Raw genomic sequence first — 57,671 nt, 5'->3', positions numbered from 1 at the left:
GTTCTGCGACGCTCGAACAGGCTTTGCACCACGCCAGTGCATTCTCCGTGCCGGCATAGTGCGGGCGAGCACGAACATCGGCAGCCACGCTGGATTCTCGCGAAGATCCGACAGATATGTCGGAATGCGTACGGCCATGCGACGTAGCATACTGCCGTTTCGCGCGATCGCCTCGAGACTAGTAGCGCCGGCTTTGTCGGTATTCGTAACGGTCATCAGGATCCTCAGGTATGAATGCACTTTCGACGAAGCATTGGTTCTCACTGCTTCGTCCCGTATTACCCAAGCCCGATTCCCGCAGCGGAAGAACGCTAACCGCGCGTCAAATTTTGTGCAACGCACAATTACCGCGCCGCGCAAATGCAGTTAGGTCACTGCGCGCTTTGCAATAAGCCTTGCGAAGCTGTCACCTTATTACATCAGGAACTGTCCGGCATTAGGCAGCAAAGACCACCAATCGCACGTTAAGTGCCTGGTTTTCGGGCCAAATTCATGATGCCTAATTTGTGCAAGACTCGCTTGCGCAGTAGAAGGGTGTTAGGTTCGTCGATCAGGGTCCCGGTCTCTGTCAGGAGCAGATTGATGACGTTTTCGCGCAGGCTTGCATGCTGGTCGGAGAGGGTCAGGTAGTACGGCACGCCGCCGAAAATGGCGTAGGTCTCTGTGAGCTGCTCGGCGCTGTACTCCGGAAAGAACCCCGGAAGGTCGCGCAGGGGCAACTGCCGCACCTCCAGGCGCAGCGTCACGCGCCCGTAAAGCGGGTTCGTTTCCGCCAGCAGGTCCTCCATCTGAGCGACGGCAGAACCGCACAGGATGATCTTGAGGTTTCCCGCCCGTGCCGCCCCGGAGTCCCAGAACCGTTGGAGCACCGATAGTAAAGCGCTGTCCTGATCGACGAGGTACAGGACTTCGTCGATCGTGACCACAGTGCCCGGTTTGGCCTTGGCTGCTTCGGCTACGAAGTGGAAAATACTCTCCCAGTTGTCGAGCGACGCCAGGACGGGTGACGGGCCAAGAACCCGGGCCACCTCAAGCTTGAACTGTTCCATGTTCAGGACTGAGGAGACCCGGGTCGCCTGGAAATAGATTTCGTTGCGGCCGACGGCAGCTTGGCGCAGGAGCCTTGACTTGCCGATCCGGCGGCGGCCATAGGCGACGACGAGCGATGCCGAACGCTTGTCCAGTTCGCGTTCAGCAGCCATAGCTCCTTTCCCCTCCCGATAAAGTGGTCCATGGCCGTACGTTCGCCTTTATAATCACGATTATTATAATCTGGATTATAGAAGATATCCGGCGACACCGACACACTGGTCTGCGATAGACCATCCGGCCTGCCGGACGTGCGTTGCGATTCCGTTGGTAGTCATCAGGGAGGGAGAGCCTTCAAGCAAACTTGGCCACGCAACGCCGCGGGGCTAGGAGGCGATCTCCCAGAGGAACTGCCTGTTTGTGGTCTTGCCGACGTGCCTCACGCGCCCGGCTTTCGTGAGCTGGGTCAAGACGGCAGCTTACGCGACACCTGGTCGACGATCTCCGCTTCATTGCCCAGTCCAACTGCCTGCGAGAACTTCGCAGCGCATTCGGCCGTCGAAACCGGGCTTGCCGCGTCGCGGAGGATTCCGAGCACGGCCTGGCGCTGGTTCACGCCTCCCATCGACGCTTTCACCTCATCTGAGATCCCGGCGGTCCGGCCGGAACGGACGCGACCTAGCTGCCGTCGGCTCGTAACCGGGTTCGTAAATGGCAATGACCCTGTCGATGGAACTGACCTGCTCGCGCACCTCGGCCTGCAGTTTCGCCAATTCCTCAAGCCTGCTGGTCAATTCGGCTCGTTTCAGCTTCAACTCATACGCGACGCTCGTACCCCGATTTGTCTCGTTTCGACTTGAGACAAGGGTAAATGAGCTCGCTCAGGAGATTTGGTGGTTTTGCCACCTAATGCCGGAACTGTCTCTAGCCGCCACCCCGCTATTCGGTATCAACCGCCACCAGAAGTTTAATCCTTGATCTGATACCTCTGAAAGGAGGATTTCGGGGGCGAGATGGGCGTTTCAGACGAGTTGAAGAGCAAGCGTAGCGAGCTGGCAGGGCGTCCCCGCGGCTGGCGGCGGCCTTGCCGATCTGCAGGCGCAGATCGCGGCCGTCGACAAGGTGATCTCGATCTACGAGCCTGAATGGAGGCCGGAAGACCAGCCGCAGAAGCCCCGCGGCCGACCGCCGACGGCCATGAGCGCCAACGACCTCGACAAGCTTATCGGTGGGACGAACAAGCGACAGATGACGCCGGAGATCCTGCGCACCGCCAGGCGGCCGCTGTCGACAGCCGAATGCGCCCAGGAATTTGCGGTGGAAGATCGCGAAGGATTCCTCTTCGTCAATCTGGACGAGGTGCTGGATCGGCATGTCCCGGCATTCCGGGGACATGAGAAAGTGCTGGCCGTCCTGGTATTTCACACCTCCGCGCCTCAGCGTCGTAATCGACGTAGACGAAACCCCAAGGCTCCGGACGCTCGAGAACCCTCGGAGTCAGGCGGGGCGTGGGAGAATTAGAGGCGCGGGCGTTCATGTTCAGGCTCCAGGGCCGGCGATACCGCATGGCAGTGCGGCGGCCTCGGGAGGCCGTCGAAACTCAGCGCCGTATGCGTATCCGCCTGAACATGAAGCGGGCCTTTAGCGGATCTCGTTTCAGGAGTCGATCGGAATTGGACAACTGAGGAACGATTTGCAGGGCATTCGATTAAGCCTCGCCCCACTCTCGCGGCATACAACTGCGATGCAGCAACGAAGATCGGCAACAATAATCGGCAACCTATTGCCTATTGCTGACGTAAGTGCCTTATATAAAAGGCAATTGGTATCTTTCAAGATCGGCAAAAAATGTTTGAAACGCCTGCTCGTATCGAGCCCTGCTTTTTCCAGGACACCATCCCGTCCGTCTTAGCGGACCTCACGGTAGAACTGCAGAGGGAGGCAGACAATTTGGGGCGCGGCCTCCATCCAGAATCGGCTGCGGAACTCGCCGACCTGGTTCGGATGATGAATTGCTACTACTCGAATCTGATCGAGGGTCACAACACCCGTCCCAAGGACATCGAAAAGGCACTCGCGGGTGCGGAGGTCGAGCCGGAACGGCGAGCATTAGCGCTCGAGGCCAAGGCGCACGTCATCGTCCAACGCAAAATCGATGAGATGTATTCCAAAGGAATTTTGCCGAGCCCGACATCGGTTGAGTTCATCGCTTGGGTGCATCGTATGTTCTATCACGAGATGCCCGAAGAGTTCAGGTTCATGGAACGGCCAGATGGTTCGAAGGTCGAGATCGTTCCCGGCGAGTTCAGAAAGACTGCGAGCGACGACGTGGTTGTCGGAAGACACCAGCCACCCTCTTCAGATCGAGTCGAGGCCTTCATGGCACACTTCTCAAAGCGTTTTGCAGTGGCGGAAAAATGGGCGAGCACCCGTATCATTGCCATCGCTTCTGCTCACCATCGCTTCAACTATATCCACCCATTCCCTGACGGCAACGGCCGTGTGTCCCGGTTGATGTCGCATGCGATGGCGCTGAAAGCAGGCATCGGGGGACATGGCTTGTGGTCGATTTCCAGAGGCCTGGCCCGCGGTCTTAAGGATCGAGGCGAATACAAACGGATGATGGACCACGCAGACAGCCCCCGTCGCGGAGACCTCGATGGTCGGGGCAATCTCTCGCAAGCAGCTCTCAAGGACTTTTGCGAGTGGTTCCTTACCGTGGCACTCGACCAAATACGCTTCTCCACAGCGATTTTCGACCTTGGTCGCCTGGAAGATCGGTACCGCCTACTCGTCAAGGACATCAGCGAAGACAAACGCGCGCCCGATCTCTTAGCTGCAGTCCTCAAACACGGATCACTTGAGCGCGGTGATGTTCATCTCGTTCTCAAGACATCGGAAAGAACGGCACGGAACACGATGTCAGCAATGGTTAGACAAGGCTTCCTAAAGTCCGAAACGCCCAAAGCCCCTGTCCGAATTGCTTTCCCGCTGGACTATCGCGAGAGACTCTTCCCGAATCTGTTCACCGATGCCGAATTGACTATACCCGATCCGCGACCCCTATCGCTCCGCTGACAGCGGCGGACGCGGCAACCTTGACTTGGTGGCGGTTGCTACCGAATAGCGCGATACCCATTAGGTGGCCGCTATGTTGGATGGGCGCAACGCACCCGATCGCGAAGATGGCCATCCGGATGAGCCCAGTCTTCTTGGACACGCCCTCGCCCGAACAGGGCAATGGCGATTCTCTTGATGGGATGCCGCCGCAAGCGAGCCATCCAAAACCTGGAGCACGCAGACACCCTCCGCGCAGTTCCGGCGGAAAGCAAACGGGTGCCAGCCGGCCGCTATCCTTAATGCCATTGAGGAACTGAAGCGCTATTCGGCACCAACCACTACTCCCGGTTAACCTGTGCCTGATCCCCGGATCCGCCGTCGCGCGTCCCGTCAAGTGCTGACGCGCGCAGTCCGCAAGGGCCTGAGCGAAGCGTCCCTTGAGGACGACTGCATTAAGGATGGAGCGTCGTCTGCCACCCCGGGCGACTTCCAGCTGGCCGATCGCTAGTGAGCCCAGTTCCCGCAGCCGGCGTTATCTATCAAACTCAAAAAGAGACTAGCGTTTTCCACTAGACTCCTATCTATCGGTAGACTTTGTTCTGGAGACCCCGATGGATCCGTTCGCTAATCCGTTTGCACCCGGCGAAGGAAGCCGTCCCCCCGAACTTGCCGGTCGCGACGCGATCCTTGAAGCCGCCAAGATCTCCTGCGGACGCGCGATCAATGGGCGGTCAGGCCGTTCGCTCATACTTTGGGCCTTCACGGCACCGGCAACACGGTTCTCCTGAGCGAGATCGGCCGGATCGCCGAGGCCGAAGGCCTTCTTGTTACGAAGGTCGAGGCTCCCGAAGAACCAATCTCGCGAACCTTCGGCGCCGCCTGTGGCGGATGCACACAAGGGTCGTTTGCGGAGCGCCGCGCAGGACCATGCCGACGCTGTCGCCGACAAGAACGATGTCGCAATGTCGATCGACCAGTTTTGCAATCGGCGTCGTAAGGCCGTCAGGCAGACGACGGGGACGCACCCTTACGCCCGAATATCGGGCGGTGTAATCGCCTTCGAACCACCCGCAGTGCTTAAGATCCCTCCTTCCCCGGCGTCACCCCTCGCAGGTGTCGCGTTTGGCACGTCTTTGTGCAATTGCGAAGAGCTAAAAAAAGCCGTGCAGCTGCGCGATGTTGACGTGCAGACAGCTGCGCTTAAATTAAATCGATTCAGGCGCCGTAACCAACCAACCACTTTCGCGAACATGGACGATCAAGAAACAGGAGCCAGCAAAGACCGAGCCGCCGTCACGGGCGATGAAGTCAAAGTGGACCTGATCGCCTTTGTCGTCGCCGTAAACGACGGTGAACCCTGTGTCCTCACCATCGGGCAGGCGGATACGCTACCTTCCGGACCATTTGCGCTTGAGCACAGATCGCTGCAATCCGGGTTGAGGGGTTGGGTTGAGCAGCAGACCGGCCATCCGCTGGGCTATATTGAGCAGCTCTACACCTTCGCTGATCGGGACCGCGTCGGCGCCGAGCGTCGGCAGCGCGCTATCTCCATCAGCTATCTCGCACTCACGCGCAAGGAACAGGCAGCGAGCTCGCCAAATTGCGGCTGGCGAAGCTGGTATGAATATTTTCCATGGGAGGACCACCGCTCCGGGGCGCCGCCGGTGGAGTTGAACGTCCTGCGACCGCGGCTGATTGAATGGGCAGACGGTGCCGGCGACGCGGCGACGAGACGCGAACGTCGACAGCGGACAGCGACAGCCTTCGGCTTGGACGGCCGCCATTGGAATGAGGAACTCACGCTTCAACGCTATGAGTTAATCTACGAAGCAGGTCTGGTCCAAGAGGCGGGAAGCGGGCGCGACACGACGCGGGCCTCGCTGGTGCCCAGCAAGTCCATGGTCGCCGATCATCGGCGCATCGTGGCGACGGGTATTGCGAGACTGCGCTCCAAGATCAAATACCGGCCGGTCGTCTTTGAGCTGATGCCGCAGTCATTCACTTTGCTACAGCTTCAACGAACCGTCGAAGCGCTCGCCGGCAGGCTAATCAACAAGCCGAACTTTCGTCGCCTCATAGAGCAGCAGGAGCTGGTCGAGGAGACCGGCGAGACTTCTGTCGATACGGGCGGGCGACCGGCAAGGCTCTATCGCTTCCGCCACGCTGTCCTGGACGAGACGCCCATAGTCGGCACAAAATTGCCCGTCGCGCGGGGTTGACACGCTTATAGTCGGCGTAGATATATACCAGTTATAGTCAAATGGATTATAACTGGAGGCGCCGATGAGCGGGGCGTTACCTTCGGCCGCGTCTCTTTATCGGCGCGTCTGGCGAGTCATCCCGCCGGGGGAATGGGCGGCTTTCAGCGATGACATCGAGGCCATTTTGACGCTCAAACGCGAGCGCAATGCCGTCATCCTGGCTCACAACTATCAAACACCGGAGATCTTCCACTGCGTGGCCGATATCGTCGGCGACAGCCTGGCCCTGGCTCGCAAGGCTATGACGGTCGAGGCGAAAGTCATCGTGCTGGCCGGCGTGCATTTCATGGCCGAAACGGCCAAGCTCCTTAATCCGGACAAGATCGTGCTCATTCCGGATCTCGGCGCCGGTTGCTCGCTGGCTGATTCGATCACGGCACAAGACGTGCGCTTGATGCGCCAGCGTTATCCCGGCGTGCCGATCGTCACCTATGTCAACACGTCGGCCGAAGTGAAAGCCGAATCGGATATCTGCTGTACATCGGGCAACGCCAAGGCGGTCGTCGAATCCCTTGGCGTCCCCCGGGTGATTATGTTGCCGGACGAATATCTGGCCCACAATATCGCCGCACAGACTGACGTCGAGATCATCGCCTGGAAAGGCCATTGCGAGGTGCATGAGCGCTTTACGTCGGCCGATATCCGCGAGTTGCGCGAAAACCATCCCGGCGTGACGGTGCTGGCCCATCCCGAATGCCCGCCCGACGTGGTGGCCGAAGCCGATTTTTCGGGCTCGACCGCAGCCATGTCCGACTATGTCGAAACGCAAAGGCCGCCACGTGTCGTGCTGATGACAGAATGCTCGATGAGTGACAACGTCGCGTTAGCGCACCCAGATGTCGAGTTCATCCGGCCCTGCAATTTGTGCCCGCACATGAAGCGGATCACGCTCGCCAATATCCGCAGCGCGCTCGAGGAGAACCGACACATCGTCACGATCGATCCCCGTATCGCTGAACGGGCCCGCTGGGCCGTCGAGCGCATGCTCTTCGTATGACTGCCTACGTCCATGACATTGGCGGGGCGCCGGTCATCATCGGCGCTGGCCTGGCCGGACTGATGACGGCACTGCATTTGGCGCCACAACCAGTCGTCCTCCTTTCCAGGACGCCACTTGGTACGGATGCCTCGAGCACACTCGCGCAGGGTGGGCTTGCGGCAAGCTTGGGCGAGGACGACAGCCCTGACCTGCACCTCGCCGATACGCTTGCCGCCAGCGATGGGCTTTGCAACGAAGAAATAGCCAGGCGAGTGGTCGAGGCCGTCCCTCACGCCGTCGAGAACCTCATTCGTCTTGGTGCTCCCTTCGACCGCGCTTTGGATGGAAAACTGCAGCTCGGGCTGGAGGCAGCCCATTCAAGACGACGGATCGTCCACGCCGCGGATGCCACGGGTCATGAGTTGTTCCATGCACTGCTCGCCGTGGTGCGGCGAACCCGTTCGATTACAATCATGGAAGGCATAACAGCCCTCCGCCTCGTGGTCACGGAGGGCAATATCGTGGGCTTGCTGGCTGTCCTGCACGGCAACGTTTTCGCATTGCCCACCCGCCGTGTGGTGCTGGCGACCGGCGGTATAGGTGGCCTGTTTTGCGACACGACCAACCCGCTTTCTTCGTTTGGCCACGGGCTGGCGCTGGCCGCCTGTGCCGGCGCAGAGCTCGCCGACCTCGAATTTGTGCAGTTCCATCCGACGGCGCTCGACACGGAGCGCAGGCCAATGCCTCTTATAAGCGAAGCGGTACGGGGCGAAGGCGCGGTCCTGACCGATGAAAATGGTCTGCGCTTCCTTGCCGACACGCCTGGCGCCGAGCTCGCATCGCGAGATGTGGTCGCGCGGGCGATCGCCAATCAACTCGCCGCAGGAAGTCGTGTCTATCTCGATGCCCGGCAATGCCTCGGGCAGAAATTTGCCACACGTTTCCCGGCGGTCGAGGGGATTTGCAAGCAGGCCGGCATCGATCCGGCCGTGGAGCCGATCCCCGTGCGCCCGGCCGCCCACTATCACATGGGCGGTGTGGCCGTGGACGCTGAGGGGCGCAGTTCCGTTGGCGGTCTGTGGGCATGCGGCGAGGTCGCTTGCACCGGACTGCATGGAGCAAACCGGCTCGCCAGCAACTCGCTGGCCGAAGCAGTCGCAACAGCGGCCTGGGTAGCGGCAAGTGTCGCCGGCACTTGCGCAGGCTGGCAGTGGTCTAGACTCCCAGCAATGGTTCCGATGCGACCCGACCCTTCACCCATTCGCCAACTCGTCTCCAATGCGCTGGGCATTGTCCGCGACGGCAAGGTTCTGCGTGAGGCGATCGGCACGCTGCTGCCGATCGCCGTCGGCGAGATGGCCGCCGCCGATCCGGCCTTGGTGGCGCTGTTGATCGCGATTGCAGCCCTCCGGCGCGAGGAGAGCCGCGGCTCTCATTACCGGTCCGATTTCCCCAGGCGCGATGCTGCCGCCCTCCCCTCCCGGCTGACGCTCTGCACGGCTTTTGAGAATGCCGTCGCGCTCAATTGGCAAGCATCCGAACGGAGCCGTTGATATGAGTCCACTTGCGCCGCTTCCCCAGATTGTCATGGAGCCGATCGTCCGCGCTGCCTTGCTGGAGGATCTGGGCAGAGCCGGCGACATCACCAGCGATGCCATCATCCCCGCCGATAGTAAGGCAACGCTGGCGTTGAATGCCCGGCAGGCCGGCGTTCTCGCCGGGCTCGATCTGGTGATGTTCGCGTTCCTCCTCGTCGATCCCGGGATCAGCATGCAGTTGCGCTGTCCCGAGGGCGGCAAGGTTTCCGCCGGGGAGACCATCGCGGTCGTAAGCGGGCCGGCGCGAAGCCTGCTGACGGCAGAGCGGACCGCTCTCAATTTCCTATGCAAGCTGAGTGGCATCGCAACGGCGACGGCCTCGCTTGTAAACGCGGTACGCGGCCATAACACGAAGATCGTATGCACGCGAAAAACAACGCCAGGCTTGCGTGCCCTGGAAAAATATGCCGTGCGTGCCGGCGGCGGCGCCAATCACCGCTTCGCGCTCGACGATGCCGTGCTCATCAAGGACAATCATATTGCCATTGCCGGCGACATCCGCACCGCAATCGAGCGAGCGCGTCGTGCGGTAGGCCATATGATCAAGATCGAGGTGGAGGTCGACACGCTGGATCAGTTGGAGATGGCGCTGCAGGCGAGCGTTGACGCGGTGCTCCTGGACAACATGGCGCTCGAGGACCTTACCCAGGCCGTGGCGATGGTCGGAGGGCGAGCGATCACCGAGGCGTCGGGTCGGGTGACACCGAAAACGGCTCCCGCAATCGCGGCGACCGGCGTCGATCTCATCTCGGTCGGCTGGCTTACCCACAGCGCTCCCATTCTCGACATTGGCCTGGATATGCCCGCGGACCGGAATTGCCGCAGGCATCTGAACTGAGGGAGAGGGCATGAACCGGGACCGCAGGAACTCCTTTGGCCGCAGGCTAACTCGCGCCACCACCTCCTTAGTTCCACCGACCGCCGACCCAAGCCAGCTCCTTGGCGCACTGCATAGTTCTAGCGGCGAGGAGAAAGCGACGGGCCAGGGGCAAACAAAGGACCGCGTGGAAGCACTTGGCTTTATCATCTGCCGGCTCGACGAACTGCGACAGATGGCTGCCTCTCACGGACTGGAAGCACTCGGTTGCCTGTTGGATGTCGCCTTCACCGAATCCTGCGACGCGATCAGAAGGGAGCATTCTTGCGCTCAAGCCGAAGAAAGCACGCGATAGACTCCGAGAACGCGAGGCACCGGGGCACAGGATCGACGTCGTTTTGGAGGAAGGGATGCGCAAAATCGTCGCCGGCAAGCTCCACGGCATCCACGTCACCGAGGCCAATCTCGACTATCACGGCTCGATCACGCTCGATCCCGACCATTGCGAGGAGGCAGGCATGCTGCCGATGGAATTCGTCGAGATCTGGAACAAGAATTCGGGCGCGCGGATCTCGACCTACGTCATCCTCGGCGAGCGCGGGTCGCGCTGTTGCATCCTTAACGGTGCCGCGGCCCGCACCTGCCAGCCAGGCGACCAGGTCATCATCTGCAACTCGGTCTATGTGCACGAGAGCGAGCTGACCGCGCTCAAACCGCGTGTGCTGACCTTCGACAAGGATAATCGGATCGTCGACCGCCTGACTTATTCGGTCGAGCGCGATGCAGGCGGAGGCTACAGCATTTCCATACTCAACGAAACCAACAATGTCCTGCCGGTGCCGGTGCTGGTGGGCAGATCGTGACGGGCTCCGAAGTCCGTTTTCTTGGCTGATAGCCAAACGTTTTTGCTGATGGAGGTGGAATGAACGCGGAACTTGGCCCGGACCTGACATCGGACCCTCTCGGTTGGGCGCTTCCGCCCTGGACGCGAGAGGAAGCCCAAGCTATCCACGATCTACCGTTCAACGACCTGCTCTTCCGGGCTCAGACCGTTCATCGCGCCAATTTCGATCCCAACCGGGTGCAGCTGTCACGCCTGCTCTCGATCAAGACCGGCGGCTGCCCCGAGGATTGCGGCTATTGCAGCCAGTCCGCGCATCACCAGTCGGGCCTCAAGGCCTCGAAGCTGATGGAGGTCGAGCGCGTCGTCGCCGAGGCCAGGAAGGCGCGTGACGCGGGCGCCACGCGCTATTGCATGGGCGCCGCATGGCGCAGCCCCAAGGAGCGCGACATGGAGGCGGTAGTCGCCATGGTCGAGGGCGTGAAGGCTCTCGGCATGGAGACTTGCATGACGCTCGGCATGCTCGATCTCGAACAGGCCGCTCGATTGAAGCAGGCGGGGCTCGACTACTACAACCACAACATCGACACATCGGAGCGCTACTACGGCGAGGTCATCAGCACGCGCAGCTTTGCCGGTCGGCTGGATACGCTCGAGAACGTTCGCCAATCCGGCATCAAGGTCTGCTGCGGCGGGATTGTTGGAATGGGCGAAGAGCCGGTGGACCGCATCGACATGCTGGTGACTTTAGCCAACCTGCCGGAGCCGCCCGACAGCGTGCCGATCAACATGCTCATCCCGATCGCTGGCACCCCACTTGCCGACGCCAGCCCTATCGAGCCGATCGAGTTCGTGCGCATGATTGCGCTCGCCCGCATCATGATGCCGAAATCGTATGTCCGCCTTTCGGCCGGCCGCACCGCCATGACCGACGAGATGCAGGCGCTGTGCTTTTTTGCCGGCGCCAATTCGATCTTCGTCGGCGACACGCTGCTGACGGCGGGCAATCCCGGCCAGGACAAGGATACGCTGCTCTTCCGGCGTCTGGGGATCGAGCGGATGGAACTGGAGTCGTAGTGAACGAGGCACTGCTTGCCCGCTACGAGGCGACCTTGCAGGGACTGGCGCGCAAGGACCGGCTGCGGCGGCTTGCGCCGCGCGCCGGGCTCGACTTCTCGTCGAACGACTATCTCGGGCTTGCCGCCTGCAAGAGGCTTGGCGATGCGGTTGCTGCCGCGATTGCACGCGGCACGCCGGTCGGCGCCACGGGGTCCCGGCTGCTGCGCGGCAACGCGCCGGAGCACGAGGAACTGGAAGCTCACGCTGCGGCGTTTTTTGGGGCCGAGCGCGCGCTTTTCTTCGGCGGCGGTTACATCGCCAATTTCGCTATTCTGACGGCGCTGCCGCAGAAGGGCGACCTACTCGTCCTCGACGAGCTCGCCCATGCCAGCATGCACGAGGGTGCGCGCGCCGGACGCGCGGAGTTCGTTCTGGCCGCCCACAACGACGTCGACGCCGTCGAGGACGCGATCGCGCACTGGCGCGCCGAAGGCGGCGTGGGACGCGTCTGGATCGCGGTCGAAAGCCTCTACAGCATGGGCGGGGACTGCGCGCCGTTGGAGAGCCTTGTGGCGCTCGCCGACCGGCACGAGGCGTTCATCATTGTCGACGAGGCGCACGCCACCGGGGTGTGGGGACCGGACGGCCGCGGCCTTGCCGTCGCTTTCGAGGGCCGCGACAACATCCTCGCGCTCCACACATGCGGCAAGGCGCTCGGCGCCTCAGGAGCGCTCGTCACCGGGCCGCGAACGCTGTGCGACTATCTCGTCAACCGCTGCCGTCCGTTCATTTACGCAACCGCGCCGTCGCCGCTGATGGCGGTTGCCGCGCGCGAGGCGCTCGCCATGCTCGCCGACGAGCCAATGCGCCGTATTCAACTGCATGAGCGCATTGCATTGGCGGGCCGCCAATTGGCAGAGCGCTGCGGCATAAAGCCCAGCGGAACGCAGATCCAGCCAGTTGTCATCGGCGACAACCGGCGCACCATGGCGGTGGCGGCGGCACTGCAAGCGCGCGGCTTCGATATACGCGGTATTCGTCCGCCGACCGTGCCGGTGGGGGCATCGCGCCTGCGCATATCGCTGACGCTCAACGTCGATAAAGCCGCCATATCCGCCATGATCGAAGCGCTTGTCGAGACGTTGGCCCAGAATGACCAAAGGTGACATGACCCGAAGCGACATGACCAAAGGCATAGTCATCACCGGAACGGATACCGGCATTGGCAAGACGGTGTTTTCGGCGGGCCTCGCCGGCCTGCTCGACGGCTTCTACTGGAAACCGGTGCAATCGGGCCTCGACGAAGAGACCGACAGCGAGGCTGTTACCCGGCTTTCCGGCCTGCCGGCCGGGCGCGTCCTGCCGGAAGTCTATCGTCTGAAGACGCCACTGTCGCCGCATCGTTCGGCCGAAATCGATGGCATCGCAATCGAGGCGGCAAAGCTCTCGCTGCCGGAGTTGCCAGGCCCGCTCATCATCGAAGGCGCTGGCGGAGTGATGGTGCCGCTCAATCGGCAAACAAGATTCATCGACATATTCCGGGAATGGCAACTGCCGGTCATTCTTTGCGCGCGCACCGGGCTCGGCACAATCAATCACACATTGCTGTCGATCGAGGCGCTCAGGGCCCGTGCCATCCCGCTCATCGGCGTGGCCTTCATCGGCGAGGAAATGGCGGACAGCCAAAGGACGATCGCGGAATTTGGCAATGTGCGGCAGCTTGGCAGGCTGCCGTACCTGGATCCGTTGACATCTAAAACCTTGAGGGAAGCGATGGTTTCGGGCTTCGATCTCTCGCCGATTGCACGGGGTCAATGATGTCGCAATCCCGCGTCTGGCACCCTTTCACCCAGCACGCGCTCGAGCCGGCCATCCCCGAAATTGTCCGGACTGAAGGCGCTTATCTCCACAAGGCCGATGGCACCCGCATCCTCGACGCCATTTCCTCCTGGTGGGTGGTCACCCACGGCCACCGCCATCCGCGTATCGTCAAGGCGATCGAGACGACTGCGGCAAGCCTCGACCAGATCATCTTCGCCGGCTTCACGCACGAGCCGGCCGAACGCCTCGCCAGAGCCTTGGTGAATCTCGCGCCGCCGGGACTCGACTGGGTGTTTTATTCCGACAGCGGCTCGACCGCGATCGAGGTCGCGCTGAAGATGGCGCTCGGCTATTTCCGCAATATCGGCGCGCCGCGCTCGCGCATCGTCGTCATGGAGCACAGCTACCATGGCGACACGATCGGCACGATGAGCGTCGGCGCCCGCGGTGTGTTCAACGCCGCCTACGAACCCTTGCTGTTCGAGGTCGACACCATCCCCTTCCCGGCCGCAGGACGCGAGCAGGAAACGCTCGATCGGTTCGAGGTCGTCTCTCGCGACCGGCGCGCAGCTGCGCTGATTGTCGAGCCGCTGGTGCTCGGCGCCGGCGGCATGCTGATGTATCCGGCCTGGGTTTTGGCTGAATTTAAGAGGATCGCCGAGGCTTCGGATACGCTCTTGATCGCTGACGAAGTGATGACCGGCTGGGGACGCACCGGAACCATGTTCGCCTGCGAGCAGGCGAATATCTCGCCCGACATCCTTTGCACCTCGAAGGGCCTGACAGGCGGCACCATTCCGCTCGCCGTAACGCTGGCGACCGACGCCATCTTCCAAGCCCATTATTCGGTCGACCGGAAGAAGACCTTCTTTCATTCGAGCTCCTATACGGCCAATCCGATTGCCTGCGCGGCCGCACTGGCCAACGTCGAGATTTGGCACGACGAGCCTGTTATCGAACGGATCGCGGCCCTGGGCGCGTTGCAGGCCGCTGGCCTTCGGCGCTTTCGCGACAATCCGGTCTTCAGGGACTGCCGGATTACCGGCACGATCGCGGCGCTCGATTTGGGTACCGCATCCCTCGGTTATCTGGCCGAGATCGGCCCAAAGCTGCGGGCATTCTTCCTCGATCAGGGATTGCTGGTGCGCCCGCTCGGCAATGTTCTTTATCTTCTACCACCCTATTGCGTCACCGGCGCCGAGCTCGATCGGCTTTATGACGCCATCGAGGGGGCCGGTGAACGCTTCGGATCCAAACCATGAGCAGGTCGTCGCGCATCCTCGGGCTTGGCCACCAAGTGCCTGGGCGCAAGGTCGAGAACGCCGAGATCGAGAACAGTCTCGGCCTCGAGCCAGGCTGGATCGAACGGCGCACCGGAATTCGCTCGCGCTTCTGGGCGACTGATGAAGATACGCTTTCGGGACTTGCCGCGCGGGCCGGCGACATGGCGCTGGCAAATGCGGATATCGATCGGAGCGACATCGGTCTTCTCTTGCTCGCCACGTCCACTCCGGATCACCTTCTGCCACCGAGCGCGCCACTGGTCGCGCATCGGCTCGGCCTCGGCCGCGCTGGCGCCATCGACCTGACCGGCGCCTGCGCAGGTTTCATCTATGCGCTGATGTTCGCCGACGGGTTCACCCGCCTGCACGGCAGACCCGCCCTTGTCATAGCCGCCAACATTTTGAGCCGCCGCATCAACCCCGCCGAGCGCGCCAGCGCCGTGCTGTTTGCTGATGCCGCCGGCGCGGTCGTGATCGGTCCCAGCGAGGATGCCGAACGCGGCATTCTCGGCGCTTCGGTGGATTCGGACGGTTCGCGCTACGGATTGATCCAGATCCCCGCCGGAGGAAGCAACACGCCTTTTCGCAACGACCTCGATCTCGCACAGACCCGGATGACGATCGTCGACGGCCGCGAAGTGTTCGCCAAGGCCGTGGAGATGATGACGACATGTTCAAGGGAAGCGCTCGCCATAGCTCGAATGCGGCCGCAAGACATCGACCGGTTCGTCCCGCATCAAGCCAACGCCCGCATTTTCGATGCCGTCGGCCGAAACCTCGGCATTGCGGACCAGGCAATCGTCAAGAGGATCGCCGAATACGGTAACTCTTCGGCCGCAACGATCCCGCTCTCGTTGTCGCTCGCCAATCGGACGCAGCCACTCCGGCCGGGCGAGAAACTCCTTCTGGCGGCGGCGGGTGCCGGTCTCAGCGGCGGGGCTCTTGTGGTTGGAATTTAGCCGCGCGGCGGCCCCGACAAGACATGAAGATTGTTCATGCTAGACGCAAAAAAGGACAACAGACCAATGCGAAAAATAGTCGCCGGCAAGCTTCACGGCATCCACGTCACCGAAGCAAATCTCAACTACCATGGGTCGATAACGCTCGACCCTGACCACTGCGAGGCAGCCGGGATCCTGCCCATGGAATTCGTGGAGATATGGAACAAGAATTCCGGCGCGCGGATTTCGACCTATGTCATCCTCGGCGAGCGCGGATCACGATGCTGCATCCTCAATGGTGCTGCCGCCCGCACCTGCCAGCCTGGCGACCCGATCATCGTCTGCAACTCCATCTACCTGAACGAAGCGCATATCACAGCGCTGAAGCCGCGGATCGTCACCTTCGACCAGGACAACCACATACGCGAGCGCCTGAGCTACTCGGTCGACCTCGACGCATGTGGCCGTTACAGTTTCTCGATCCATGACGAGGCCAATGAGGCTTTAGCGATTCCTGCGCTTGTTTCCCGGGCGTGACTTGTCCCTGGCGCACGCGTGAGCTGATGCGCCGTCCCCGTCCCCGTCCACGACGTAGTGTCTTGACCCGCCGTGAGGCGGCTGTGACGAACCTCGAGGCCATCCTAGTCGGCGAGCGCTGAGGGTGTGGCGCCTCGGGGTAGCGGTAGAGCCGCATGACATGCTGCAAAAAAAGATCGCGACCAGATGATATGGAGCAAATCATGATCTTCCGTCAGCTGTTCGATTCCGTTTCGAGCACCTATTCCTATTTGCTTGCCAGTCGCCAAGGCGGCGAGGCACTGATCATCGATCCGGTTCTGGACAAGGTCGACCGCTATCTCCGGCTCGTGCGTGAGCTCGACCTGAGGCTGGTCAAGGCGGTGGACACGCATCTCCATGCCGACCACATCACCGGCCTTGGCGCGCTGCGCGACAAGACGCAATGCATCACGGTGATGGGCGAGCAGACCAAGGCCGACGTGGTGTCGATGCGGCTTGCCGACGGCGACAGGCTGACCATCGAGGGGCTGGCGCTCGACGTCGTCTACACGCCCGGCCACACCGACGATTCCTACAGCTTCGCCCTGCCCGACCGGGTGTTCACTGGCGACACACTGCTGATCCGCGGCACCGGCTGCACCGACTTCCCGAATGGCGATGCGCGACACCAGTATGAATCGATCTTCGGCCGCCTGCTCAAGCTGCCGGACTCCACGCTGGTCTATCCGGCGCACGACTACAGGGGCGACACTGTCTCGACCATAGGCGAGGAGAAGGCCTTCAATCCGCGCCTGCAGGTGAGGTCGGTCGAGGAGTATGTCGAGATCATGAACAATCTGAAGCTCGCCAATCCGAAAATGATGGATGTCGCCGTGCCCGCCAATATGAAGGTCGGGCTGCACCAGGACGAGATCGCGCGGCGCGGCTGGGCGGCCAATGCCAACGAAGCGTTGGCGCTGGCCGGTAAGCCGGATGTCGCGCTGATTGACCTGCGCGAGCGCTCCGAGCGCGAACGCCAGGGCATTATTCCGGGGGCGCTGCATGTGCCTTACCCGAGGCTGCAAGAAAGCATCGCTCCCGGCGGCGTGTTGCACGAGCTCGTCCGTTCGACCGGCAAGCGGCTTGTGCTTTACTGCGCCTTCGGCGAGCGTTCGGCCATGGCGGTGCAGGCCGCCCAGGATGAGGGCCTCACATCAGCCTGCCACATCGAGGGCGGAATCGATGCCTGGAAGAGGGCGAATGGACCATTGGTAAGGTAGCTCCGCCCTCTCCCACGACAAGAAAGAAAGCGGGGCTCGTCAGAAATCCATGCCGCCGCCGCCCGGCATCGCCGGGGCGGGAATTTCCTTCTTCGGCTTCTCGGCCACCATCGCCTCAGTGGTGACGAGCAGGCCGGCTACGGAAGCGGCGTCCTGCAGCGCCGTGCGCACGACCTTGGCGGGGTCGATCACGCCTTGGCCGAAGAGATCGCCAAATTCGTTGGTCTGGGCGTTCCAGCCATAGCCGAACTCAGGTTTCTCGCGAACCCTGCCAACGATAATGGAGCCTTCCGCCCCGCTGTTTTCGGCGATCTGGCGAGCGGGAGCCTCGATGGCGCGCCGCACGATCTCGACACCGGTCCTCTGGTCGGGGTTGTCGAGAACGACATGGTCGAGCGCCCTTGCTGCCCTGAGTAGTGCAACGCCGCCACCCGGCAAGACACCTTCCTCGACCGCCGCGCGAGTGGCGTGCAGCGCGTCGTCAACGCGGTCCTTACGCTCCTTGACCTCGACTTCGGTCGAGCCGCCGACACGGATCACCGCGACGCCGCCGGCGAGCTTGGCCAGGCGCTCCTGCAGCTTCTCGCGGTCATAGTCGGAAGTGGTCTCCTCGATCTGGGCCCTAATTTGAGCAACGCGGCCGTTGATTTCGTCCTTATGGCCGGCACCGTCGACAATGGTGGTGTTTTCCTTTTCTATTTCCACCTTGCGAGCGCGGCCGAGCATTTCCAGCGTCACATTCTCGAGCTTGACGCCGAGATCCTCGCTGATCGCCGTGCCGCCGGTCAGGATGGCGATATCCTCCAGCATCGCCTTGCGGCGGTCGCCGAAGCCCGGGGCCTTGACGGCAGCCACCTTCAGTCCGCCGCGCAGCTTGTTGACCACCAGCGTCGCGAGCGCCTCGCCCTCGACGTCTTCGGCGATGATCAGCAGGGGCTTCGCCGACTGAACCACCGCCTCCAGCACCGGGAGCAGGGCTTGCAGATTGCCGAGCTTCTTCTCGTGGATCAGCACGTAGGGCTCTTCGAGCTCGACGCGCATCCTGTCCTGATTGGTGATGAAGTAGGGCGAGAGGTAGCCGCGGTCGAACTGCATGCCTTCGACAATTTCGAGCTCAGTCTCGGCAGTCTTGGCTTCCTCGACGGTGATAACGCCTTCGTTGCCGACCTTCTCCATTGCCTCCGCGAGGAAGCGGCCGATCTCGGCATCGCCATTGGCCGAAATGGTGCCGACCTGGGCGATCTCGTCGTTCTTTGTCACCTTGCGGGCGTTAGCCTTCAGATTGGCGACGATCGTTTCCACCGCCTTGTCGATGCCGCGCTTCAAATCCATCGGGTTCATGCCGGCCGCGACTGCCTTGGCGCCCTCGGTCACGATCGACTGCGCCAGCACCGTGGCGGTCGTGGTGCCGTCGCCGGCGATGTCGCTGGTCTTGGAGGCGACCTCGCGCACCATCTGCGCCCCCATGTTTTCGAATTTGTCCTCGAGCTCGATCTCCTTGGCGACGGTGACGCCGTCCTTGGTGATGCGCGGGGCGCCGAAAGACTTGTCGATCACGACGTTGCGGCCCTTCGGGCCGAGCGTCACCTTCACCGCGTCGGCGAGGATGTTGACACCGCGCAGCATGCGCTCGCGGGCATCAGAATGAAATTTCACTTCCTTGGCAGCCATTCGTTCACTCCTGTGAATAGGCAGTTCTTGTTGAGTGTTTGTGTCGCGCGGTTTCGGTCACGCGGCTTGCCTGGCCGAGGCCGAAACCTCGATCACACCCAAGATGTCGCTTTCCTTCATGATGAGCAGGTCCTCGCCGTCGAGCTTGATTTCGGTGCCGGACCACTTGCCGAACAGGATGCGGTCGTCGACCTTCACGTCGAGGGGGGTGAGCTTGCCGCTCTCGTCGCGAGCGCCCGGGCCGACGGCAATGACTTCGCCCTCCTGCGGCTTTTCCTTGGCCGTGTCGGGGATGATGATGCCGCCGGCCGTCTTTTCGTCGGCCTCGATGCGACGGACGAGTACGCGGTCGTGCAATGGACGGAATTTCATATCGTTCTCCTTTAGGATAAACAGATTGCGAGAGCCTCCCCGGATCCGGTCCTCAGGGCCAGAAAGGGGTTCGCGCGACTCTTGCGGCATCGCGCGCGCATGCCGAAGTGGTTTTTGCTCCTTTCACGTTTCAAGGGTGGACTGACTTAGGAGAATTTCCGAACGCCATGGCCCCTGTGATTTCCTAATGAGAACGCTTGTGATTTCCCATGGGATGCTTGAGCTTTGTCGCGTAAGCGCGAGACCAGGGTTCGGGCCGGCACCATGCTAAGCACTGCGCAAAAGGGTGTTTGGCGCGTTGCGTCTGATAGTTGTCAGATGCACGTCATTTCAGGCAGGCTGGAGAACTTGCGGCAAGTAATTGACGAAGACGCATCCGCTTTCCCATTTAACGGAGGGGAGTGCCTTCTGGCGGCTGCACGGATACGTCTTGGCATCCCTGCGAGCATCAATACTTAGCGCATCGTTGGTTTCTTTCATGTCCAATGCGAACGCCAACGTCGAAGCCATAAGCAAAGCTGCTGTCGCTATGGTGCTTGTCATTTGTCTTGCTCCATTCCTAAACGCGAATGTTCATTTTCGTGCCTTTCGAATAAATCGAATCGAGCACGCATTATATTCTTTATAATGTCTTCATATTTTGTATAACGTCTTCACATGTTAACAGGCAGAGAGCAAACGTCATGCCAGATGCAGCGGCGGCTTAAATTTCAATCAGTTACCAAATCTCCGCGCCTTGTGGGTAAAGTGGCGTCGCTATTTTGTCGAATTCCTTGCAGGAATTTGAAGGAAACCAGTCGATAGTTCTTTCACAAATTAGCTGTCGGGACGCCTGGGCGAGATGCCTCGTTGCACGTTCGCGAGCCGGAAGTCACGGTTGGCGACGCGAGTGGCAACAGCCATGCGCAAGCATGGCATCCGACGTGGACTGATGTGGATCAAGACAAAGCCAACGGGTGATCCCGCCGCGCTCGAATAATCGGAACCAGAAACCTGACCCGGCCGACACCCCACCAGTCAGACCCGACAACGAGCCGGCGCCGCTGGTCGCGCCCAGCGACGCTTCACAGCGGGGACGCTCGGATTCACGAGAGGGGCTTCCGCGCCGTGGCCCGACCTCGGGAAGTCTGCCTGCGTGGCATTCGCGGATCGGTCGAACAGACGGACTTTGAAGGTCACGAGCTCCTCAGAAATTGAAGAGCTTTCATACCGCAACCCTCTCACCGACAATTTGCGACAGGATGCTTTGGCATTGTGCGAGGCGCGACAAATGTCGGACATGCGGCAATCGATTGGCATGCGTCTAAAGAGTTTTTCTTTGGCACGCATGTTGCTTGGAGTGTCGCTAAACGCATCTCGCGCAGAGTGTTGCAACGTTCGCACCATGCTGTCTGCCGGGATCAGGCCGTACCGTAGGACCTCCCGATGCAGAAGAAGCAAGCGGCCGCACTGCAAGCAATAGCCGGGCCAAGGGCTGTACAGGCGCTTTGCCACGATGATCCTCTTGCCTGGAGACCAACTCTGCAGTCGGTCCAACCCGCCAATTTCTGGATGTCCGCGACGGAACCCGAAAATCAACACAAAGGAGATTTTGGTGATGCGGCGAGTGGTTTTGACATGTGTCGTGCTTTGCGGTCTGTCGGCGGGTGCGGCCGCTGCCGACGGCCCGGTGTTCGCCGACCCGGCGGTGCGAGCCGACGCAGTGGCCCCGGTCTTTTCCTTCGAGGGCGGGCTACGCTACTGGTACAGTAGCGGCGAAGCATCGAAGGAACTTTACAACGCCGACGTCGCGGGGATGGTCTCGCGGCTCACATACAACGATCTCGGTGCCCTATCGGGCGAAGTCTTCCTCAACGCGACCCACAATCCGACTGGCATCTTCGTCAAGGGCTTCCTCAGTGCGGGCGGGATCCCCAAGGGTTCTCTTACCGACGAGGATTTCGTTAACCCCTCTTTGTCCATGAAATCCTATTCGAGCACGTTGTCCGATCAGCACAGCGGTCGCATCACGTATTTCACCGCCGACCTCGGGTATAATTTCTGGGACACGCCGCGCTACCGCTTGGGTGCTTATGTCGGATACAATTTCTGGAACGAAAGCTACCACGCCATCCATTGCGCGCAGCAGGCGGCCAATCCGGGGATTTGCGTGCCAGCCATTACGAACAATATGGGCGTCATCAGCCAGGATAATGATTGGCATTCGCTGCGACTCGGCCTTGCCGGACAGACGCAACTCACCGAACGACTCAGCCTTTCGGGTGACGTCGCGGTGCTGTTCACGCAGCTTGACGGCAAGGATCAGCACCATCTGCGCCCAGAGATCAATCCGCAACCCGAAGATGGGAACGGGAATGGCGTCCAAATCGAGGCGATGTTGAACTACAAAGTCACGGATTTGTTCAACATCGGCGTCGGCGGCCGCTACTGGCGCGCGGCAGCTGCTGGCGCCGCTCATTTCGAGGAGACGCCGGGCGGTGGTAGCCCGCAGATCCTGCATTGGGAGATTGAACGCTACGGCGTGTTCGGGCAGGCGAGCATCAAGTTCAACTGAGAAAGCAGCGCCAGCGCCAAGTTGCCGTTGGACAATCGCAGGCCTGAGACAAGCTGCATGATCGGACTCGGCCACTACCACAACATGGCTGAGTCTCGCGAGCGGGTACGGCAGCCGTGAGGCTCGTGTGCAACGCACACGCCCTTTAAACCCCAATCACCGCAGCCGGACGAAGGATTATATCACCTAAGCAGCACGCCATGCTCTGCGAAGTCAAAGGTGGTCGACACGTTGGCGGCGCCCGGTTTCGGGCGTTCGCGGTCGTGCTGGTTGCCCTCGCACTTACGCCTCGTTAGGGGGAGCTCGGTCGAGAAAAGCATCGAATGCGACACCAACCGCGCGAATCGCGAAACGATGCTGCCGCCGTATGCGAACAAGACCGTTTTCGAAGTCCACTATCGCGTCCTTGGCCAAAATCGCCAAGCGTTCAGTTGAATCGAGAAAACGGAAATGACGCTTACGGCCTGGGCCATGCTGCAAGGATCACATGCCCAGTCTCGCTCATGACCATTATGTCAGCGTCGTGCGGCACCCGCCTGACGTACCGAGCGGTGCCGCCGCATGATGTCTCAATATCGCGGCTCACAACAAACAAAAGATGTCGCCTTTGAACGAAACCTGTCGCGTATCGAACACACGAACCATGTCCAAAACCTGGCGTTTCGGGCGCGGCTTGATCTCAAGGCAAAATGAGAAGGGAGCGCGAACCAAGGTCCGCCGGCAAACTTCAGTGTCAAGCCACAGCTGCGTCGCCAGGTTGGCACGTCACTTGCGCATGCAACTGTGGAAGTCGTTGTGAGGATCTGCCCACAACTGGCGGACATCACTTTGGCGGTTGGCTCAAAAAGGGGGAATTCACAGTGCTGTATTGCAGCAATTCACATATTTATAAATGCCCCTATTGTTTGATAATATGATTTAGCTTCATCGCCTTTGTTCTTGAACCGTTGTCATGACGGGTTCTTCGCGCTGCGAAAGGCGCAGCGCATTGCGCCACATTTTAGATCGCGGGGATAAGCGAAGGGTCCGCTCTTCGACGTCCTTCCTCTTTTATATGTTTGAACGGAGATCAAATGAACTTCACGAGTCTTCTTCTCGGCTCAGTTGCGACCCTGATTGCCGTTTCCGATGCCCGCGCCGTCGACGCCGAGCCAGACGCGGGCGAATACGTCAAGATCTGCGACGTCTATGGTGCAGGCTTCTTCTATATCCCAGGCACCGAAACCTGCCTGCGCATCGGCGGCTATGTCCGCTATGACATCGCCTTGGGTGACGTCGGCTCGTTGGATGGGGCAAAGGCAACCGACCACGAGGGCGGCAGCACCAATGCAACCTGGAAGAAGAATGCCCGCTTCACAGTGAAGACCTGGACGAACCGGGAAACCGAGTTGGGCACGTTGAAGACCTACACCGAAACCCGCATGAACTTTGGTAACCGCAACGATTATTCGGATCCGGGCAGTCCTCAAAACTATGCCTCCAATAGAGACCTCAGCCTGACTTTCGCCTGGATCCAGCTTGGCAACCTTCGAATTGGCAAGGACTGGTCGGCCTTCGACATGTTTATTGGCTATCCCGGCAACGTGCTCAATCCGATGCTCGTTCCCTACGGTGATTTCGAAACCAACGTCATCCAGTACTACTTTGACGCCGGTGATGGCTTTTCGGCCGTGGTCTCGCTTGAAGAAGGCGAAGGCGTGGCCGGCACCGTCGATAGCTACGTTCCGCACGTGGTCGGCGGCCTGAAATACACACAACAGTGGGGCGCGATCACCGGTGTTGCTGCTTATGATAGCAACTACGGATCGGTGGCCGGCAAAGTCCGCGTCGAGGTCAATGTCACTAACGAGCTGTCGCTATTCGGAATGTTAGGCTACGGCTCCAATGGCAAGCTCAACGATGATTCCACTAACGCAATCGCCGCGCACGGCCGCGGCTTCTACAAAACTTGGGGCGGCAACTGGGCTTTCTGGGCTGGCGCCACTTACCAGTTCAACGAGACAACTGTGTTCAACCTTCAGGTCTCGGGTGATCAGCTTAAGAACTATGGTGTCGCCATGAACGTCGCCTATATGCTCATTCCAGATTTCACGATAACAGCCGAGGTCGACTATGACCACTGCGGCGACTTCGGCGTCGGCATGGTGAACCCTTCCAACGTGAACTGGACCAACGCCGACAAAAACGACAGCGTCGGCGGCATTCTGCGTTTCCAACGCTCTTTTTAGCGGACGAAGAGTTGCATCCAAGCAATTGGGGCGATTATCTGGTTGACAACCAAGAGTGCCGTAGGAATATATTCAGGACAGGCTGGTACGCTCCTTCTTTTCTGCCAACATGTGGGCCTCTCGCAAAAGCGAGGTCCACTCGGACCCTAGGAGCGCCACCAGATCCCTCGCCTCTTCGAGGGTAATACTGTCTCTTCCATCAAAAGCTGGATTATGTAGCTTCTAGGGCCTGCCGGGTATGTCGCTCACAGGAAATCTCCTGCTGAGTCAATCCCTTGCCCCCTTGTTCCGCGAAAGGACTCTCTGTCGTCACATTTCGGGCGTATGGTCTTCAAGTCGTCCGCATCGATAGGGCAAGCGGATGCTTGGAAGCCAAGTCAGGTGCTCCCCCCGAAGACGGACAAAGGGAGCAATCAATGCCCAAGAGTCATCGCTATTCCGTGTCAGCTTTCGACTGCGACGTCATTCGACAGGCATTTCGAACCTGGGAGGACAACATTCCAGAGCACGAATGGAGCCAACGCGCAAAAGGGTTGATCCGCACAATGACCGGAATAGAGCGGGAATGCTGGAATGGATCATACGGAAAAGCCCCAGCACCGAGATGCGCCATCAATCCGGTAAATCGGAGTTTGAACTGAGCGTCAATATGCTACTTAGGGTTTTCCCTTTGATGGCAATCCGCTCTTTGGCTTGCGCCGCGCAAGTTGCCTTATCTGCTCGTCAGTTAGCTCGGGCGCGTGGGCGACTTTCTCAACCGCTGCGTCATACTCATCATCCCCCACGCTCTTTAGGGCGCGTGGCTTCACGGAATTTCTCGATGTGCGATTTGTCCTTCGCCATAGCCTCGATTCTAGGCGGATTTGATGGAGTCCTATATATAAGAAGCCCACTGGCGAGGTGACTCACCAGTGGGGCAACCCGAGCCTTAGATGCAATGCGGAGCTTCGGCCCTCATTCGTTTATTATGCGGGCTCGCCACATGGGATTCGCCTTTCTCCTGTGCCCCGCAACGGCGGGTTAAAGGGGATCTCATCGTCTAGATCACGGGGTTTCGGCTGCATAAGCCGAATAGCCTCGTCTAGACTCAAAGAAGCGGCGGGCCGGAGGGAGCTTCTGCGCAATTCCTCCGTAACAACTTGGTTTCTCTTGCGAATCCGGCTGGCCGTACACCAAGGATTCGGCGTTGGTGCACCTCTCGGTGACCGTCGGTGTGCGGGGTAAGGATTCACCTGTCAACAATTTGCCTCCCGATCTCCGGACACTTATCCAGCGCTGCTGCATGTCCCTCGGAGCCGCCCTCGCATGACCGTCGAGGCTGGCGCGGCCCGGCAGGGGGCCAGGGACTGGCGCGGCCCGCAGGCCCCTGGGGGGCCGAGGACACGGGCTCCTGGACCTGTTGGGGCCGCGCCTGCCAGGTCACGCGATGGGAGGGCGGTCCCGGCCGTCCCCTGGTGAGCCTGAGCTCCCTTCGGCATCGAATCCTTGGCCAAGGATTCGCCGCCTGCTCTCCAATGATTCGCAGCCGGGTTGCAAGGATTCATCAGACAAGCATTGTTAAGTATTATAAGGATTCAATTCGTCGTGAATCTTTAAATACGATGAGTTTCATGGGTAATTCTATCCAAGTAATGAGATTTGGTTTCCATAGCCCTCTATTGACATTTCAAAACGAGTCCGCCTTTCTTTCGTTCGTCTACAAACGTAGGGAGACTGATAATGACGAGAGTCCAGTGGTCGGGCGGCAAGAGCGACCTCCGCCCATACGTGAACCGCGCCTGCTGCGCGGCAGAGCTGGGCGACATCTGCCTTTGGGTCGAGGGTCTGCGGGAAGATCCGGAAAAACGGTACGTGTGGACTGCAGACGTACCCGTTTCCACGTCCGGGCGCACGCGGACGCTTGCGGCAGGGGTTGCACCTACAGAGGCCCAGGCCCGCCGGGCTGCGGAGAGGGCTGCGCGGAGGTTGGCGCGGCCGAAACTGCGGCTGGTCCATACCGCTTGACGAGGGAGTGGTATCAAGAAGGGGAGCGGCTGCAGCTCCCCTTCTTGCGTTCAAGGCTTTCCCAGCCCGTCCAGACGCTCGTCGTGTGGAGGCTGCTGACCCCGCCGCCGCCAGGTGGGGGAGGAGGTAGAGGCTGATCGGTTTCACCGAGGGCAGCGCGGGCTTCCAGGCACGCGATCGCGGCATGCAACACAGCGATCTCGGCATCCGTGTCCGTCCGGTCAGCGACGCACGCCGCCAGCGGAGACCAGTCGCCGTTTTCTGCCTGCTCGTCCAGCCAGCCCTGGGCAGGCTCCGGGAGGTCGAGGCGGTGCCGAAGCACATCCAGCGCCTCGGCACTGGCGCGACCGTACGGCCGCCGGAGGTCACGCAGGAGGCGGCGGTAGGACGGGCTCGCGCGATACCTGCCGCCGTGCCGGCCGGGGCGGCGGGGCGACATCAGGTTGCTGCCCTCCCCGCGCTCGCGCGCCTCCTGGTCCGGCGACCAGTCGTCCCGCCTCCGTGGGGGTCGGGCACGCCTCACGGGACTTGGAGCCGGGCGCGGGACAGGCCACCACGGCGCGCGGCCGCGATAATCAAGACGAGCGCGACTAGCTGCGCCGCCGCGGCAGATGCGAGATCGCTCCGGCGGCGGAGCCGCTGCATCATGCGCAGGCGGTCGCGGCAGTCGCGGCGGCGCCGCCTGCGCCCGAGGGGCCACGACCTAATCGACGCGCGCCGCTTTGCGCACGTGGACCTCGATGAAATCCGGAGGCTCGCCGAAGACATCGGCCGCAGAGTGGCGGCGCTGCTCGCTCGCCTGACGCGGACCGCGCCGCCTTCGCTTCGGCCGGACCCGCGCGATGATCTGCGGGCGCGCCGCTTGCAGGAGGCAGCCCGCAGGCCGCGAGGGTCCCCGTCAATCACCTGGCCGAAGCCGAAGGAGCCCATGTCCGGCTACCGACCCCGTCTCTAACAGGAGGAAACCATGCATGAGACCGACCGCAGGAGAAAAGAGAAACGGCAGCAGCAGACCCTCGCGGCCATCGAGGCACTGGCTCGACGCTTAAGCGACACGCCCGAGGGGCACTAGCCGTCCTCGAGCTGGGGCAAGCCGTCCGCTCGCCGGATGTTGCGCGGCAGGCCCGATGGCTGCAACGAGGGCATTGAAAGCCACGTACGAGGAGGCCCGCGCAGGCCGCGAAGCGGCCGAGGCCCTGAGCCCGCTCCTAATTGTCCTGGACCCGGCCCAGCCGGGAGAGGGCAGCCCGTTGCAGGAAGTGACGGACCTTCTGGCCACGATCCTGCGGGGTCTGCTGAGTCATGGGGCGAGGTCTCCTGCTGCATGCGCGCCGCCACCGCACGGCGGCGCTGTCCCGCGAGGCGATCGAGCGCACCGAGCGTGTGGCCGTCGCACTGGAGGATCCACACGCCGGGCTTGTCGCCAACATCGACAGACAAGCCGTGGTCGGCCAGAGCGGCCCGGAGGGCCTCCAGGCTGTCGGACCGACTCCACGCCTCTCGGACGGCCTCGCGCACGTCTGGGAGGGACACGCCATAGCGCTCCGCCCGCGCTCGCTGGCGGCTGCTCATTGCCGACTGTGGCAGCTCCGGCGGGGCCCTCGCCTCGAACGCGTGCGGCAACGTCGGCGCGGCCAACGCGGTCAAGATGGGCCGCAACGGCGGCCGTGCTGCGGCCGGGGGTTAGACTGTGGCCGAAATCGGCTTCCAGGCTGCGCGCGGCGGCCTCCAGCCGGACGTAGGATCGGCTGTCGTCCAAGGCTTTGCCGCCCGGTCCCACGTGCGAGAGGACGATATGATAGTGCACGTCCACGTCGCGACCCGGCGGCCCTTCCCGGCATGCTCCCAGACGACGCGCGCGTGGTCCTCGGCACCGAGCGCCGACAGGACGCGCGCGACGGCCTCGTCGCGCTGCTCGTGGGTGAGCGGCTGGCTCGGCGAGAGGCTGAGGTGGTGGAAGGCGACGGTAGCGCGGCTGCCATCGCGCAGCGCGCTCATGTAGTCGAGCGCAGCGGCCTCGTCTGTCACCACCGGCGCGGCGATCTCGATCACACGGGAGCGCTGATTGTCCTGCCGGGACAGGTGGGCAAGCAGATAGCGCGTGTCGCGCCGCGTGCGACCGTCGCGAACGGTGGTCACGATCACGGACGCGGCTCCTGCCGGAGGGCGATCACGGCGGCGGTCAGGCGGGCAAGCTCGCCCTGCACACGGGTCCGCCGCATCCGGAAGGTCTCGGTGTTTGTCGATCGATCGGACTCGGCGGAAAAGTCTTGTCCTCGTCTCCGCCGGCACGCACCCTCGTTGGGTAGCCAGGAGTGGGCGGTGCTACGCCCGGCCGCTGGCCAAGGGAGGGCAAGCCCCCTGTGGAACCCACCCCGCCGCCTCCGGCGGCGCAGCAGGAGCCGCCATGCCCGCCGGGACGATGCGAAGCGTCGAGCGCGGTGCGCTCGTCGGCTGTCAAGCGGAGGGTCGTCAGATGGCATCGGGCTTGCCTTATCTCCACAAAAGAAAGGGCGGGCGGCCCGGGAGCCACCCGCCCTTTCTTCTTATGTTGTCTCGACTTAGCTGGAGCCTCAACAGGTTGTCCCGATCAAGGCCGAGGCGGCTGATGGGTGGTTTTGATTGTAAGCTGCCATGTGGCCTGTGCCAATTGTAGCGGTGAAGCCACCGAGGCAGTTCGGCGGTGCGTTCATAAGAAGTGTTGTAAGCTCGGGCGTAAGCCCATTCGCGCAGGCTCGTCTGAATGAAGCGCTCAGCCTTTCCATTGGTCTCGGGCGTGTAGGGCCTAGTGAAGATCTGACGCAGACCCAGACGCTTGCAGGCTGCCTGGAAAGCTTTCGACCGGTAGCAGGAGCGGTTGTCGGTCATCACGCGCTGCACTTTGATGCCGAGGCTGGCGTAATAAGCAATGGCAGCTTCGAGGAAGGCGACAGCGCTCTCCTTGCGCTGGTCGGGCATGACCTGGACGAAAGCGACGCGCGAGGCATCGTCGATGCAGACGTGGACGAACTCCCAGCCGATGCCGAGATGGCGATTGACCGCGCCAGGATATCGCCCGGTGATGCGGTGTCCCACAGAGCCGATCCGGCCGAGCTTCTTGATATCGAGATGGATGAGTTCACCGGGATGCTCGCGCTCATAGCGGCGCACCGGCTCGGCCGGTTCCAGGTCTTTCAGCCGTGACAGGCCGGCACGTGCCAGCACCCGGCTCACCGTGGCCTCGGACACGCCGGTCGCCATGGCGATGTGCTTGCCAGTCAGGCGCTGTCGGCGCAGCGCCGCGATCGCATCCGCCACGGTGGCTTCGGTTCGCCTCGGGCTTGTCTTCGGCCGGGAGGAATGGTCGGCCATGCCGGCGCTTCCTTCTGCCCGGAAGCGCTCCACCCAGCGCGCCACCACCTTCGCCGTCACCCCGTATGTCAGCGCCGCATGGGCTTTGGAAAGACGGCCATCAACAACGTCGCGTGCCATCTCCTCTCGACGCAGCGGCGTCAGACGGGCATTCTTGTGGATGTTCATTCGGTCCTCCGGGAATCACTGAAGCTTCGACAACCTCAGCTTTCCCGGTCGGGGCCGAATGGACAACCTCCTGAAAGCTCACAGCTAGGCGGCCCACTCGATCAGGCTATCGGCCCCCGTGACGGCGTGGCGCCTGGCCTCCCACTCGGTCGGAAATCATGGCCTCCGCGATGGGCCGACTAGGCTCCGGCGGGAGCGGGCCTGAAGCCGCCACCCGGCAGCCGCAACTGTCGTGATGCTTCAGCCTGCCTGCTGATGCGAGCGGACTTCATCCTCGATCTCATCGACCAGAGAAGCCACCTGCGATTCCTCGAAAATCTCAGGCTCGAAGGGCGATCCGCGCAAGATCTCAACGGCGCTCCGGTAGGCAGGCATGAGTTGGCGATTCTCAGGCGCGCCAATGATGAAATGCAACTTCAATGGCTCCTTCGCGTCATCGGCGACGGCGGCAAGGTGTCCGCGCCACCGTCGAGCCTTGTCTTTGATACCGTCCGCGTCGGCTAAATCCAAGGAAACGGGCTCGTATGCGTGCCAACGGCCGTTCTTCCAGGCGTGCTTGAACTCGATGCTATCGGTCTTTCCGGATATGACTTTCTTCTCCAGAGAGACATCCAGTTTTCGCTCGGTGATCAACGTCCGAACTGGCCGCCAGACATCCTCGTCCGTCTTCTTTGCCTTTGTGACAACGTCGTAGCGACCGACAAATCGCTCATAGAGGCGCTCGAACGTCTTCGAAGGATCGCTGGTTAAGCCTGAACTCACGGAAGACCATTGCAATGAACTGTCGTCGTTCGGTACGACGGACTTGGCATAGGATGCCAAGCCTTTTCCATCTCTGAACAGTCCCTCTTTGGGTAGCTGCTTGGCCGCACTACGCATACCCCTTTCAACATTCCGCATCGCCGTCACGAAGGCTTCGCGATCCAGGTCGGGGAACACACTTTTGATACGGCCAATGGTTTTGCGCGTACGCCACTTCAGAATCCTCTCGCCTGGAACGAGCAGGATCACGCCAACATTCACGAACTCGCCCGTCACGATATCGTGGACGTAACGCAGAACGACAAAGCTATACGGATGACGATTGTTCATGTCAGTATCCTCCGCACCTCATTCAAACACCCGTCAATGTTGTCTCGCGCGTCTCGAATCAGCTTGAGAGCCGCCTGAACGGCAGCCTCGGACCCAGCCCAAGCTTCCGGTATGGCGGTCTGGTACTCCGTAAGCCGCGCGTCTGACAAGTTACTCCAAAGAGCCTTGATAGGATCATAATCAATTTCTCGTCCCTTCAAACCGCTTGCGAAGATGTGGGCTCCCGGGTTTCCGGCCCAGCTCAAGCCGCCCAATTTCCATGGCGGGGTCCAGAACAGGAGTTGCTCTGTCATGAAGGCAAGCTCGTGGTCGAATACCCGTAGCTCCTCGCCCTTCACGAGGCAGTTTGGGTTCCCGTCGCGTCTATCCGGATTTTGGATAACCGCGTCGAACACGAGGATAGCGGCTGCGTCCGGCACCATTGTGTCAGTAATCTGGTTACCCTTTGCCCAAACCGCGAATTGGTTCGGAACGCGAAGAGAACCGAATCCGACAGCCGAGCTTGCGAGTAGCTTCTGTCGCACCGTGTCATCGGGAACAGTATCGGCGAACTCTGGCGACAGATCGACAAGATAGGGTCGCGGAATAGGCAAGCCGAGGTCGGCTGCCAGACAAGCTCCGACGCTCTCCCGAGCCAAGCTTGACACCCCGGCATCGCAGCCGCCCGATACCTTGCAAAACAACTCAACGGGGTTTCCCGCTGCGTCTTCGCAAGTCAAGATCGCTGGCCCAGTGCGGCCCTGTGTGGCCACCCTCACGAATTCGGTTGCGGTGACAGTTTCGAGCAGCTTCCTTCCCCCCGTCCTGGATGGCTGCCTAACCATCCGCCCCAAGCTGTTATTCGTGCATCGGATCACACAAGCGCCGCCACCTCGGCAATGCCGCTTTGATGGTCTGGCCTGGACCCGGTTTCATCCACCCTACTCCGCGGCGTCGGCCTGTTCCGTCAAAGCGGCATTGTCCGCGCCTGCCCTCTGGTTGTTCTGCTCGGCAATCATCGGACTGGGCCATATCGAACACGCCGCATCGAACAGTGCCGTTCCGCGGTGCGTGATGGTCTTCTCGTCCCAACCGTCATACTGATGAAGGTCGCGATTCAGTGCGAGTGCCGTGTGCGCCTTTACGGCGGGCATCTTGGTCGAGAAGGCTCCGTTCGATACCTGGGCGTTCAGCTTGTGCGTGAGCAGCGTGAGGTTCCCAAGCTTGTTGATGACACTGTCGCGCTCAAGCTCCCTTGCCACTTGGTCTGGGTTCACTTCTCCGTCCGGGATATGGTCAAAGCCCGGAATGGGCCAGTTTTCTCGCCACTTTTGCGGCATGATGTGTTCGAGCGTCAGATCGCTCCGGATGGCGATAATTTCGCTGCGATCGGTCCGTTTCTGGTGTTCAAGCGCCTCGAACAGATACCGCAGGCGCGGTTGGCGACTCCCTTTGTATTGGTCGCGACCAAGCCATTGCGCCTTCCATTCGCTGTCTGTCGGGAAACGGATGGCATCCGCCTGACTCGCGGACAGCAGTTGATGAACGCGGTCGACTGACACTTGGCCGTCAGCGCGAAGCTTGGCGATCATGTCGACAAAGAACCTGTTGTAGTTGGCGGTCGTGAGGCCGCAGATGTCTCGCCTGACGATGAAGGATTCAATCAGGCTGAGGGCATCGGACAACTCGCCTTCGTCCATCCCGCTTTCGCTCGCGAGATAAAGCACAAGAGGCATGGCCGTTGACACGTCGAACGCCTTGGCAAAGCGCCCGAAGCTTCCCAACGGATCGTCCGCGGATTGATCTGAAAGCCGTCGATGAACCGCCGCGCTTGCCGCGATCGATTCGAGCTCGGCTTCGATGGAGGGAAACGGCGTGAGGTCGAGAACCCATCTGCGATAGGATTCGAAGAGATCGTCGACCGAAACGGTCTCCGCTTTCTTCATTGTAAGGTGATCGACAAGCAGCCAATCCAGGCGGGACTTCGTCTGACGGCCGCGCGTATCCCCTTCTTTCCAGAACCAGCCGTCGAGCGGGAGCCAGAACTTCTGGTACAGGCGATCCACATTCAGCGAACCCTTGGTCTGTCCCAACCCCTTCGCCCGCTGAAAGATGAAGTTGCGCATGAGGTCGCTGGCAGTTAGGTCGACACCCCTGCTGTTGAGGGTTTCGAAGATCGTCTGAGCGTCATCGCCGCCTTCGAGCTCGATCGATACCGCTGCCAACCCGACGCGTAACGCCTCGAATAGCTTCTCCATGCGGAAGGCATCATACTCGCCATTCGGCCGGACGTGCTTCTCGATGCGATCCTTGAAGAACGCATGCGCCGCTACCGATGGGCGAACCACGCCCTGCTCATCATCCAAACGGAAGGTTGCCGCATCCGACTTGTCTTCAGGGTCAACCACTCCGATGAAGGAGGCGCGGTCGGTGAGTGAAGGCCAAAGCTTGAAGCGCTCGACTTCCGTCTGCTCCATTACACCATCATTGAAGATGTACTTGGCGACCTCGTCCGCATACTCGGGAGAGTGGGAGACTGCCACGTCCCTCAGGGCTGTCAGGAGCAATTGGAACGTCGTGAGGCGCTGTTGGCCATCAATGACTTCAAACGCCTGCACCTGCTTGCCGAACGTCTTCACCTGCGAGATGACGATGGCCCCCATGAAGTGAGGCGCAGCTAACATACTTTCCGCCTCAAGCTTCGCAGCAGCCCTCTGAATATCCTCCCAAAGCAGCTCCAACTGCGGCGTGACCTTCCAGGCGTACTGCCGCTGGTATAGAGGGATCAGATAACGTCTCTTCCCGTCAAAAAGCTCTATGATCGTTCGTGTAAAAGGTCGCATTATCCCCCTCTTCGCCCCTGGGCAAGCGTGCGTCACAATCCACTGAATGTGAGAGCATTGCAGCTTGAAAGCTACGCGCACGCCCTCACCTGCTAACCCCGATCAGCCGCTTTACCTCAAAGAGGAGAACAAGATCAACATCATCGCCTGGTGATAAACTGACCGCTCTTTCCGTTGCTTTGGCGGCCAGTTTCTCCAACTCCCGCGAAAAATTAAAAGGTCGCCGATTTTCTGTGTTCGATATCAAAGTCCAGAAGGGATTTCCAAGGGCCAATTCGCGGTCAAAACCCTTGTCCTGCGAGAGTCTGAATTTTCCGGTGCCGTCCGTGTCGACCTTCCCATAACGGCGAACCATTCCGTTATAGCGGACTTGTAAACGTCTTTTTCGACGGCATTCAGCAGAGAGTGAATGACCCGAACATCCTTGTGCCGCTGCAAATGATCGAAAATTCCGACCGCCACTTCGTGGATGAGCTTCTTCTCTGTCGATTCCCTTGGCTTAGTGCCGTCGTTACCCCGCAAGGTTGAAGAATACTTCTTTTCCAGCTTTAACAAGCTCCGGATTCCTCACGGCCGAACACCGCCATGCGGCGGATCGGTGATGAAGCCGCTGCTCGCTGGCGTGCAACGACATTGTATCTGAGCCGACGGCGAGCCCTGGACTTCCTTGCAGGACCGGAAGCAAGCTCATGCGTGCCGCGGCTATGAGCGCCCGAGCAGCCGGAGGGGGCTCGATGTTACTCCTTGCGGCGGTCGTTTCGCCCCGACAAGACGTTCGGCGCTGCCAATGTTGAGACGGCTAGTCGTCGCCCAAGAAGGCGAAAATCTTTGAGCGAAACCATGAATGTCGCCTGCACATTCGCCCGTGTCCTGATCTCAAACGTCACCCAGCCTGTGGTCGAGGCTTGCAATCTCGCCTCGCTTCCACGGGATGATCTCTTATTGCGTTAGATTGATCTCAATCTGGCGATTCGATGCAAGCCGGAGCTGCGATAACGATACCAAGGAATTATCTTTAATGTCCGTTTTGTCCCGCCCCGAGTTCCACAACGAAGCCGAGGATCTCAGTAACGTTCTAAAATCCGTTTTCGGCGAAGGCTCGCTTGCAGCATCATTTTTCAGGGAGTAGGTTCATTTTTTCACAAACTTCTGCCGGTTTGGACAAGAATCGAGAGACAGGCCCAATTTTCATGGCGGCGGCGCAGCAGAACCAAAACCAATTTTCAGGGCCTGTTATCGTTTTTCGGGAAGTCCGTCTTCCCGAGACGGCGACCCCCGCCGGCTACAGCGCCGTGATCGGAGCCTATGGCCTCGCTGTGCCCTTGCCGCGAACGTTGTCCGCCACCGGCCAGCATCATCGCATTACAGAACGGAATGGCTGGCGGATCATGACGCCCCGCCACGCTCCACATCCAACCCTCGAAGGCCACCTGACCTTCGCGCTCAAGTACGAAGGGCTCGACCTTGCCGTCCTCAAGCGGCTCTTCCAGGTGGCCGGTCCCGCGCCGATCGAGGCGCTGGTCCGTGAAAGCCCGAGCGGCAGTTATGCCCGCCGCATCTGGTTTTTATATGAATGGCTGACGGGGGCGCGTCTCGATCTACCCGATGCTGATGCCGGACGCTACGTTCCAGTCGTCGATCCCGAGCTGCAGTGGTCCGGACCCGAGAAGACGGTCTCGCGCTACCGCATAAAGGACAATCTCCCCGGTACGCCTGAGTTCTGCCCTTTGGTGTTCCGCACCAAGACGCTCGAAAAATTCATCGGCCTTGAGCTGCCGCGACGCGCGGCGGCAATCGTAGCGGACGTGCCGCGAGACCTCCTTGCTCGGACCGCCGCCTTTCTTTTGCTCAAAGACTCCCGATCAAGCTACGCCATCGAGGGCGAGCGCCCGCCGGAAGATCGCATCCAACGCTGGGGCCGCGCTATCGCCGAAGCTGGCCGGCAACCGATCGATCGCGATGAGCTGCTTCGTCTGCAAAGAATTGTCCTCGGCGATGCCCGTTTCGTGAGACTTGGCTTTCGAAAGGAGGGAGGCTTCGTCGGTGCGCATGACCGCGAAAACCGCATGCCCCTGCCCGATCACATCAACGCTCGACCTGAGGACCTGCCAAGACTTATCGACGGGATGGGCACTTTCGACCAAGGCCCCGCAAAAAATCTCGATCCGGTTGTGGCCGCCGCAATCCTCGCCTTCGGCTTTGTCTACGTCCATCCGTTCGAGGATGGAAACGGGCGCATTCATCGTTACCTAATCCACCACGTCCTCGCCATGCGCGGCTTCAATCCGCCGGGGGTAGTGTTGCCCGTTTCGGCCGCGATCCTGGACCAAATCGACGAGTACAGGCGCGTGCTCGAGAGCTATTCGCAGCGCCTCCTGCCACTGGTCGAATGGGAACCGACGCCGCAATTCAACGTCCGGGTGCTGAATGACACCGGGGATTTCTACCGCTTCTTTGATGCAACCCCGCACGCCGAATTCCTCTATGCCTGCGTTCAGCGAACCATCGAACGGGATCTTCCCAGCGAAACCGCGTTCTGCAGCTCTACGATCAGTTCCGGCAACATGTGGATGCCTTTATCGACATGCCCGAGCGGCTGATCGATCTGCTCTTCCGTTTCCTCCACCAGAACGGCGGCCAGCTATCGAACCGCGCCCGCGAAAAGGAATTCGCCGCGCTGACGAATGACGAGGCAGAGCGGATCGAGGCGATCTACGCGCAAACCTTTGGCGCCGATTGAAGGCGTGATCATCGCAAGAATCGAACTTACAGTCCGGTGATTTGACAATCTTCTTATCCCTTCTCCGCTCTGTTCTCGGGCGCGCGATTTGTCGCCGCCATGTGCGCGATCTTTTCCGACGAGTTTGATCAGCCGCCGATCAGCGCTGCGGCCTGAAGGCGCTTGACAAAGCGGCGCCGGCCCGGTCAGTTTGAAAGCATTCACCAGGGGAGTCCCGGCAAGGGGCTGAGATACTGCTGGCTTTGCGGCGCAGTGACCCGTTGAACCTGATCCAGTTCATACTGGCGTAGGGACGGTGCAAGCGCTTGTGGGCGTTCATGCCCGAAGACCTGTCTCAAGCAGGCCTACCAAAAGCGTCTTTTCATCCTTCCGGCACAGAACTGGGTCTCCAATGCAACGAGCAAAGGAGCCTCAAATGAATGCCCTGACCCCGACCGTATCGACGGGACCGCTGCCGGCGTCGCGGAAGATCCACAAGTCCGGCGTTCTCCATCCGCATATCAAGGTGCCGATGCGCGAGATCGCGGTCCACCCGACTGCCGGTGAGCCGCCGGTGACGGTGTACGATCCGTCAGGCCCCTATACCGACCCCGCGATCGAAACCGATATCGAGAGGGGGCTTGCCCGCCATCGGCAGGACTGGATCGTGGCACGCGGCGATGTCGAATCCTATGACGGCCGCCATGTCAGGCCGGAAGACAACGGACTTGCGACAGGCGAGCGCCTGACGCCGGAACTTCCCACCCGCAACCGTCCGCTGCGAGCAAAGGCCGGCAAGGCGGTAACGCAGCTTGCCTATGCGCGCGCCGGGATCATCACGCCCGAGATGGAATTCGTGGCCATCCGCGAGAACCTTGGCCGAGAGATGCTGCGGAGCAGGTTGCAACAGGATGGGGAAGCGTTCGGCGCGTCGATCCCGGACTTCGTCACGCCGGAATTCGTACGCGACGAGATGGCGCGCGGCCGCGCGATCATTCCCGCCAACATCAACCATCCCGAAAGCGAGCCGATGATCATCGGCCGCAATTTCCTGGTGAAGATCAACGCCAATATCGGCAATTCCGCCGTCACCTCTTCGATGCCCGAAGAGGTCGAAAAGATGGTCTGGGCGATCCGCTGGGGCGCCGATACCGTCATGGATCTGTCGACGGGCCGCAACATCCACAACATTCGCGAATGGATCGTGCGCAATGCGCCGGTGCCGATCGGCACGGTGCCGCTCTACCAGGCGCTGGAAAAGGTGGGCGGCGTTGCCGAGGATCTGAGTTGGGAAGTCTATCGCGACACGTTGATCGAGCAGGCTGAGCAGGGGGTCGACTATTTCACCATCCACGCCGGTGTGCGGCTGCACTACATCCCGCTGACGGTTGGACGGGTTACCGGCATCGTCAGCAGGGGCGGCTCGATCATGGCGAAATGGTGCCTGCACCATCATCGCGAAAGCTTCCTCTATGAGCATTTCGAGGAGATCTGCGACATCGCCAGAGCCTATGACGTCTCCTTCTCGCTCGGCGACGGCCTTCGTCCCGGCTCGATCGCCGACGCCAATGACCGAGCCCAGTTCGCCGAGTTGGAAACGCTTGGCGAATTGACGAAGATCGCCTGGGCAAAGGACTGCCAGGTGATGATCGAGGGCCCTGGCCATGTTCCCATGCACAAGATCAAGCAGAATATGGACAAGCAGCTCGCCGTCTGTGGCGAAGCGCCATTCTACACGCTGGGGCCGCTGACCACGGACATAGCGCCGGGCTATGACCACATCACCTCGGGAATCGGCGCCGCCATGATCGGCTGGTTCGGCACGGCGATGCTCTGCTATGTGACGCCGAAGGAACATCTCGGCCTGCCGGACCGCAACGATGTCAAGACCGGCGTGATCACCTACAAGATAGCCGCGCACGCCGCGGATCTCGCCAAGGGGCATCCGGCGGCGAAGATCCGCGACGACGCGCTTTCGCGGGCGCGGTTCAAGTTCCGCTGGGAAGACCAGTTCAACCTGTCGCTCGATCCCGAGACGGCGCGCTCGTTCCACGACGAGACCTTGCCCAAGGAAGCGCACAAGCTGGCGCATTTCTGCTCGATGTGCGGGCCGAAATTCTGCTCCATGCGCATCTCCCACGACATTCGCGCCGAAGCCCAGAAGGAGGGGATGGCGGCCATGGCGGAGAAGCATCGCGCAGGCGGCGATCTCTACATACCCGTCGAAACGCCCGAGGCGGAAAAACAGGCTTTGGCGCAGAAAGATCAGGAGACGCGCTGAGCCATGCGCCGCGTCCTTGTCAAAGGCGCCGGTGTGGCAGGCCTCACCGTCGCCCATGAATTGGCCGCACGGGGTGCGTCCGTCACGATCGCCGAAATTCGCAGCCAGATAGGCGGCAACGCCTCCTGGCTCGCCGGCGGCATGCTCGCCCCTTGGTGCGAACGCGAAAGCGCCGAGGAGGTGGTTGTCACGCTCGGCAGAACTTCGGCCGACTGGTGGGAAAGAACACTGCCCGGGCTCGTGACGAGGGCCGGCACTCTCGTTGTTGCCCATGCGCGCGACGCCTTCGAGCTTGCGCGTTTTGCGGCGCGTACGCGCAATCATCAGCCCGCCGACGAAAAGGCGATTGCCGCCCTCGAACCCGACCTTGCCGGTCGCTTTCGCCAGGGCCTGTTCTTTGCCGGCGAAGCCCATCTCGATCCCCGTCGGGTTCTCGAAGCCCTCGCCGGCGAACTGCGCGCGATGGGGGTCGTCCTCCTTTTCGAGGCGGGCGAGCTTGCCCTTTCCGGCTTCGATCAGGTGATCGACTGCACGGGCATCGCGCGAGCCGACGACGACTTGCGCGGCATGCGCGGCGAAATGCTGATCCTGCGCACGCAGGAGGTCTCGCTCACCCGGCCCGTGCGTCTCCTCCATCCACGTCATCCGATCTACATCGTGCCGCGGGCCGATCATCACTTCATGGTCGGTGCGACCATGATCGAAAGCGACCACGACGGACCGATCACCGCCCGTTCGCTGATGGAACTCCTCAATGCGGCCTACGCACTCCATCCGGCGTTCGGTGAGGCCGAAATCGTCGAGACAGGAGTGGGCGTGCGCCCTGCCTATCCCGACAATCTGCCGCGGGTGAAGCGCTGGAAGGACGGCGCGATCACGGTCAATGGCCTCTACCGGCACGGTTTCCTGCTTTCACCGGCGATGGCCGAGCAGGCTGCCGGCCTTCTCTTCAATTCATCTGCCGACAATTCGTCTGCCGGCCTGGAGTCTGAGAATGAAGCTGATCGTCAATGGCGAAGCGCTTGAGGTCGAGGCGACGACGCTCGCCGCTCTTTTGAAGGAACTTGACTATGAGGGCGGCTGGCTCGCTACCGCGCTGAACGGCGATGTCGTGCCTGCGGCCGAACGGGCGGAATTGCGGGTGAACGAAGGCGACCGGATCGAAATCCTGTCGCCCATGCAGGGAGGCTAGCCGATATTCGATCTTCTCGGGACAAAGCTGGCTTCGCGCCTGCTGCTGGGCACCGCCCAATATCCTTCGCCGGCGATCCTTGCCGATGCGGTCAAGGCGTCGGGGACATCGGTGGTGACCGTCTCGCTGCGCCGTGAGATGGCCGGCGGCAGGGCCGGCGAGCAATTCTGGTCGCTGATCCGCTCGCTCGGCGTGAGGGTGCTGCCCAATACCGCCGGCTGCCATTCCGTCAAGGAAGCCGTGACGACCGCGAAAATGGCGCGCAAGGTCTTCGGCACGTCCTGGATCAAGCTGGAGGTCATCGGCAATCACGACACGCTGCAGCCCGACGTGTTCGGCTTGGTCGAGGCTGCACGCATCCTTTGCGAGGACGGTTTCGACGTATTCCCCTATACCACCGACGACCTCGTCGTCGCCGAACGGCTGCTCGAGGCAGGCTGCAAGGTGCTGATGCCGTGGTGCGCGCCGATCGGTTCGGCGCTCGGACCGGTCAACATCATGGCGCTGCGCTCGATGCGCGGGCATTTTCCCGACGTTCCGTTGATCGTCGATGCAGGGCTCGGACGGCCGTCGCACGCGGCAACCGTCATGGAACTCGGCTTTGACGCCGTGCTCCTCAACACGGCGGTCGCCAAGGCCGCCGATCCGGTGGGCATGGCGCGCGCTTTCAGCAAGGCGGTCGATGCCGGCCGCGAAGCCTATGGTTCGGGACTGATCGAGCCGCGCGACGTCGCCGTGCCATCGACGCCGACAATCGGCAGGGCGGTTTTTTCATGAAGCTCGATCCCTTCTATGTGATCGTCGACAGCGCCGCCTGGGTCGAGCGGCTGGTGCCGCTCGGCGTCAGGCTGGTGCAGCTCCGCATCAAGAACATGGATGAGGACGGGCTGCGCGCGGAAATCCGCAAGGCAAAGGCCTTGTGCGCACGACACGATTGCCAGCTTATCGTCAACGATCATTGGCGTCTCGCGATCGAGGAGCGCTGCGACTTCGTCCATCTCGGCCAGGAGGATCTGCAAACGGCCAGCCTCCCTCAGATACGGGAGGCCGGCATCAGGCTCGGACTGAGCACCCATGATCATGCCGAACTGCAGACGGCCATGGCAGCCAGGCCCGACTACGTCGCGCTGGGTCCCGTCTATCCGACCATCCTGAAGAAGATGAAATGGGCGCCGCAGGGGCTCGAGAGGCTTCGCGCCTGGAAAGACGCCGTCGCACCCACTCCACTGGTCGCCATCGGCGGCCTCAATCCCGAGCGGCTCGGCGGGGTTTTCGAGGCCGGAGCCGACAGCGCGGCGGTGGTCACGGACATTACGCTGAACCCAGATCCCGAAGCGCGCACCAGGGAATGGATCGAAAAGACGGAGGAAGGGCGCTGAGTCAAAACTTGAATGTGCTTGTCGTTGGCGGATCGGACTCCAGCGGGGGTGCCGGAATTGCGCGCGATATCGAAACGATCTCTTCAATCGGCCTGCGCACTTGCGTTGCTGTCACCGCGGTAACGGTGCAGACGCACCACGCCGTCGGGGATATCCGTCACATGCAACCCGGCCTGGTGGCCGATCAAATGCGGGCAGCATTGCAGGCCAACGCGGTGGCGGCCATCAAAATCGGCATGCTCGCAACTGCGCAGATCATCGCTGCCGTCGCCGCCGTGCTGCGCGAAAATCCACGGATACCGGCAATCCTCGATCCGGTGCTGGCTTCCTCGTCGGGCAGGCAACTGCTGGAACCGGGTGCGATCGACGTCATGAAGCGTGATCTCATGCCGCTTTGCCGCCTGGTCACGCCCAACCTCATTGAACTGGCGGTGCTGACCGGCTCGGAATTGGCCGCGGGCGACGATGATGCGCTGCGGCAGGAAAGGCGATTGCTTGCGGAAGGGCCGCAGGCGCTGCTCGTCAAGGGCGGCCACGCGGAAGGGCCGAGGTCCACAGATATCCTGTTGAGCCGCGGCCGGGAACCCATCCGCTTCGACATGCCCAGGCTTGCCGGACCGGTGCGCGGCACGGGCTGTATCCTGGCCAGCGCGATAGCGGCGTATCTGGCAATCGGGGATTCCATTGAGAAAGCCGTGCTCCAGGCCAAGCTCCTAGTCTTCGAAAAGATTTCGAAGAACCCCATGTGAGGATCGGGCTCGCGATAGTCGCCCGTGCTTCGCCTCGAAGGATCATGTTCGCCGGCCGGTGCCCCATGACGAAAGCATCTGGATCCTGACCGCTTTTGTGGCTCTGGTCCGTGGATTGGTGATTTCGGTTCAGCCGACAATAAGCGGCGGGGAGCTCGATGTGTAGTTCCCGAGTGGGATGGTTCATCGTCAAACCCGAGCCGTCAGCATGAGGATGCCCTATGGCAAGTGTTCACGGCAGCGCCCGTAACACGCCGCGTCTTCGAGCCGAGCGCAATCGCTGTCCTCAACGATGCAAAAGTGGCGGCGATCCTTGAGGCTCGCAGAATATGAGCAAGGCGGCGATCGCATTTGAGCTGCTTTGGTGACAGCGAGCGTGCGGACCCTCCTGATCAAAGATGGCCACGCTCCAGGACTTTCAATCAAGCCATATCCTGTATGATGCCGCCTGCGGCTTTCTCGTCGGCCTCAATGCCGCTGACCAGGATACAGTCAGACGGAACTTCATGTCGTTCCCTTCCGCACGGCGCGCCAACATGGCCCGCACGGAACTGGCACCCGTCGTCAGCATCGCGCGTCCATGCCGACTTAGTTTTGCTCATTTCCTGTATCAAGAGGTGGACTCATTGATCGATCCCGATGACGCGACCAGCCCGAAGTCGGCAAACTCCGCTCTTCGAAGGAACCTAGGGATCAGTTCCACATCTATGCGACGAATGCGCAGACCTGCAGAGAGGCAATTGGACGAGCACAACCCCAAGGAAGAAGCGATCGAGACCGTATTCCGCAACGGTACGATCACCGTCGTCGGCATATTGCTGGCGTTTTCGCTGGGTTTCGTCACACATTGGGCGGCAAACCCGGTTCCGTGGCAATTTTACGACCTGTTCGCAGTGGTCCCAATCCTGGTCGGCATAGCCTCGCAGATGCGGGCGCTGTCGCTGTTGCTCGACATCAGTTCGCTGCGACGCCAGGTCTACGAACGCGCCAACCGCATTTTCATGGCCGGCCTCATCCTCACCGCCTGCGGCGTCGGGCTGGCAATTCTGCTTGACGTCTTCGAAGTGGCGTCGACGGTCACGCTGCCTGGAGCGTAACCAAGGGCACCACCGTCAAGCGCTTTCACGCCCTATAAGTTCATCTCAGCGCTGTTGCGACTGCTGGGCTTGATCTTGTCGAGCACGTCTTGAAAGTCCAAAAGCCGCAGGCCGCGCACCACGATCGGTGCGCTTCGACGCAAGGATGTTTTGGCATCGTTCCATCCCTACCATGTTGCCCCATTGGTTTAAAACCATGCGGCTCGGCCGATCTTGACCGGCATCTCGGCGAGCAGGTGCAACAGTTTCTTCAAAGAAATTCATAGACTCTTAGCAACCCGAAATCGCTGTGAATGGTAGGCTTATCTCAACCTATCAGGTCAGCCAGAGGACTCAAAACCGCGGTCCTTCCTATTCTGCAACCGCCGAACCGCACGAAATCTAGGACTAAAGGCAATAGCAAGAAGAGCTCACGTCATGGTTGCTCCAACTCAATCACTGTCGGTTCGAAACAATTACATGCGTGGAAATAGGTACGTATCTACGCGACCGCTCAGAGTGTCCGGTCGATGATATAGCAACGAGATAATTTTGGTTCGAAAGCTGCAACATCTGCGGAGAACGCCAAATGACAAATTCAGTGCAAAGAGTGTCCCTTCTTTCCATGTGGTTTGATGCTGAACAATGATGACACTGGTCAGTCGCCTACGGGCGGCAGCGCATTTTGATCGCCTTCGAATCCTGGGCCTTTGCGCGCATGCGGATCTAACAGTCTGCGAGCTGGCAGACATTTTGGATCTGCGTCGCGATCGCGTTGTGCGACACGTCCGGCTACTCGCCAGAGCCGACTTTCTTTGCTGCGACGAACAGCGCCCGTGGCGCTCCTATCATCTCAAACCAGGAGACAAGCACGGCGGTCTGGTCCAATTGCTAGTCGATCTCCTGCCCCACTGCGATGGCCATCATGAACGAGACTTACAACGACTCGAAGCGATACGAAGCGAGCAGCCGAAGGGGACAGCCTGCTTGATCGTGAAATAGATCGACCCAATTGGAGCGTGAGCCCCTGATGGACAACTCTGAGCGCGCCATCGCGCAGCCCGACACGTACGGACGCACTTCCTTAGCCTCGGTTGATAGCTGCGTTCACGAACTGCTCCTGAGACAAGAGCGACAGGAGCGCACGACGCTCAAACTCATCGCTTCTGAAAACTTTGCCTCCTCGGCAGTGCTCGAAGCGACCGGGTCGATTTTCACAAACAAGTACGCCGAGGGGTACCCCGGTGCGCGCTACTATGCGGGAAACGAGATCGTCGATGAACTTGAGAACCTCGCCATCGAGCGCTTGAAGAAGCTGTTTGGAAGCGAGCACGCCAACGTCCAGCCCTATTCTGGCTCGCCGGCCAATCAGGCTGTCTATCGCGCACTTTTGAAGCCCTGCGACAAAGTCATGGGCTTGCCCATTCCGGAAGGGGGTCATCTGACCCATGGTTGGGCTATCAACTTTTCCGGAACCGACTACCGACGAGTCCCCTATGGACTACACGAAAAGACCCAGCAAATTGACTATGACCTCTTGCGCGAGACAGCTAAGCGGGAACGGCCGCGGCTCATTTGGATCGGCGGAACTGCTTATCCGCGTGTCTTTGACTACGCGGCAATGGCAGAAATTGCTCTGGAGGCGAACGCCTATCTCGTGGCCGACATTGCGCATATCAGCGGCCTGATTGCAGCAGGAGCGCATCCGAATCCCGTCCGCCACTGCGACGTCGTCAGCAGCACCTCTCATAAGTCGATCCGCGGCCCCCGCGGTGGCTTCATTTTGTCGAGGAATGAGGACCGTTATCAGGCGCTCTATCATCCGAAGAGCAAATACAATCTCGCCAGGCGGATTGATCGCGCGGTCTTCCCTCACCTGCAGGGCGGACCACATATGAATGTTATCGCTGCGCTAGCAGTCGCCTTACAGGAAGCGGCGACCCCGGCATTCCGTATCTACGGCCAACAGATCGTCAAGAATGCCAAGGCTCTTGCCCAGGCGCTGCTTGAGCGAGGTTATGACCTGGTTACCGGGGGGACCGACAATCACATGCTCATCCTTGACCTGCGCGATCGACCACTGTCGGGCAAGGCCTACGCCGAGCGATTGTCAAAGGCGGGCATCATTACGAACTTTAATATGGTGCCGGGCGATCCGCGCGATCCGGCGGTTACAAGCGGAATTCGCTTGGGGTCGCCAGCAGTGACGTCAATGGGCATGCGCGAGGGGGAAATGGTGCAAATCGCCGCCTTTATTGACCTGGTCTGTCGCCAGCCGAACAATCCGGATGTTCATGCCTGCGTGCGAAAAGACGTTGCCGACTTGTGCGCTGCGTTCGAGGTCCCGGGCATCACCCGCCGGGCGGGCTAAGCAAAATGCCCCATGCAAACTCCAACACCCGAAGCGAGGCATTTCATGGCTAGGCAGTTCGTTTTCTCTTCCGAATCGGTTGGCGCGGGACACCCGGACAAGCTCGCCGACAACATCTCGGACGCAATCCTCGACGCAGTCTTGCGCTTCGATCCGAAGGCGCGCGTCGCTTGTGAAGCCCTGGTGAAGACATGTGAAGCCTTGGTGAAGACAGGAACCGTCGTTCTTGCTGGCGAGATTACCAGCGATGTGACGGTCGACTACGGCCAAGTGGCCCGCGATACGATTGTTGATATTGGATACGACGATGAGGCGGTTGGCTTTGACGGCCGGCGTTGCTCCGTCATTCATGCCCTCACCGAGCAGTCACCCGACATTAGCCAAGGGGTTGACGAAGGTCGGGGACAAGATCTCGAACAGGGAGCAGGAGATCAAGGCCTCATGTTCGGCTATGCATGCCGCGAGACCGATACTCTGATGCCTTTGCCGATCCAGCTCGCCCACCGTTTGACGAAAAGACAGGCGGATGTTCGCAAGGCAGGTCATCTTAGCTGGTTGCGCCCCGACGTGAAATCCCAAGTCTCCGTGCGTTATGAGGGCTTACGTCCCGTCGCCCTGGATACCATCGTCGTGTCGACGCAACACAATGAGCAGGTCTCGCAAGAGACAGTTCGCGAGGGGGTCATTGAGGAAATAATAAAGCCGGTCCTGCCGGCCGACCTGGAAACGAAAGACATCAGAATTCTGGTCAACCCAACAGGGCGGTTCGTAGTCGGCGGGCCCCGCGGCGACTGCGGCCTCACCGGACGCAAGATCATCGTCGATTCCTATGGTGGAATGGGGCGTCATGGCGGTGGCGCCTTTTCGGGCAAGGACCCATCCAAGGTTGACCGCTCGGCTGCCTATGCCGCCCGATATGTTGCGAAGAATGTGGTGGCTAGCGGACTCGCGGACGTCTGCGAGGTGCAGCTTGCTTACGCGATCGGCGTGGCCAGTCCGGTTTCTGTCATGGTCAATACTTTCGGGACAGCAAGAGTCGAGGAAAGAAGGATCGAGCAGCTCATTCCTGAGTTGTTCGATCTCAAACCGAAGGGCATTATCAAGATGCTTGATCTCTTACGCCCGATTTACCGCAAGACTGCGACCTATGGGCATTTCGGTCGCGAAGAGCCCGAGTTCACTTGGGAGAGGACTGACAGAGCCGACGACTTGCGGCGCGAGGCAGGGCTCGCCGCACCTTGAAACCCGGCGCCAAAAGGATGCGCAACACCCTTCTATGACCACACCTCAGCCGGTCGGCATGGAAGAAAGCCGGGGTCCGTTGGCGAACCAAGAAAGCTATTGATGGTGAAATGTGACTTGCTTTAAATCGGCGATGCCATTGTCGAAATCATCGCGCACGACGCGGACTTCCAAAAAAGCAATGCATTAGCAAGTCGCGATGACCCTCGTCGACACCCTGCGCGCCGAGCTGCTGGTTAGTAAGCGTCACGATGCAGCCCGCATCTGACCTGCCTCTGTCAACCAACTACCCAGCCGTGCGGTGCTCGTGACACTTACGCTGATTTTTGCAACGCTCTTTTGCCGTGGCAAGTTGCCGCCGCAACACTGACGCATAGTCTGTCGCCTCGGGCAAGCCAACTCGCCCAAGGGCTTTTCCGACCATTTAGGGAACGGATACGTCTCATCCAAACAATCGATTTTACCAATCCAGGAGAACCCCGCATAGTCCGCTCCCGCGATGCCCCGCGTACCGACGAAATAATCACCGCTGAATGCGCACGAAAAGCAAATTGCATGACCGCTACGTGCAATTGGGTACTTTGTGCGCGGATACAAATTCGGGTGCCCACCTCGAATTTATCGGGCCGCGCCGGAGATCTAACAACGATTGGATTCGCCCTGATGACGAAAATGACTGCCTCGATGTTCCGACCTGAAGCTAGCGCAGCTTGAACGATTCGCCGGAGCAAACAAATGCAAATTCTCGATTTTAATCACATATCGCAGATCTTCGTGAACTCGCTTGAGCTGGTGGTGGTCTTCGCCACCATTTGCGCCGCGCTGGAGTTCACCGTTCCGGCCTATCGATACAGTCTTGCCTCATACGCTCGCGGCGTGCGGAATTGGCTTATTCGGCTCGGGTTGGGTGCGTTTGTTTGGCACTTCTTCGCTGTTGGTCTGGCCTGGTTAGGAATAAAGCCGCTGGTAACGATCAATTTCGCAACCTTGCTCCACTCTGACAACGCAATCGTCGCCAGTGGATTGGCGGTCCTTTCCGGGGTTTTAGTCGCGATTGCTGGCGATTTCTTTTATTATTGGATGCACCGCGCTCAGCATGCTGTTCCATTCCTCTGGCGGCTTCACGCTACGCACCACTCGATCCGCGAATTGACGGCATGGAATTGCAATCATCACATCTCCGAACCCCTTGTTTACGCAGCGCTGGTAGCACTGCCACTCGCTCTGATCCATTTTGAATCTGGCGTGGTGCCCATCGTTGCCATGACGCTGATTACGTTCCAGGCCCATCTTTCGCACTCTAGTACCCGCATCAATCTTGGGCCGCTTCGATACATTATTGGCGACAACAAATTCCACCGCATCCACCACTCGATGGAACCGCATCACCGGCACCGAAACTATGGGTTTTTCACAACCCTCTGGGATACGATTTTTCTAACGGCATACTGGCCAAAAAAGAATGAGTGGCCGGAGGTTGGCATGCGAAACCAGCCCGAGCCGCTGACCGTGCGGGATTACATTATGTTCCCATTTGATCGACGTCGCTGGCGTAAACCCAAGGTCGGAAATGCCGTGGAGGCCAGGGATTAGACGAGTGAAGGCTTACGCCTCGTATCTGACTGTCGAGGCCAGAAAGCCATCGATGGTGCATATCTGGAACATCCCACAGCCGCCCGACAAGCCTCCGCCTAACAAGGACTGTTGCGCCTGAGCGGCAGCAGAGTAGGAATTTTCCTATCGCGCTGCCGCGTTCGCGAGATTGACCGGAAATGGTCGCGCCAGTCGCGTGATTTTGCAGGCGCTGCACCGTCAAGCCAGCAATCCCTCTCGGGCCTCCGCGCGCTCTGTCTAACGGGGCAAGGTCGGCACCTGTCATCTGCTTCACAACACGGTTAATCAACTGAGACCAGCCAGACGGCGGAGTGCAAACCGGTCAAATAGCCGTCTCGCACGCCCCGTCGCGCGGCACCATCAGCCCCGCTACCACCTCGGATCGTCTCCGCCATAGCGTTGCGTTTCGGTTGAGCATCGTAAGAGATCCTTCCATAAAATTCACAGAGGCTTTGCAATACCAATTCGCTAAAAGTGGTAGGAATCCCAAGCCTGTTTGAGGGCAGCGAGGTCAAGCCGGGTGCATTTATTTCGGGTCACAAAGCCGCGACCTATGAGCACTTCGGGTGAGTCTACCTGGGAGAGGCTGGCACCTACGGCGCGATGCAAGGCTCTCAGCGCCGCGAGACTCGTGCCGAATAGATTGGCATGTTGAAAGCCCATCCCAACTGATCGCGCGCCCGGCCGGCGTGGCAGAAAGCCGGCAGTCGTTGGCGGAGACTTTGATGCCGGAATATGACGTGCTTTGCATCGGCAATGCCATTGTCGACATCATCGCCCAGTGCGACGAGGCTTTTCTCGAGACCAACGGCATCATCAAGGGCGCGATGAACCTCATCGACACCAGGCGCGCCGAGCTGCTTTACAGCCGCATGGGGCCGGCGATCGAGGCTTCGGGCGGCAGCGCCGGCAACACGGCGGCGGGTGTCGCGAGCTTCGGCGGCCGCGCCGCCTTCTTCGGCAAGGTGTCGAACGACGCGCTCGGCGAAATCTACACCCACGATATCCATGCCCAGGGTGTGGCCTTCGACACCAGGCCGCTCCAGGGCGAGCCGCCGACGGCGCGCTCGATGATCTTCGTCACGCCGGATGGCGAGCGTTCGATGAACACCTATCTCGGCGCCTGCATCGAACTCGGGCCGGAGGACGTCGAGGCCGACAAGGCCGCCGGCGCCAGGGTCACCTATTTCGAAGGCTATCTGTGGGATCCGCCGCGCGCCAAGGAAGCGATCCGGCAGACCGCGAGGCTGGCGCATGCCGCCGGCCGCGAAGTGTCGATGACGCTATCGGATTCCTTCTGCGTCGACCGCTATCGCGACGAGTTCCTCGAGCTGATGCGCTGCGGCACCGTCGACATCATCTTTGCCAACAGCCACGAGATCAAGTCTCTCTACGAGACCTCCTCGTTCGAGGAGGCGTTGGCCGCCATCCGCAAGGACTGCAGAATAGCCGCCGTCACCCGTTCTGAGAAAGGCTCGGTCATCGTGCGCGGCGACGAGACCGTCACCATCGAGGCGACGGCGATCGAGCAATTGGTCGACACGACCGGCGCCGGCGACCTCTATGCCGCCGGCTTCCTTTACGGCTACACGACCGGACGCAGCCTCAAGGAGTGCGGCGATCTCGGCTCGCTGGCCGCCGGCCTGGTGATCCAGCAGATCGGCCCGCGCCCGCGCCAGAACCTGCGCCGCGAGGCCGAGCAAGCCGGGCTGCTGTAGGGGCGTGCCAAGGACTAGCTTCCTTCCTCCTAGTGAAAGCTGTTTAGGAAAGCGCGGGCAAATCGAAATGTCGCACGTGCATCCCGTTGAGGGCGGTTTTCCTCTTGGCGTTCCAGTCTAGTTACCGGAACGCGGAAACGGGTTGGGGCCACTTACCGGTTTCAGGGGATCTTGATATCAGTTGGCGCGCGGACGCCCACATTGGCGTACTCCAGCAAGAGACCTATTCTAGCCTCGCAGTTCTGCTGGGGGCGCCACCCTGCCCTTCCGCCAAATCGGTCCGACCAAAGGCCCTGCAACCCTTGCGCAGCCGAGCCGGATCGCACCGTCTGGCACAGTTCTGCACAGCGCCCATTTGCCGATTTGGCCCGGCCACCTGCAGCGGGCAAGGTCTGGCTTCATCTAGCCAATCTGCCTTACCGCCTGCCGAACTAAACATATTCACGATCCAAACGCCCCTTGTTCGTCCCTCCACGCGGCTTGGAAATCACTGCGACGGTACAAAGCGCGTCCACATAATGACATAAAGATTTCTTTATGCGAGATTGACAAAAGAGCGGACTGCTGTGATTGTGTCCAAGCCATGGTTCTCCGTACGGCGCTGCCGCAGCGGAGCTAAGAAGCCGGTGCGATGCCGGCGCTGCCCCCGCAACTGTTAGAGGCGAGCCGACCCCACTCATGTCACTGAGGCGAACAGCCTCGGGAAGGCGGGTAGAGGCGATGACCCCTGAGCCAGGAGACCTGCCACGGCGAACTATTGTCCACGGGCGGGGTGTCTCGGTGGCCGCTGCAGCCCGGCGTTCGTACCGGCCTACTGGCGCCTTCATTGTCCCCCACGCCCCAACCATCGGGGTATCGCATTGAAGATCATGCTGGCTACCTATTTCGGGCCGCTGGGAGACAATCTCGAGACAGCGATATCGCTGCCCGTGGCCGGCCTGCATCTTGATCTCTCCCATGCTCCCGAACAGTTGGAGACGGCTGGTCGGCTCGCGCCCAAGGATCTGGTGTTATCGCTTGGCTTGATCAATGGCCGCAACGTCTGGCGCGCGAACCTCACTGCCATTCTCGACCGCATCAAGCCGATCGTCGCGGGCTGGCCCTTGGATCGAGTCGAGATCGCGCCTTCGTGCTCGATGCTGCATGTGCCGATCGACTTGCGTATGGAGACGGCACTGGATGCGAACATCAGGTCGTGGCTCGCCTTCGCGGCCCAGAAGACCGACGAGTTGGTCATCCTGGCTCGGGCTTGTCCCAAGGTAAAGACGCCGTGGCTGGCGAGTTGAAAGCTTCTACCGAGGCTGCCGCGACTCGCGCAACATCCACGAAGGTCCATGACCCGCTCGTTGAAGGGCGGATCGCCGACATCAAAAGCGCCATGAAGCAACGAAAGAGCGCATTTGCCGAGCGTTCCAGGGTCCAGGCCCGCACGCTCGGCCTGCCGCCGTTCCCGACGACGACCATTGGATCCTTTCCGCAGACGCCTCAGGTGCGCAAGGCGCGTTCCGCTCACGCGAAGGGCCGGCTCAGCTATGTCGACTACGAAACCTTTCTGAAGAAGGAGATCGAGGCTGCTATTCGCTGGCAGGACGAGATCGGGCTGGACGTGCTGGTGCATGGCGAGTTCGAACGAAACGACATGGTACAGCATTTCGGCGAGCAACTTTCCGGCTTCGCCTTCACCGAACATGCCTGGGTGCAGAGCTATGGGTCGCGCTACGTGCGTCCCCCCATCATCTTCGGCGACGTATCGCGCCCCAATCCGATGACTGTGCGCTGGTGGCAATTCGCCCAGTCGCTTACGCAAAAGCCTGTCAAGGGAATGCTTACAGGCCCAGTGACCATTCTCAATTGGTCTTTTGTTCGCGACGACGTACCCCGCTCCGAGGTCTGCCGCCAGATCGCGCTCGCTGTTCGCGATGAAGTGACGGACCTCGAAAGATCAGGCGCAAGGATGATCCAGATCGACGAGGCCGCGTTTCGCGAAGGCTTGCCGCTGCGCAAGTGCGACTGGAAGGTCTATCTTGACTGGTCGGTCGAATGCTTCCGGATCGCTTCAACAGGTGTAAAGGACTCGACTCAGATCCATACCCACATGTGCTATTCGGAGTTCAACGAGATCATCGACGCGATCGCTGAGCTGGACGCGGATGTAATTTCGATTGAGACATCGCGCTCGGCAATGGAACTGCTGGACGCCTTTACGAGCTCTAAATATCCGAACGAAATCGGTCCCGGAGTCTATGACATCCACTCACCGCGCATTCCGGAAGTCGCCGAGATTTCGGAGCTCGTCATGCTTGCCCGCGAGCGACTCTCCGATGGTCAACTGTGGATAAATCCGGACTGCGGCCTCAAAACTCGCAAATGGGAGGAGGTCCGCCCTGCCCTCATTAACATGGTTGCGGCAGCATGCGCCATGCGGGAGAAACAGCAGGCTGAGCTCGCGCGGCCCCTGTGACCCGTAAACGCGTGAGCAGCAGCGGCCGCGACGGGTGCCTTTGCCCGACATTTGCCTAGCAAGCTGGCATCAATGCCGTTCGGGAGAAAACTTCTGATCGCGTTGTGGAAGCATGTTCTTCATGGTACTTGCCGCGAGGCGCTGTCCTGAAGCCATTCTTCTCCATCCATTGGATTTATAGCAGCCGCTGATCCCGAGCGAACCAACCTTCGAACGCGCGGCGCTCCAACATGGGGCGGTTCATTCCGTGTTCACTGTTACCAATTTTTCAACCGATGTTGAGCCGATGGCCGCCGACGGCACCACGACCGCGACGGTTCTCGCGAAGGACCAAGGCGGTTGCTGCCGGCATGAACCCGATGGACCTCAAGCGTGGCATCGACCTCGCCGTCACCGAAGTCGTCGCGGCGCTCGGCAAGGCTGCTAAGAAGATCACGAGCTCCGAGGAAGTCGCCCAGGTCGGCACGATTTGGGCCAATGGCGACGAGTCGGTCGGCACCATGATCGCCGAAGCCATGCAGTAGGTCGGCAACGTGGGCGTCATCACCGTCGAAGAAGCCAAGACGCTGAGACCGAGCTGGAAGTCGTCGAGGCATGCAATTCGACCGCGGTTATCTCTCGCCCTATTTCGTCACCAACCAAGACAAGATGCGCGTCGAGCTGGACGAGCCGCATGGCGAACAAAGTAGGGATCGAGCAACCGGCAATCTCGACATGATTAGTGCCACCTCCGGCATATGCTGGAGGGTGGCGACCTGATAAAGCGAACGTGAGGTCCGCGCGCGAAGTCACTCAGGATCGCCGGGCGATTGTTCACGGTTTCCGCATCACGGGCATCCAAAAATCAACGCCAATGCCCTTGGGCGCGCCAGGCGGTGGCCGCTCGCGGCATTTTTTCGGTCTGATGCGCGCTGGGCCCCGGCAAGTCACGCGCCTGGCTGAGTTCGATGCGGTCGCCCACAATACCGATAGAGCAATAAGATATATCCACCTGGCCGCGGACCGTGATATGGATCTCTTCGAAATCCCGGTGTCGGTGGCGATGCGCTTTGTTACTTGAAGGCTGGGACCCCAGCTATGAGCGCGTTACAATCATTCGACGGTGACTGATTTTGCGAGGTTGCGCGGCTGGTCGACATCTGTGCCCATGAAGACCGCTGTGTGATAGGCAAGAAGCTGTATGGGCAGCGAGAAGATCATGGGCGCGATAATCTCGTCGACAGCTGGCAGCACGATCGTGTGCATGGTGTCGAGCTTGGATGCGGTTGCTCCTTTTTCGTCGGTGACGAGGATAACCCGCCCTCCACGGGCGGCGACTTCCTCCATATTGGAGACGGTCTTGTTGAAAATGCGATCAAATGGCGCGATGACGATCACCGGCATGTTCTTGTCTATCAATGCGATCGGACCGTGCTTCAATTCACCCGCCGCATAGCCCTCGGCGTGGATGTAGGAAATCTCCTTGAGCTTCAGCGCACCTTCCATCGCCAGCGGGAAACTGGTGCCACGGCCAAGATACAGGACGTCATGATACTTGGATAATTCGCGCGCCAGAAGCTCTACCTTAGGTTGGATGCTGTTCAGGACCTGGCCCATAATGCGCGGCATTTCGGCAAGGCTTCGGACCAGCGCCTGCACCTCATTTTCGGTTACCGTTCCGCGGTGCCGGGCGGCGCTGATGGCAAGTACGGCAAGGACGGCAAGCTGGCAGGTGAAGGCCTTTGTGGAGGCGACGCCGATTTCCGGGCCGGCAAGGATCGGGAAGACCGCGTCGGCCTCCCGAGCGATACTCGATTCGGCGGCATTGACGATTGCGCCAATTTTCAGTCCAAGCTTCTTGCAGTATCTCAGCGAGGCCAGCGTATCCGCGGTTTCGCCAGATTGCGAAATGAAAAGAGCAGCAGACTGGGGCGACAACGGGATCTCGCGGTAGCGAAATTCGGACGCAACGTCGATTTCGACTGGCAGGCGAGCATAGCGCTCGAACCAGTATTTTCCGATCAGTCCGGCGAGGTAGGCGGTGCCGCAGGCAGAGATCGCCAGGCTCGGAATGCTGGCAAAATCGAAGCTAGGAATCGGATCGGCGTTGTTCTCGATCAAGCCGACATAATGGGCGAGCACATGGCCGATGGCCTCGGGCTGCTCGTAGATTTCCTTCTCCATGAAGTGGCGATGTTTGCCCTTGTTGGTCAGATAAGCCGCAGCCATGGAGGTCTGACGCGGACGCTCTACGGGGTAGCCGTCAAAATCGAAGATATCGGCACCCCCCTTTCCGATTACCGCCCAGTCACCGTCGACGAGATAGGTGACTTCATTCGTGAAGGGGGCAAGTGCGATCGCGTCGGATGCCAGAAACATCTCGCCATCGCCATGGCCGATTGCCAACGGTGGTCCATTGCGCGCTGCGATGATGCTCGACGGATCATCCTCAAAAAGGATGGCGAGCGCGTAGGCGCCCTTGATGCGTTTCAGCATGGCATGCATCGCTTCGCCCCGCCCCATGCCCTCCTGGCGGTGTCTTGCCACAAGATGCGCGACGACTTCCGTGTCGGTGTCGGTCCGGAACTCGGCTCCCGCCGCCGTCAATTCCTCCTTCAGCTCGGCAAAATTCTCGATGATGCCGTTATGAACGACGGCCACACCGTCGGTAAAGTGCGGGTGCGCATTGCCTTCCGTCGGCGCTCCGTGGGTGGCCCAGCGCGTGTGGGCGATGCCGATGGAGCCGTTTAGCGGCTTTGCCTTCAGTCTCGTCTCGAGATTGACGAGCTTGCCCGCAGCGCGCCTGCGCTGCAAGATGCCCTCAGTGATCGTCGCAACGCCGGCGGAATCATAGCCGCGATATTCCAGACGCTTCAACGCGTCGACCAACCGCTCCGACACGGGCTGTTGCCCAACGATACCAACAATCCCGCACATGCCGTCTCCGACTTCTTTCCGGCAGCCTCGGTCGACGCACCAATTACGACGAGGGATACCTAACGCGCTGTAATTCAGGATCCTCTAATGGGATCTGGTTAGGTCGGTAAAATTGATTGTTTGAATAGTAATCATCCAGCCGATAAATGGACCAAAGATGCACGACGGCATATCGACAGAGCCTTCGCCTGTGCCAAGAGGCTCAGCTCTGACGGTGGGTGCGCGGTCGATAGCGACCTTGCCGCGGTCACCCAAGAGCAAACGCTACCGAACATCCGCACCGTTCGGCGGCTGGAAGACGCAGACCTTCATCGCCGGCTTGAGATGCCATGCCATGATCGCGCCTTGGATCGTCGATGCGCTGATGAACAAGGCGCGTTTTGAACTCTATGTCGAGACCCAGCTTGCACCCGAACTCAAACCGGGCGACGTCGTCATCCTCGACAATGTCGCCTTCCACAAGAGCGAGCGGGCGGCCGAACTGGTGCGCCAGCGCGGTGCCTGGCTGCTGCCACCGCCGGCCTACTCGCCCGATCTCAATGCATTCGAAATGGCGTTCTCATCAAGAGGATTACAGCGCGGACGGCGCTTGCACGAATATAGCAGAGGAATATTCAGCCGCCTGCGTCGCGCCGAGATCGGCCACCACCATATCGCTGGCGCTTATCTTCTCCGCTATGCGCAGGAAGCCGCGTGGCGCGAATTGCGACCGGCTATTGGCAGCGGCACGTTTCAGCTTGAAAGCGGCGAGTTGGCCTCGCCACTCTGAAAAACATCAAGCCGCTAGGTCGACCTCTAGGTCGCCATTTTCTTTGAAGTCGCGATACACCAATTCAAGCACCGTCGACATTGCCGAGCCGGGGCGGTGTTTCACCAGGCGATCGATGATGTCGGCGAGACGATGGACGCCGTTCAAATCCAGCCCAACAGACTCAAACAAGTGGCGTATGCCCTTTATTGTGAACCCGACATACTCGGGATCGAGGTCGAGCCGATGATTGGATTTATGCAGCGTCAAGAACCCGTCAACTCGATGTTCGGTGACGCTACGGTCCATGGTAACGACTCGGAGGCAATCCATGTGCTTGTCAAAATAAGCAACAGGTACAAAGGCGCTCAGCGAAACGCCGTCCGGTAGTCTCACCAATGCGGATTCCGTGTTCACGAAACAATCTCCCTTTTCCAACGTGCGAAAAGCCCCGGCCTAACCCTTAGACCAGAGCTTATTTCCATACCGCGATTCCGACTCTATAGGCGCGCCGGCGAGGTCGTGGTTTTCCGCAACCCACGTCCAATGCTCAGCCCAGCCGTATATGTCAGGGAATTGCTCTATCATCTCATTTGGCGAGATGTAAACGACAAAGACGCACTGGGCCGGGGCTGGATAAAACTCTAATCTGCCATTCTGTGGGCCGCCGACAAGCTTTGCGTCTTGAGGTGCCGGCCAAGAAACCGCCAGCTTTTTCTCGTCGGCCTTCATATCGTTGCGCACCAACATGTCCCGTTTCAAACCTTGAAAGACGTGTTGTGCGAAGATCAGCCCCGGCCCGACGACACCGTAAAGCTGCCCCAAATACCACTGCATGCCTCTATCGGCACCAGCCGCTATTGATGCCGATGTTACCCCAATTTTCAAATGGTCCTTGCCATCAAGGTTGGCCCAGTTGGGAGCGTCGGCAGCCCAAACCTGGCCGCCCGGTTGTTTAAGCACGTTCAACATTACTCACCGAATCGCGTTCAGAATGAAATCATTTAATATAGTTCTGAAAAAGATATCAACAGGCTAGAGCATAACCGGCTAGACAGTGACGATATAAATATCGGATTCCGTGTTAACCACGATCCGTTTCCAAACCTCAATCATCCTGAGATTGTCCAATGATTTCGTCCGTGAGCTCGTGCGGGGTTGCCCGCAACGCCTCAATATCCTCGCGCAGTCGACGATCTCAGCCTTATGGTTCGCCATGAGATTGCCGAGCCAATCCATGCCGGCAGTCTAAGGCCTATTTGCCCACGGTCCAGCGCCGTGGCCGTCATGTAGCATCACGTCCCGGTTGTTCAACAGTGACGAGCTTATCGCGCCATACAGGCGGTGCAGGTCGTCCCGTGCAGGGTAAGCGGTGCATCAAGGCACCTTGCAATAGGCCGATGAACATGGAGCTTTCGCGCCATGACATTGGAGCATGCAAAGGGCGATGTGGTCGCCGATATCAGCCGCACCGCA

45 protein-coding genes, 6 pseudogenes and 2 riboswitches (1 of these 53 running past the window's edge) are annotated in these 57,671 nt (G+C 60.3%); of the genes and pseudogenes, 35 read left to right on the top strand and 16 right to left on the bottom strand.

Annotated features, from left to right (window positions below):
- From RFN28_RS20405 to RFN28_RS20395, 3 genes are all read right to left on the bottom strand, one after another.
- Nucleotides 1-216, bottom strand: the beginning of a protein-coding gene (locus RFN28_RS20405) for a hypothetical protein (protein ID WP_320217240.1). It extends 759 nt beyond the left edge of the window; the window shows 216 of its 975 coding nt (coding positions 1-216); the start codon lies at nucleotides 214-216; the stop codon falls past the left edge of the window.
- Between the two features lie 248 nt (nucleotides 217-464).
- Nucleotides 465-1,202, bottom strand: coding sequence for an AAA family ATPase (locus RFN28_RS20400; RefSeq protein WP_320235945.1), 738 nt, complete (start codon nucleotides 1,200-1,202; stop codon nucleotides 465-467).
- A gap of 293 nt (nucleotides 1,203-1,495) precedes the next feature.
- On the bottom strand, nucleotides 1,496-1,654 hold the full coding sequence (locus RFN28_RS20395; protein WP_320223074.1) for a hypothetical protein: 159 nt from the start codon (nucleotides 1,652-1,654) through the stop codon (nucleotides 1,496-1,498).
- Between the two features lie 86 nt (nucleotides 1,655-1,740).
- Here RFN28_RS20395 and RFN28_RS20390 point away from each other — a divergent pair, with 86 nt between their 5' ends.
- From RFN28_RS20390 to RFN28_RS20380, 3 genes are all read left to right on the top strand, one after another.
- Nucleotides 1,741-2,007: a hypothetical protein gene (locus RFN28_RS20390; RefSeq protein ID WP_320223073.1), complete on the top strand. Its 267-nt coding sequence runs from the start codon at nucleotides 1,741-1,743 to the stop codon at nucleotides 2,005-2,007.
- A 219-nt stretch (nucleotides 2,008-2,226) separates the two neighbouring features.
- Complete coding sequence (locus RFN28_RS20385; protein ID WP_320289104.1) at nucleotides 2,227-2,550, top strand: hypothetical protein; 324 nt, start codon at nucleotides 2,227-2,229, stop codon at nucleotides 2,548-2,550.
- A gap of 327 nt (nucleotides 2,551-2,877) precedes the next feature.
- A complete protein-coding gene (locus RFN28_RS20380; RefSeq protein ID WP_320289103.1) occupies nucleotides 2,878-4,107 on the top strand; it encodes a Fic family protein in 1,230 nt (409 codons plus the stop codon).
- A gap of 884 nt (nucleotides 4,108-4,991) precedes the next feature.
- Here the strand turns inward: RFN28_RS20380 and RFN28_RS20375 are convergent.
- Nucleotides 4,992-5,143 (bottom strand): annotated as a pseudogene (locus tag RFN28_RS20375) (3-methyl-2-oxobutanoate hydroxymethyltransferase); the annotation flags it as partial.
- A 196-nt stretch (nucleotides 5,144-5,339) separates the two neighbouring features.
- Between RFN28_RS20375 and RFN28_RS20370 the strand changes: the two are divergent.
- The 13 genes from RFN28_RS20370 (at nucleotide 5,340) to RFN28_RS20310 (ending at nucleotide 17,467) form a co-directional block, all read left to right on the top strand.
- Nucleotides 5,340-6,308 carry an NUDIX hydrolase gene (locus RFN28_RS20370; protein ID WP_320289119.1) on the top strand — a complete coding sequence of 323 codons (969 nt, stop codon included), beginning with the start codon at nucleotides 5,340-5,342 and terminating at the stop codon, nucleotides 6,306-6,308.
- A 64-nt stretch (nucleotides 6,309-6,372) separates the two neighbouring features.
- Nucleotides 6,373-7,347, top strand: coding sequence for a quinolinate synthase NadA (gene nadA / locus RFN28_RS20365; protein WP_320289102.1), 975 nt, complete (start codon nucleotides 6,373-6,375; stop codon nucleotides 7,345-7,347).
- Entirely contained in the window at nucleotides 7,344-8,882 is a 1,539-nt protein-coding gene (locus RFN28_RS20360; RefSeq protein WP_320289101.1) for an L-aspartate oxidase, read from the top strand. Before nadA ends, RFN28_RS20360 begins: the two co-directional genes overlap by 4 nt.
- Nucleotide 8,883: 1 nt before the next feature.
- A complete protein-coding gene (nadC, locus tag RFN28_RS20355) occupies nucleotides 8,884-9,765 on the top strand; it encodes a carboxylating nicotinate-nucleotide diphosphorylase (protein ID WP_320289118.1) in 882 nt (293 codons plus the stop codon).
- A 10-nt stretch (nucleotides 9,766-9,775) separates the two neighbouring features.
- Nucleotides 9,776-10,099, top strand: coding sequence for a hypothetical protein (locus RFN28_RS20350; RefSeq protein WP_320289100.1), 324 nt, complete (start codon nucleotides 9,776-9,778; stop codon nucleotides 10,097-10,099).
- Nucleotides 10,100-10,154: 55 nt separating this feature from the next.
- Nucleotides 10,155-10,607, top strand: coding sequence for an aspartate 1-decarboxylase (gene panD, locus RFN28_RS20345; protein WP_320289099.1), 453 nt, complete (start codon nucleotides 10,155-10,157; stop codon nucleotides 10,605-10,607).
- Nucleotides 10,608-10,666: 59 nt separating this feature from the next.
- Complete coding sequence (gene bioB / locus RFN28_RS20340) at nucleotides 10,667-11,662, top strand: biotin synthase BioB (protein WP_320289098.1); 996 nt, start codon at nucleotides 10,667-10,669, stop codon at nucleotides 11,660-11,662.
- A complete protein-coding gene (locus tag RFN28_RS20335; protein ID WP_320289097.1) occupies nucleotides 11,662-12,810 on the top strand; it encodes an 8-amino-7-oxononanoate synthase in 1,149 nt (382 codons plus the stop codon). The genes bioB and RFN28_RS20335 overlap by 1 nt, the downstream gene beginning before the upstream one ends.
- Before the next feature lie 16 nt (nucleotides 12,811-12,826).
- Nucleotides 12,827-13,462 carry a dethiobiotin synthase gene (bioD, locus tag RFN28_RS20330; RefSeq protein ID WP_320289096.1) on the top strand — a complete coding sequence of 212 codons (636 nt, stop codon included), beginning with the start codon at nucleotides 12,827-12,829 and terminating at the stop codon, nucleotides 13,460-13,462.
- Complete coding sequence (locus RFN28_RS20325; RefSeq protein ID WP_320289095.1) at nucleotides 13,462-14,727, top strand: adenosylmethionine--8-amino-7-oxononanoate transaminase; 1,266 nt, start codon at nucleotides 13,462-13,464, stop codon at nucleotides 14,725-14,727. The genes bioD and RFN28_RS20325 overlap by 1 nt, the downstream gene beginning before the upstream one ends.
- A complete protein-coding gene (bioZ, locus tag RFN28_RS20320) occupies nucleotides 14,724-15,707 on the top strand; it encodes a 3-oxopimeloyl-[acyl-carrier-protein] synthase BioZ (protein WP_320289094.1) in 984 nt (327 codons plus the stop codon). The genes RFN28_RS20325 and bioZ overlap by 4 nt, the downstream gene beginning before the upstream one ends.
- A 66-nt stretch (nucleotides 15,708-15,773) precedes the next feature.
- Nucleotides 15,774-16,226 (top strand): aspartate 1-decarboxylase, encoded by a 453-nt coding sequence (panD, locus tag RFN28_RS20315; protein ID WP_320252922.1) that lies wholly within the window; start codon nucleotides 15,774-15,776, stop codon nucleotides 16,224-16,226.
- A gap of 203 nt (nucleotides 16,227-16,429) precedes the next feature.
- A complete protein-coding gene (locus tag RFN28_RS20310) occupies nucleotides 16,430-17,467 on the top strand; it encodes an MBL fold metallo-hydrolase (protein WP_320289093.1) in 1,038 nt (345 codons plus the stop codon).
- A 39-nt stretch (nucleotides 17,468-17,506) separates the two neighbouring features.
- On the opposite strand, the gene groL is transcribed toward RFN28_RS20310, so the two are convergent.
- The 3 genes from groL to RFN28_RS20295 all read right to left on the bottom strand — a co-directional run bounded on the left by groL (nucleotide 17,507) and on the right by RFN28_RS20295 (nucleotide 20,053).
- The gene (groL, locus tag RFN28_RS20305) at nucleotides 17,507-19,138 is read right to left on the bottom strand and encodes a chaperonin GroEL (protein ID WP_320289092.1); all 1,632 of its coding nucleotides are present in this window, start codon (nucleotides 19,136-19,138) and stop codon (nucleotides 17,507-17,509) included.
- 57 nt (nucleotides 19,139-19,195) lie between these two features.
- The gene (groES, locus tag RFN28_RS20300; protein WP_128372672.1) at nucleotides 19,196-19,510 is read right to left on the bottom strand and encodes a co-chaperone GroES; all 315 of its coding nucleotides are present in this window, start codon (nucleotides 19,508-19,510) and stop codon (nucleotides 19,196-19,198) included.
- A 330-nt stretch (nucleotides 19,511-19,840) separates the two neighbouring features.
- Nucleotides 19,841-20,053, bottom strand: coding sequence for a hypothetical protein (locus RFN28_RS20295; RefSeq protein WP_320289091.1), 213 nt, complete (start codon nucleotides 20,051-20,053; stop codon nucleotides 19,841-19,843).
- Nucleotides 20,054-21,107: 1,054 nt separating this feature from the next.
- On the opposite strand from RFN28_RS20295, the gene RFN28_RS20290 reads away from it, so the two are divergent.
- Nucleotides 21,108-22,064, top strand: a complete 957-nt coding sequence (locus RFN28_RS20290; protein ID WP_320217219.1) for an omptin family outer membrane protease — start codon at nucleotides 21,108-21,110, stop codon at nucleotides 22,062-22,064.
- Between the two features lie 1,073 nt (nucleotides 22,065-23,137).
- Nucleotides 23,138-24,292, top strand: coding sequence for a porin (locus RFN28_RS20285; RefSeq protein WP_320255972.1), 1,155 nt, complete (start codon nucleotides 23,138-23,140; stop codon nucleotides 24,290-24,292).
- Between the two features lie 3,687 nt (nucleotides 24,293-27,979).
- Here RFN28_RS20285 and RFN28_RS20280 read toward each other — a convergent pair.
- The 6 genes and pseudogenes from RFN28_RS20280 to RFN28_RS20255 form a co-directional block, all read right to left on the bottom strand.
- Complete coding sequence (locus tag RFN28_RS20280) at nucleotides 27,980-28,435, bottom strand: hypothetical protein (protein ID WP_320289090.1); 456 nt, start codon at nucleotides 28,433-28,435, stop codon at nucleotides 27,980-27,982.
- 429 nt (nucleotides 28,436-28,864) lie between these two features.
- Nucleotides 28,865-29,815 (bottom strand): annotated as a pseudogene (locus RFN28_RS20275) (IS481 family transposase); the annotation flags it as partial.
- Between the two features lie 240 nt (nucleotides 29,816-30,055).
- The gene (locus RFN28_RS20270; protein ID WP_320289089.1) at nucleotides 30,056-30,907 is read right to left on the bottom strand and encodes a DUF3037 domain-containing protein; all 852 of its coding nucleotides are present in this window, start codon (nucleotides 30,905-30,907) and stop codon (nucleotides 30,056-30,058) included.
- On the bottom strand, nucleotides 30,904-31,731 hold the full coding sequence (locus RFN28_RS20265) for a HipA family kinase (protein WP_320289117.1): 828 nt from the start codon (nucleotides 31,729-31,731) through the stop codon (nucleotides 30,904-30,906). The genes RFN28_RS20270 and RFN28_RS20265 overlap by 4 nt, the downstream gene beginning before the upstream one ends.
- Nucleotides 31,732-31,827: 96 nt before the next feature.
- On the bottom strand, nucleotides 31,828-33,729 hold the full coding sequence (locus tag RFN28_RS20260) for a DUF262 domain-containing protein (protein WP_320289088.1): 1,902 nt from the start codon (nucleotides 33,727-33,729) through the stop codon (nucleotides 31,828-31,830).
- A gap of 85 nt (nucleotides 33,730-33,814) precedes the next feature.
- Nucleotides 33,815-34,084, bottom strand: coding sequence for a hypothetical protein (locus RFN28_RS20255; RefSeq protein WP_320289087.1), 270 nt, complete (start codon nucleotides 34,082-34,084; stop codon nucleotides 33,815-33,817).
- An 835-nt stretch (nucleotides 34,085-34,919) separates the two neighbouring features.
- On the opposite strand from RFN28_RS20255, the gene RFN28_RS20250 reads away from it, so the two are divergent.
- The 15 genes and pseudogenes from RFN28_RS20250 to RFN28_RS20180 all read left to right on the top strand — a co-directional run.
- Entirely contained in the window at nucleotides 34,920-36,329 is a 1,410-nt protein-coding gene (locus RFN28_RS20250; RefSeq protein WP_320289086.1) for a Fic family protein, read from the top strand.
- Nucleotides 36,314-36,469, top strand: a complete 156-nt coding sequence (locus RFN28_RS20245; RefSeq protein ID WP_320289085.1) for a hypothetical protein — start codon at nucleotides 36,314-36,316, stop codon at nucleotides 36,467-36,469. The genes RFN28_RS20250 and RFN28_RS20245 overlap by 16 nt, the downstream gene beginning before the upstream one ends.
- Nucleotides 36,470-36,664: 195 nt before the next feature.
- A riboswitch (TPP riboswitch) is annotated at nucleotides 36,665-36,780 on the top strand.
- 104 nt (nucleotides 36,781-36,884) lie between these two features.
- Complete coding sequence (gene thiC, locus RFN28_RS20240; RefSeq protein ID WP_320289084.1) at nucleotides 36,885-38,729, top strand: phosphomethylpyrimidine synthase ThiC; 1,845 nt, start codon at nucleotides 36,885-36,887, stop codon at nucleotides 38,727-38,729.
- A 3-nt stretch (nucleotides 38,730-38,732) separates the two neighbouring features.
- Nucleotides 38,733-39,755 carry a glycine oxidase ThiO gene (thiO, locus tag RFN28_RS20235; protein ID WP_320289083.1) on the top strand — a complete coding sequence of 341 codons (1,023 nt, stop codon included), beginning with the start codon at nucleotides 38,733-38,735 and terminating at the stop codon, nucleotides 39,753-39,755.
- Complete coding sequence (gene thiS / locus RFN28_RS20230; RefSeq protein WP_320289082.1) at nucleotides 39,724-39,921, top strand: sulfur carrier protein ThiS; 198 nt, start codon at nucleotides 39,724-39,726, stop codon at nucleotides 39,919-39,921. The genes thiO and thiS overlap by 32 nt, the downstream gene beginning before the upstream one ends.
- Nucleotides 39,922-39,924: 3 nt before the next feature.
- A complete protein-coding gene (locus RFN28_RS20225; RefSeq protein WP_320289116.1) occupies nucleotides 39,925-40,698 on the top strand; it encodes a thiazole synthase in 774 nt (257 codons plus the stop codon).
- A complete protein-coding gene (locus RFN28_RS20220; protein WP_320289081.1) occupies nucleotides 40,695-41,300 on the top strand; it encodes a thiamine phosphate synthase in 606 nt (201 codons plus the stop codon). The genes RFN28_RS20225 and RFN28_RS20220 overlap by 4 nt, the downstream gene beginning before the upstream one ends.
- Nucleotides 41,270-42,049 carry a hydroxymethylpyrimidine/phosphomethylpyrimidine kinase gene (locus RFN28_RS20215; RefSeq protein ID WP_320289080.1) on the top strand — a complete coding sequence of 260 codons (780 nt, stop codon included), beginning with the start codon at nucleotides 41,270-41,272 and terminating at the stop codon, nucleotides 42,047-42,049. Before RFN28_RS20220 ends, RFN28_RS20215 begins: the two co-directional genes overlap by 31 nt.
- Before the next feature lie 398 nt (nucleotides 42,050-42,447).
- Nucleotides 42,448-43,146, top strand: coding sequence for a hypothetical protein (locus RFN28_RS20210; protein ID WP_320289079.1), 699 nt, complete (start codon nucleotides 42,448-42,450; stop codon nucleotides 43,144-43,146).
- A gap of 1,009 nt (nucleotides 43,147-44,155) precedes the next feature.
- Nucleotides 44,156-45,496 (top strand): serine hydroxymethyltransferase, encoded by a 1,341-nt coding sequence (glyA, locus tag RFN28_RS20205; RefSeq protein WP_320289078.1) that lies wholly within the window; start codon nucleotides 44,156-44,158, stop codon nucleotides 45,494-45,496.
- A 45-nt stretch (nucleotides 45,497-45,541) separates the two neighbouring features.
- Complete coding sequence (gene metK / locus RFN28_RS20200; protein WP_320289077.1) at nucleotides 45,542-46,738, top strand: methionine adenosyltransferase; 1,197 nt, start codon at nucleotides 45,542-45,544, stop codon at nucleotides 46,736-46,738.
- A gap of 735 nt (nucleotides 46,739-47,473) precedes the next feature.
- Nucleotides 47,474-48,331 carry a sterol desaturase family protein gene (locus RFN28_RS20195; RefSeq protein WP_320289076.1) on the top strand — a complete coding sequence of 286 codons (858 nt, stop codon included), beginning with the start codon at nucleotides 47,474-47,476 and terminating at the stop codon, nucleotides 48,329-48,331.
- Nucleotides 48,332-49,077: 746 nt separating this feature from the next.
- The gene (locus RFN28_RS20190) at nucleotides 49,078-50,070 is read left to right on the top strand and encodes an adenosine kinase (RefSeq protein ID WP_320289075.1); all 993 of its coding nucleotides are present in this window, start codon (nucleotides 49,078-49,080) and stop codon (nucleotides 50,068-50,070) included.
- Between the two features lie 567 nt (nucleotides 50,071-50,637).
- Nucleotides 50,638-50,833: riboswitch (cobalamin riboswitch) on the top strand.
- Nucleotides 50,834-50,930: 97 nt separating this feature from the next.
- A pseudogene (gene metE / locus RFN28_RS20185) lies at nucleotides 50,931-52,531 on the top strand (5-methyltetrahydropteroyltriglutamate--homocysteine S-methyltransferase); the annotation flags it as partial.
- A gap of 289 nt (nucleotides 52,532-52,820) precedes the next feature.
- Nucleotides 52,821-53,206 (top strand): annotated as a pseudogene (locus tag RFN28_RS20180) (TCP-1/cpn60 chaperonin family protein); the annotation flags it as partial.
- Nucleotides 53,207-53,623: 417 nt separating this feature from the next.
- Here RFN28_RS20180 and glmS read toward each other — a convergent pair.
- Nucleotides 53,624-55,447, bottom strand: a complete 1,824-nt coding sequence (gene glmS, locus RFN28_RS20175; RefSeq protein WP_320289074.1) for a glutamine--fructose-6-phosphate transaminase (isomerizing) — start codon at nucleotides 55,445-55,447, stop codon at nucleotides 53,624-53,626.
- Nucleotides 55,448-55,604: 157 nt separating this feature from the next.
- Here glmS and RFN28_RS20170 point away from each other — a divergent pair.
- Both RFN28_RS20170 and RFN28_RS20165 read left to right on the top strand, forming a co-directional pair.
- Nucleotides 55,605-55,949, top strand: a pseudogene (locus RFN28_RS20170) (transposase); the annotation flags it as partial.
- 55 nt (nucleotides 55,950-56,004) lie between these two features.
- Nucleotides 56,005-56,216 (top strand): annotated as a pseudogene (locus RFN28_RS20165) (transposase); the annotation flags it as partial.
- 6 nt (nucleotides 56,217-56,222) lie between these two features.
- Here the strand turns inward: RFN28_RS20165 and RFN28_RS20160 are convergent.
- Both RFN28_RS20160 and RFN28_RS20155 read right to left on the bottom strand, forming a co-directional pair.
- The gene (locus RFN28_RS20160) at nucleotides 56,223-56,612 is read right to left on the bottom strand and encodes a hypothetical protein (protein ID WP_320289073.1); all 390 of its coding nucleotides are present in this window, start codon (nucleotides 56,610-56,612) and stop codon (nucleotides 56,223-56,225) included.
- 39 nt (nucleotides 56,613-56,651) lie between these two features.
- The gene (locus RFN28_RS20155; protein WP_320289072.1) at nucleotides 56,652-57,167 is read right to left on the bottom strand and encodes a hypothetical protein; all 516 of its coding nucleotides are present in this window, start codon (nucleotides 57,165-57,167) and stop codon (nucleotides 56,652-56,654) included.
- Between the last annotated feature and the right edge of the window lie 504 nt (nucleotides 57,168-57,671).

This window comes from Mesorhizobium album, from assembly GCF_033977205.1.
In the GTDB taxonomy this organism is placed as follows: Bacteria; Pseudomonadota; Alphaproteobacteria; order Rhizobiales; family Rhizobiaceae; genus Mesorhizobium; species Mesorhizobium album.
The sequence above is the reverse complement of the archived record's forward strand: the minus strand, read 5'-3'. Positions and strand labels throughout refer to the sequence as shown.

Excerpts from the sequence above, each read along its gene's own strand:
- nadA (WP_320289102.1), top strand. The coding sequence starts at position 6,373 with ATGAGCGGGGCGTTACCTTCGGCCGCGTCTCTTTATCGGCGCGTCTGG.
- RFN28_RS20390 (WP_320223073.1), top strand. The coding sequence starts at position 1,741 with ATGGCAATGACCCTGTCGATGGAACTGACCTGCTCGCGCACCTCGGCC.
- RFN28_RS20250 (WP_320289086.1), top strand. The coding sequence starts at position 34,920 with ATGGCGGCGGCGCAGCAGAACCAAAACCAATTTTCAGGGCCTGTTATC.
- RFN28_RS20360 (WP_320289101.1), top strand. The coding sequence starts at position 7,344 with ATGACTGCCTACGTCCATGACATTGGCGGGGCGCCGGTCATCATCGGC.
- groL (WP_320289092.1), bottom strand. The coding sequence starts at position 19,138 with ATGGCTGCCAAGGAAGTGAAATTTCATTCTGATGCCCGCGAGCGCATG.
- bioD (WP_320289096.1), top strand. The coding sequence starts at position 12,827 with ATGACCAAAGGCATAGTCATCACCGGAACGGATACCGGCATTGGCAAG.
- RFN28_RS20190 (WP_320289075.1), top strand. The coding sequence starts at position 49,078 with ATGCCGGAATATGACGTGCTTTGCATCGGCAATGCCATTGTCGACATC.
- RFN28_RS20380 (WP_320289103.1), top strand. The coding sequence starts at position 2,878 with ATGTTTGAAACGCCTGCTCGTATCGAGCCCTGCTTTTTCCAGGACACC.
- RFN28_RS20245 (WP_320289085.1), top strand. The coding sequence starts at position 36,314 with ATGCCCGAGCGGCTGATCGATCTGCTCTTCCGTTTCCTCCACCAGAAC.
- metK (WP_320289077.1), top strand. The coding sequence starts at position 45,542 with ATGGCTAGGCAGTTCGTTTTCTCTTCCGAATCGGTTGGCGCGGGACAC.
- RFN28_RS20155 (WP_320289072.1), bottom strand. The coding sequence starts at position 57,167 with ATGTTGAACGTGCTTAAACAACCGGGCGGCCAGGTTTGGGCTGCCGAC.
- RFN28_RS20195 (WP_320289076.1), top strand. The coding sequence starts at position 47,474 with ATGCAAATTCTCGATTTTAATCACATATCGCAGATCTTCGTGAACTCG.
- thiS (WP_320289082.1), top strand. The coding sequence starts at position 39,724 with ATGAAGCTGATCGTCAATGGCGAAGCGCTTGAGGTCGAGGCGACGACG.
- RFN28_RS20310 (WP_320289093.1), top strand. The coding sequence starts at position 16,430 with ATGATCTTCCGTCAGCTGTTCGATTCCGTTTCGAGCACCTATTCCTAT.
- RFN28_RS20325 (WP_320289095.1), top strand. The coding sequence starts at position 13,462 with ATGTCGCAATCCCGCGTCTGGCACCCTTTCACCCAGCACGCGCTCGAG.
- RFN28_RS20295 (WP_320289091.1), bottom strand. The coding sequence starts at position 20,053 with ATGACAAGCACCATAGCGACAGCAGCTTTGCTTATGGCTTCGACGTTG.
- RFN28_RS20290 (WP_320217219.1), top strand. The coding sequence starts at position 21,108 with ATGCGGCGAGTGGTTTTGACATGTGTCGTGCTTTGCGGTCTGTCGGCG.
- RFN28_RS20285 (WP_320255972.1), top strand. The coding sequence starts at position 23,138 with ATGAACTTCACGAGTCTTCTTCTCGGCTCAGTTGCGACCCTGATTGCC.
- panD (WP_320252922.1), top strand. The coding sequence starts at position 15,774 with ATGCGAAAAATAGTCGCCGGCAAGCTTCACGGCATCCACGTCACCGAA.
- RFN28_RS20400 (WP_320235945.1), bottom strand. The coding sequence starts at position 1,202 with ATGGCTGCTGAACGCGAACTGGACAAGCGTTCGGCATCGCTCGTCGTC.
- glyA (WP_320289078.1), top strand. The coding sequence starts at position 44,156 with ATGGACAACTCTGAGCGCGCCATCGCGCAGCCCGACACGTACGGACGC.
- bioB (WP_320289098.1), top strand. The coding sequence starts at position 10,667 with ATGAACGCGGAACTTGGCCCGGACCTGACATCGGACCCTCTCGGTTGG.
- RFN28_RS20255 (WP_320289087.1), bottom strand. The coding sequence starts at position 34,084 with ATGGTTCGCCGTTATGGGAAGGTCGACACGGACGGCACCGGAAAATTC.
- RFN28_RS20395 (WP_320223074.1), bottom strand. The coding sequence starts at position 1,654 with ATGGGAGGCGTGAACCAGCGCCAGGCCGTGCTCGGAATCCTCCGCGAC.
- bioZ (WP_320289094.1), top strand. The coding sequence starts at position 14,724 with ATGAGCAGGTCGTCGCGCATCCTCGGGCTTGGCCACCAAGTGCCTGGG.
- RFN28_RS20370 (WP_320289119.1), top strand. The coding sequence starts at position 5,340 with ATGGACGATCAAGAAACAGGAGCCAGCAAAGACCGAGCCGCCGTCACG.
- RFN28_RS20215 (WP_320289080.1), top strand. The coding sequence starts at position 41,270 with ATGGATCGAAAAGACGGAGGAAGGGCGCTGAGTCAAAACTTGAATGTG.
- thiO (WP_320289083.1), top strand. The coding sequence starts at position 38,733 with ATGCGCCGCGTCCTTGTCAAAGGCGCCGGTGTGGCAGGCCTCACCGTC.
- RFN28_RS20385 (WP_320289104.1), top strand. The coding sequence starts at position 2,227 with ATGAGCGCCAACGACCTCGACAAGCTTATCGGTGGGACGAACAAGCGA.
- nadC (WP_320289118.1), top strand. The coding sequence starts at position 8,884 with ATGAGTCCACTTGCGCCGCTTCCCCAGATTGTCATGGAGCCGATCGTC.
- panD (WP_320289099.1), top strand. The coding sequence starts at position 10,155 with ATGCGCAAAATCGTCGCCGGCAAGCTCCACGGCATCCACGTCACCGAG.
- RFN28_RS20220 (WP_320289081.1), top strand. The coding sequence starts at position 40,695 with ATGAAGCTCGATCCCTTCTATGTGATCGTCGACAGCGCCGCCTGGGTC.
- RFN28_RS20265 (WP_320289117.1), bottom strand. The coding sequence starts at position 31,731 with ATGGTTAGGCAGCCATCCAGGACGGGGGGAAGGAAGCTGCTCGAAACT.
- RFN28_RS20210 (WP_320289079.1), top strand. The coding sequence starts at position 42,448 with ATGGCCACGCTCCAGGACTTTCAATCAAGCCATATCCTGTATGATGCC.
- thiC (WP_320289084.1), top strand. The coding sequence starts at position 36,885 with ATGAATGCCCTGACCCCGACCGTATCGACGGGACCGCTGCCGGCGTCG.
- glmS (WP_320289074.1), bottom strand. The coding sequence starts at position 55,447 with ATGTGCGGGATTGTTGGTATCGTTGGGCAACAGCCCGTGTCGGAGCGG.
- groES (WP_128372672.1), bottom strand. The coding sequence starts at position 19,510 with ATGAAATTCCGTCCATTGCACGACCGCGTACTCGTCCGTCGCATCGAG.
- RFN28_RS20270 (WP_320289089.1), bottom strand. The coding sequence starts at position 30,907 with ATGAACAATCGTCATCCGTATAGCTTTGTCGTTCTGCGTTACGTCCAC.
- RFN28_RS20350 (WP_320289100.1), top strand. The coding sequence starts at position 9,776 with ATGAACCGGGACCGCAGGAACTCCTTTGGCCGCAGGCTAACTCGCGCC.
- RFN28_RS20260 (WP_320289088.1), bottom strand. The coding sequence starts at position 33,729 with ATGCGACCTTTTACACGAACGATCATAGAGCTTTTTGACGGGAAGAGA.